Source organism: Streptomyces pseudoechinosporeus (assembly GCF_054783935.1).
In genome coordinates this window covers 1-57,671 of sequence record NZ_BAAGPS010000001.1, presented here as the reverse complement: position 1 = coordinate 57,671, position 57,671 = coordinate 1, and the positions used below count along the sequence as shown (strand labels likewise).

The window sequence follows — 57,671 nt, the reverse complement described above, 5'->3', positions numbered from 1 at the left end:
GGCGGGGACTGGCCCGCCTGACGGGCCCGGTTCATGGCGATGAGGCGTCGCTCCGTCTCGTGCGCCGCCCACTCCAGACCGGCCAGGGCCCCCGTCAGATCGCACTCGACGGCCAGTACGCCGGCGCGGTCCGTGAGGCACGCGAACTCGCCCGTGCCGCCGCCCTCGACGATCAGCACGTCACCGTGCCGGAGGACCTGCAGAGCGATCGACCTCAGGAGGCTGGTCGTGCCGCTCCCGGGACCGCCCACCGCGAGAAGGTGCGGCTCGGTCGAGCGCACGCCGGTGCGCCAGACGACCGGCGGAACGTCGCGCCGTTCCCCACCGGCGATGACAGGGAGCGTCCGCTGGACGCCCGCCGGGTCGGTGAAGCCGAGCACTGTCTCGCCCGGAGCCGTGACGAAGCGCTGGGCGGCGATGTCGACGGGGAGCGGCGGCAGGACTGTGACGGTGAGCTGATTGCCCTCCTCGTCCCACTCGAAGCGGTACTCCCGGCCACGGCCCGACTTCGTGTGCAGCAACTGCTCGATACGTGCGCGGGAGGCCGCCTCGCCGTCCGTGAAGTACGCCGGGTAGCGGATCGTCAGCTGCGAGATGCGGCCGGTGCCGTCGAACGCGTACGAGACGAAGGCCTTCGCCCACTCCCCGCCGTGTGTGAACAGGGGAGTGGGGTCCTCGGGGGCCGAGAAGTACGGGACGAGCGCCTCGTAGAGCGATTCCAGGCGCTTGGTCTGCGCCTCGTCGGGGGGCGCCGGCCGGGACGGGGTGCGGTCCCGGCCGTGCCAGGCGGCAGCCGCCATGAGGGTGAGGGCGGCGAGCAGTGGCCCGAAGGGCAGGAGGGCGACGACCAGCACGATCGAGGCCAGCAGGAACAGCAGCGGCCCGCGCCGGTCCCTGGGGGTGGCGGCCCATCTGAGCCGCCCTGCTGCCGCCAGCCGGCGCAGTCCACGGGTGATCGTGATCAGCGGATGGAGGACGTCGGTGGCACTGTCGGCGGCCGACCGGGCCAGCTTCCGGCCGCGGACGATCCGGTCGCTGCCGTTGCTCAGAATGCGGGGGAGAGGGCGCCGGGCCACTGCTGTCTCCTGACGGTGCGCGCGGAGGGGAAGGGCGTCAGAACTTGATTCCGCCGAGGAAGCTGGCCAGGCTCTCGCCGCCGGCCCTGATGCTCGGGGCGATGGCCGTGCTCGCCAGATAGAACCCGAAGAGCGCGCACACCAGCAGGTGCGAGGCCTTGAGGCTGTCCTTGCGGAAGAAGATGAAGACGATGATGCCGAGCAGGACGACACCTGAGATGGATAGGATCATGATGGTTCTCCTGGTAAATGGGGACAGTCACCATGAGTAGTTTCAGGCTCACAGCATGTATCTGTGCGATAAAAGGCGCAACTAGGTGAATTTCCCCTTGTTTCGCCCTGATGGTCCCTGGCTCACCGGCCACCCGGACCTCAGCGGTCGTCTGCCGACTTCGAGGTGATCTTTACCTCGGCCGGGCCCGGTCATGTGGCCGCTCGAGCCAGTACGCTGGCGAATCACTCGTACGGCCGCACCCTCGCGGTCGTACGGACCCGAAGTCCCCCGAGTTCCCGCAGCGAGAGGTGGTCCGGCCGATGAGCGAAGCCCCCGACCCCGAGGTCGTGGAGCTGGCGACCAGGATCTTCGATCTTGCGCGCCGGGGCGAGACCGAGGCGCTCGTCGCCTATGTCGACGCGGGCGTCCCGGCCAACCTCACCAACGACCGCGGCGACTCGCTCGTGATGCTCGCCGCCTACCACGGCCACGCCGACGCGGTGCGCGCCCTCCTGGAGCGCGGCGCCGAGGCCGACCGCGTCAACGACCGGGGCCAGACACCGCTCGCCGGAGCGGTCTTCAAGGGCGAGGACGCGGTGGTCCGGGTCCTCCTGGACGCCGGTGCCGACCCCTCCGCAGGCACGCCGTCCGCGGTGGACACGGCCCGGATGTTCGGCAAGGCCGAGTTGCTCGACCTCTTCGGAGCGCCCTGAACCACCCGCCCTGACCAGGCGGAACAACGATTTTGGGGGAGGCGGTACGGAGCCGCCGGAAATGCGGTCGCGGTAGCGAGAACCGCTGGGTCATCATGACGTCGTGATTCACGGACGCGATGGCTGGGCAGGTGTTGCCGCACCGCGCGGGCCGTGATGCGGCCCCTACGGGCACCGACGAGAGGCAGAGGAAGATGGTCTACAGCAAGCAAGAGACGACGGGCGCTCCGACGTGTTGTCACGCGACCAGGTAAAGCACGATCTCCGGTTGCGCCGACGCTTGATGTGAGGCTGTTTCCCATGTTCGATCCGGTCATAGCGCCCAGCGGTACGCTGCTCGGCCTGCTCCAGAGGGGCCGCGGCGACGGCACGCTGCACGCGCTCACCGCACCGCGCCCCGAGGCGCTCGCCGCGCTCAACGCGTGTGTGCTGCACGACCCCCGCCACGACTGGCAGGTGGAGAACCGCTCCCTGTACTACGCCCGTCTCTATCTCGACCTGAACGGCGAGCTCGACGAGATCGAGGCTCACCTCTTCGACGCCGAAGACATCCTCGACACGGACGAGTCACGCACGGGCCTCGCGCTCGCCGTGCTCGGACATCTCGCCTCGTACGGCAGGCGGGACGCGCTCGCACTGCTGCGGCGGTACGCCGCCCGCGGCAGCAACTGGGCCTGGGCCCTGGACGAGCTGGCACTGCGCGACGACGACGCCGGACTGCGCGCACTCGCGGCGCCGGTCCTCGCCCGCTTCCCGGCAGATCCCGAGGGCGAGGCCGAACTCGCCGCCGCCGTGCGCGACGCCTTCGAACCCCGGCCCTGGCGGCTGTGGGCCGAGGACCCCCGCTCCTCCATCGCCACGCGCGTGCGCGGCGCCCAGGAAGCCGGCTCCTTCGACCGCTGGCAGCGGCAGATGCGACCCTCCGGACCCCGTCCCGGGTGGAGCGTGCGGGCCGTCTTCGAGTGGGCCCAGCAGGGCGTCGAACGCGGAGCCGCGCTCCATGTCCCGGCCGCCCGCTGCCTCACGGCGGTCGCCGGGCCCGGCGACCGCCCCGAGATCATCGACGCGGCCCGGCACGGCGACGACGGCGCCCGCTGCACGGCCCTGCGCTATCTCGCCGACAGCCACGATCCCGACGTCCTGGACCTGATCGAGGCCGCTCAGGTGGCCGGCTCGCGACTCGTCGTGGACGCCGCCGTGGACGCCTTCGAGCGGATGCGCAGCGTCGCCGCCGTGGAGCGGGCGCGACGGTGGGCGCACCGGCCCGACGCGCTCGGTCAGGCCGCGGGACGCGTGCTCGCCTGCCTGGGCGGCGCACAGGACAGCGAGCTGGTGCTGGGCGCCCTGCGCGAGGCCGTACGGGGAGACGGGCCCGACGCGCCGACCTTGTACACCCTCGTCGACGGCGCCGGACGGCTCGGTATCGCCTGTGCCGCCCCCGTGCTGCGCCACGTCTACCGTGAGACGGCCTCGTCGCATCTGCGTGGGCGCACGGCTCGCGCGCTGGCCGCCACCGATCCGTCCTTTCCCGCCGGGTTCGCCGTCGAGTGCCTCTGGGACTGCGAGGAGACGACCCGGGAAGTCGCCGCCCGGCATGCCGAGACGGGTGATGCCCGTGTGGTCGACCAGCTCCGGCGGCTCGCCGCCGATCCGGCCGAGGAGGCCGAGGTGCAGACGGCGGTCCGCAGCAGAATCGGACCGGACACGACTGCCGCGTGAGGCTGGAGTGTCCACGGTGTGAGATCACACACGTCCGCGGCACGGGGCGGGATGCGACCGTTGTGTGAGCGTGTTTGTCGCCCGCCCTTAGTGCGTTGGTACGAGCCTGGATGCCGGGGCGTGACCGGGTTGTGATCCGGGGGCGCACGCAGCGCAACGCTCATGGGACGTTCCCTCTCCGGAAAGATCCACGTTGACGCGGCCACGTCCAGCACGACGACAACACGAGTATGCGTGTCGTCATCGTGACCGAGTCCTTTCCCCCCGACGTGAACGGCGTGGCCCACTGCGCGCTCCAGACCGCCCGACACCTCGTCGACCGCGGTCACGCTCCCCTCGTCGTCGCCCCGGCCACTGCCGCCGGCAACGGGCCCGACGCTCTCGCGCCGTGCCCCGTCGTCCGAATCCCCTCCCTGCCGCTCCCCGGCTACCCCCAGGTCCGTGTCGCCCTCCCCAGCCGACGCGTCGCCGCCGCGATCACCGAACACCGCGCCGACATCGTCCACCTGGCCAGCCCCTTCGTCCTCGGCGTCCGCGGCATGGCGGCCGCCACCCGGCTCGGCATCCCCGCCGTGGCCGTCTACCAGACCGACCTCGCGGGATACGCCCGTACCTATGTGCACGCGGGCGAGGCCACCGCCTGGCGGCGTATCCGCTCCGTCCACGCCGCCGCCGACCGGACGCTCGCCCCGTCCAGCGCGGCCCAGCACGACCTGGAGGCGCACGGTGTGCCCCGGGTGCGACTGTGGCCGCGCGGCGTCGACACCGTCCGGTTCCGCCCGGAACACCGGGACGACACACTCCGCCGTCAACTCGCGCCCAACGGCGAGCTGATCGTCGGCTACGTGGGCAGGCTCGCCCCCGAGAAGCAGGTCGAACTCCTCGCCGGGGTCTGCGGCCTGGACGGCGTACGCGTCGTGGTCGTGGGCGACGGCCCGAGCCAGACGAGTCTGACCGGGGCACTTCCCGGAGCTGTCTTCCTGGGCCGTCGTACCGGCGACGAACTCGCCCGGATCTTCGCCTCGTTGGACGTCTTCGTGCACACCGGACCGTTCGAGACCTTCTGCCAGACCGTGCAGGAGGCGATGGCAAGCGGCATCCCCGTGGTCGCGCCCGCCGCGGGCGGACCGCTCGACCTGGTGGCCCACGGGCGCACCGGACTCCTCGTCCCGCCGCGCGACGAGGACGCCGTACGCGACGCCGTGGCGGTGCTCGCCGCCGATCCCGCGCTGCGGGCCGCGTACGGCGCCGAGGCGCGCCGTACCGTCGAGGGCCGCACCTGGGCGGCCGTCGGCGACCAGCTCATCGGGCACTACGCCGACGTGCTCACCGGACGGGCGGTGGTTGCGGCATGAGCGAGTCGCTGCGGATCGTCCGGCTGGCCAACTTCGTCGCCCCCGCCTCGGGCGGCCTGCGGACCGCGCTGCGGGAGCTGGGCGCCGGTTACCGGGCGGCCGGGCACGAGCCCGTCCTGATCGTGCCCGGCGAGCGCGCCTCGGACAGCGAGACCGAGCAGGGCCGGGTGATCACCCTGCCCGGACCGCTGCTGCCCGGGACCGGCGGCTACCGCGTGCTCACCGACAAGAAGCGTGTGGCCGCCCTCCTGGAGGAGCTCGCGCCCGACCGGCTCGAGGTCTCCGACCGTACGACGCTGCGCTGGACCGGCGTCTGGGCGCGGCGCGCCCGGGTGCCCGCCGTGATGGTCTCCCACGAGACCGCCGACGGCGTGCTGCGCACCTGGGGCCTGTCCGAAGGCATGGCCCGGCGGACCTCCGACGCTCTCAACATCCGTACGGCGCATCACTATTCACGTGTGGTGTGCACCACGGAGTTCGCGGAGCGCGAGTTCGTCCGCATCGGCGCCCGCAATGTCGTACGCGCCCCGCTGGGCGTCGACCTGGAGGGCCGGCACCCCTCGCTGCGGGACCCGGGGCTGCGCGCCCGGCACGCGCGCGTGGACGAGACGTTGCTGGTGATGTGCTCCCGGCTGTCCGTCGAGAAGCGGCCCGGCACCGCGCTGGACGCCCTGGAGGCGCTGCTGCGCCGCGGGCAGCGCGCCGTGCTCGTCGTCGCCGGTGACGGGCCGCTGCGGGCCCGGCTCGAACAGCGGGCGCGCGAGCGGCGGTTGCCGGTCACCTTCCTGGGCCATGTGGGCGACCGCGCGCTCCTGGGCGGTCTGCAGGCATCCGCCGACGTGTGCCTGGCCCCCGGGCCCGCCGAGACCTTCGGGCTCGCGGCCCTGGAGGCGATGGCCTGCGGTACGCCCGTCGTCGCCAGCGCCTCCTCCGCACTCCCGGAGGTCATCGGCTCCGCCGGAGCCACCGCCGCCGACAACGGGGAGTCGTTCGCGGACAAGGTGCGGCTGCTGCTGGACCGTCCCGAGAGCGAGCGCCGGGAGGTGGCACGCGCGCGTGCCGCCTGTTTCGGCTGGCCGGCCGCCGTCGAGGCGTTCCTCACGGCGCACGACGCGGCCGTACGGGTCGACCGGCCGTCGTCACAGGCGGGCACCTCCTCCACGCGAAGGGCTCGGGAGGGCGTGGCATGAGACCCCTGCGGTTCGTGGCGCTCGGGGACTCCCTCACGGAAGGAGTGGGCGATCCCGTCGGTGAAGGGTGGCGTGGCTGGGCCGCGCTGCTCGCCGACGGGCTCGCCCCTGCCGACGCGCCCGCACAGTTCGTCAACTTCGCGGTCAGCGGAGCCCAGACGCGTGACGTCCTGGAGCGCCAGACCCCGGCCGCGCTGGCCGTAGGGCCGGACGTCGCCTCGGTCGTCATCGGGGTCAACGACACCCTGAGGTACACCTTCGACATCCACGCGGTGGCCGCCCGGCTTGACGAGGTGTACGCGGCGTTCACCCGGCAGGGGGCGACGCTGCTCACCGCCTGTCTGCCCGACCCCGGCGCGATGCTGGGGCTGCCCGGCTCGCTGGCCCGGCCGCTCGCACGGCGCCAGCGGGCCGTGAACACGGTGGTGCACGCGCTCTCCGAACGGTACGGCGCCGTCCATCTGCACGCCGCGGAAGGGGCGTGGCTCACGGACCGCGCCATGTGGAGCGCCGACCGGCTGCATCCGGGCGAGCGGGGGCACCGGCAGCTCGCCGTACGCTTCCACGCGCTGCTCGCGGAGGCGGGCATCGCGACGGGGTACGCGCCTGCTGAGAAGCCCGAGTTCCCCGCGCCCACACGCTCGGCGAGCCTGTGGTGGCTGGCCACCGCAGGCACCGGGTGGGTGGCCCGCCGCTGCACCGACCTCCTGCCCCAACTCCTCACCCTCGCCGCCGACGAGATCCGCCACCGCGCCCGAGGCACCAGCGCCCGCCTCGACCTGAGCGCGTCGCATGCGGTGGCGTCTGCGCTGGCGGCGTTGTCGGTGACGGAGCAGCCCGATGCGGCGTAAACCTGGTCAACGGCGCCGCACGGCCACGAACCGCACCGGTGTCCCCGGTGCGGCCTGAGCCGCGGCGGGAAGGTCCGCGGCGCGGACGACGGCGATCACCGGGTAGCCCCCGGTGGTCGGATGGTCGGCCAGGAAGATGACGGGCCGCCCGTCCGGCGGGACCTGGACCGCGCCGAGGACCATGCCCTCGCTGGGGAGTTCGCCGGGACGCGCCCGCTCCAGGGCGGGCCCCTCCGTGCGCAGACCGATGCGGTTGCTCGCCGAGGAGACCCGGTACGTGTGCGTCGTGAGGGTGCGTACGGCCGTCGCGGTGAACCAGTCGTCGCGAGGACCGAGGGTCACTCTGAGTACGAGTTCGGCGGGCGGGCCCGGCTGCGCGGCGACGTCCACGCGCGCGTGGGGGTCGTTCGGCCTCCCCAGGGGGAGCACCGTCCCGTCGGCCAGGGGCGGTGGGCCGAGGCCGGAGAGCAGGTCCGTCGACCGGCTGCCGAGCACCGGCTCGACGGCCACCCCACCCGACACGCCGACATAACTGCGTACTCCGGAGACTGCCGTCCCCACCGACAGCAGTGCCCCGCCGGGCACGCGCACCGGGGCTCCCCAGGGCACCGGGCGCCCGTCCACGGAGACCGGGCACGGGGCCCCGCCGACCGCGACGGTGACCGCTGAACGCGGCCGTACGTCGCACCCGTTGAGCGTCGTCTCCAGGACTGCCGCCTCGGGTGGATTGCCGACGAGACGGTTCACCAGGGCGGCGGCGGGATCGTCCAGCGCACCGGAACGAGGTACGCCCAGGTGCGTGTGACCGGGACGCCCCCGGTCCTGCACGGTGGTCAGCGCCCCGGCCCGTACGACGGCGAGAGCACGGTCCGTCATGAGGACTCCACCGGGACGGTCCCCACGCGGACGAAGCGGACCCGGGTGCCCGGTGACAGCAACGCGGCAGGCACGCGCGCGTGGTCCCACAGAACGGCGTCCGTCGTGCCGATCAACTGCCAGCCGCCCGGCGACGGCCGCGGGTAGACCCCCGTGTACGGGCCCGCGAGCCCCACGGCACCGGCCGGGACGGTCGTACGAGGTGTCGCGCGGCGCGGCACGCCGTAGCGGGCCGGGAGGCCGGTCAGATAGCCGAAGCCCGGCGCGAACCCGCAGAAGGCGACCCGGAACTCGGCCGCTGCGTGGATCCGCGCCACCTCGTGCGGGGACACGTCCCAGTGCGCCGCGACCTCTGCGAGGTCGGGGCCGTCGTAGCGGACGGGGATCTCGACGATCTCCCCGGCGCGCGGGGGCGCGGACGGCACCTGTGAGGCGGCCAGCTGCTCAGCCAGGCGTACGGGGTCGTCGAGGCCGTCCAGGAGGACCGTACGGGCCGCGGGGACGATCTCCCGTACCGAGAGGGAGCCCTCCGCGCGACGGCGCACCAGATCCGCGTGCAGGGCCTGTGCCTCCTCGTCCGTCGAGACCTCGACGAGCAGGGCACGGTCGCCGACCGGCAGTGCCCTCATGCGAACGCCTCCACGCGGACGCCCGAGGCCTCCAGCTGCGTACGAACCCGGCGAGCCAGGTCCACCGCGCCGGGCGTGTCGCCGTGCACGCACAGGGAGCGGGCACGCACCCCGATGTCCCGCCCGGAGCGGGACGTGACCACCCCGGAGCCGGCGAGGCGCACGCAACGCTCCACAACGGCACCGGGGTCGGTGATCACGGCGCCGTCCTGACCGCGCGGCACGAGCGCGCCCTCGTCCGTGTAGGCCCGGTCCGCGAACGCCTCGGTGACGACCGGGAGTCCGGCCTTCTCCGCCACGTCGAGGAAGCACGATCCGGGCAGCCCGAGCACGGGCAGCGTGGCGTCCGCGAGCAGTACCCCGTCGACCACCGCCCCGGCCTGCTCCTCGTCGTGCACCACACGGTTGTAGAGCGCGCCGTGCGGTTTGACGTACGCCACGCGCGCGCCCGCCGCGCGCGTGAAGACCTCCAAGGCGCCGATCTGGTACGCCACTTCGGCCGCCAGCTCGTCGGACGGCACATCCATCGCGCGCCGCCCGAAGCCCGCCAGGTCGCGGTAGGAGACCTGGGCGCCGATCCGTACACCCCGCTCGGCGGCCAGCTCGCACACCCGCCGCATGGTGGCCGCGTCTCCGGCGTGGAAACCACAGGCCACATTGGCGCTGGTGACGACGGACAGCAGTTGTTCGTCGTCGGTCAGGCGCCAGCGGCCGAAGCCCTCGCCCAGGTCGGCGTTCAGATCGATCGAGGTCATGGAGATGTCGATTCCTCCTGTCAGGCCACGCGGTACTGCTCGTCGCGGGCGTCGGTGATGAACATCTGCCCCGGCGCGTGGGTGATCGCGAACGGCGGGCGCGAGGCCATCACCGCGGCCTGCGGCGTCACCCCGCAGGCCCAGAACACCGGGATGTCGTCGGGACCGGCGTCCACAGGATCGCCGAAGTCGGGGCGCGCCAGGTCCTCGATGCCGAGCCCGGCCGGTTCGCCGCAGTGGACCGGGCTGCCGTGCACCGCGGGCAGCAGGCTGCTCTCCCGGATCGCCGCCGCCAGGTGCTCGGGCGGGACCGGGCGCATCGACACCACCATGGGGCCGTGCAGCCGCCCCGCGGGACGGCACTGACGGCTCGTCACGTACATGGAGACGTTGCGTCCCTGCTCGAGGTGGCGCAGCGGCACGCCGGCCTCGGTCAGCGCCCACTCGAAGGTGAAGCTGCACCCGATGAGGAACGACACGAGGTCGTCGCGCCAGTGGGCCAGCACGTCCGTGGGCTCCTCCACCAACTCGCCGTGCTCCCACACCCGGTAGCGCGGCAGATCGGTGCGCAGATCGGCGCCCGGGGCGAGGACGGTGGTCCAGGAACCGGCGTCGGTGACGTCGAGGACCGGACAGGGCTTCGGGTTGCGCTGGCAGAACAGCAGCATCTCGTACGCCCAGTCGGCGGGCACCGAGATCAGGTTCGCCTGGGTGTGGCCCGCCGCGCAGCCCGCGGTGGGGCCCGACACGCCCGAACGGAAGCGTTTGCGGGCCTCGCCCGGGCTCCACGCGTGCGCGTGGTCGTCAAGCAGGTTCAGGTGACGGGGTCGCGTGCGGTTCACAGGATCTCCTTCCCCCGCGTCTCGGGCAGCCCGAACAGGGCCAGCGCCGCGAGACCGTAGCCGATCGCGCCGAAGACCAGCGCACCGCCGACACCCCAACTGTCGGCCAGGAACCCGACGCACGTCGGGAAGACGGCGCCCACGGCGCGGCCGGTGTTGTACGTGAAGCCCTGCCCCGTGCCGCGCACCGCCGTCGGGTACAGCTCGCTCAGGAACGAACCGAAGCCGCTGAAAATCGCCGACATACAGAAGCCGAGCGGGAAACCGAGCACAAGGAGAAGGGTGTTGGCGCCGGTGGGGATGTTCGCGTAGGCCATGATGCAGATCGCCGAGAGCACCGCGAAGAGCCAGATGTTGCGCCTGCGGCCCAGCTTGTCGGTGAGATAACCACCGGTCAGATAGCCGAGGAAGGCTCCGCTGATCAGGAACGTGAGATAGCCGCCGGTGTTGACGACGGACAGTTCGCGCTCCGTCTTCAGGTACGTGGGCACCCAGGTGGCCAGTGTGTAGTAGCCGCCCTGGACACCGGTGGAGAGCAGGACCGCGAAGATCGTTGTCCGGAGCAGTCCGGGTGCCTCGGCCGTGCCCGGCTTGAAGATGGCCGCGAACGAGCCCTTCTCGGGGCTCTCCTTGCGGCGTTCGGTCGCCTTGGGGGCGTCCTTCACGTGACGGCGCACCCAGATGACGAGCAGTGCGGGCAGTGCCCCGGTCCAGAACATCACCCGCCAGGCGATGTCGTCGTCCATGAACTGGAAGACCAGCGTGTAGACGAGCACGGCGAGTCCCCAGCCGACGGCCCAGGAACTCTGGATCGCGCCGAGCGTGCGCCCCCGGTGCTTCGGGCTCGCGTACTCGGCGACCAGGATCGCGCCGACCGCCCACTCGCCGCCGAAACCGAGCCCCTGAAGGGCACGAAACACCAGCAGGGTCTCGTAGTTGGGCGCGAAGCCGCAGGCCACGGTGAAGACCGCGTACGTGATCACCGTGATCATCAGGGCTTTGACGCGCCCGATCCGGTCCGCGAGCACACCAGCTATGGCACCGCCGAGCGCGGATACGACCAGCGTGACGGTCGTGAACAGCCCGGTCTGGCCGCTGTTGAGGCCGAAGTACGCCGCCAGGGCCACCATGCTCAGCGGCAGCGTGAAGTAGTCGTACGAGTCGAGGGCATAGCCGCCGAACGCGCCGCCGAAGGCGCGGCGGCCCCGCGGACCCAGGGCCCGCAGCCAGGCGAACGCGCCCTCGTCGGCGGTGAGTTCGCCCGAATCGGTGCGGGTCTCGGTGGGCAGGGCCTGTGGTGGAGGGGTCGTGCTCATGGTGCACCTCGCAGTTGAGGACGGAGGGTGCTTCAGGACTGATGAGCCGTGCCGTGCGGAAGCGCTGAGGTATTGAACCGGCGTGCGGAAGCCGTCGGCACCGGGACGAGCGGCCGGTGCCTGTCCCAGCAAGGTAGAGGATCGTTGAACGATCCCTCAATACCTATGTTGTTTCGTTCTTGTATCTGCGGTTGAATTCGAGCGTGGCCGAACTGAACGGACTGGCGGACGATCGCGCACTGTTGGGACGCACCAGCACCGCGGAGCGGGTCTCGGACATCCTCAGGAGCCGGATCGCCGAGGGGTTCTTCCCGCCCGGCACGCGGCTGTCCGAGGACAGCATCGGTGGCGCGCTCGGTGTCTCGCGCAACACACTGCGCGAGGCGTTCCGGCTGCTCACGCACGAACGGCTGCTGGTGCATGAGCTCAACCGGGGCGTGTTCGTACGGATCCCGACCGTCGAGGACGTCGAGGACATCTACCGCACCCGCAGCCTCGTCGAGTGCGCCGTCGTCCGCGGTCTCGGCAAGCCGCCGTACGCCGTCGACGGTCTCGCCCGAGCCGTCACGGACGGGCAGCAGGCGACGGGCGAAAAGGACTGGAAAGCCCTGGGCACGGCCAACATCCGCTTCCACCGGGAGCTGGTGGCGCTCGCCGGCAGCGCCCGCACCGACGAGCTGATGAGCGGGGTCTTCGCCGAACTCCGGCTCGCCTTCCACCTGGTGGATGACCCGCGACGGCTGCACGAGCCGTACCTCGCCCGCAACGGCCAGATCCTCAAGGCACTCCAGGACGGCGGCCGGGACGAGGCCGAGCAACTGCTCGCGGTCTACCTCGTCGATTCGCGCCGACGGGTCGTGGAGGTCTATGGGCAACGGGTGGCGGAGCAGAAACCGAAGTGACGCGGGTGCCCTTCTGGGGCATTCGGTGCGTTGTCAGACCCAGGACCTAGTCTTTGCATCGTGACTTCGCCTGCATCGACGGACAGTGTTCCGCCCCAGCTCAGCGCGGGGCCGCGGCCCGCCCCGGGTCCGGCCGCCGACGAGGGGCTGGCGCGGCGCCTGCGCGCGCTCGCCTGCACCGCACCCCTGCACGACCTCGACGTACGCAAGGCGAACCTCGCGGGTGAGTACTCCGTGTACGGGATGGCGGAGGTGGCCCTCGCCGCCATCGACCTCGTCACGCTGAACATGGACTTCGACACGGGCGCCGACCACGACCAGATCGTGGCCAGGCTCATCCCGCGCATCGCCGCGCAGGCCCCGCGCCGCCCCGTCGCCGAGCACGAGCGCGTGGCCCGCTGGGTCCTGGAGAACCTGATCAACGTCGGCAGCGTCGACCGTGGCTTCCGTGCCGTATACGGCACGTTCACGCCCGACGGCTCCTATGTGCGCCGCGACTACGACTTCAAGCTGATCGAGGAGGTGCCCGGCTACGGCGGGAGCGTGTATCTCCGCACGACGGACGAGGCGGTCAACGTCCTGGTGGGCGCCCTCGACACAGACGTCACCAGCGCGCAGATCGCCGCCGAGGTCAAGCTGGAGGTATTGATCAGCCGCGGCAGGCTCGCCGACGCACAGCTCGCCGCCGAGCAGGCCCGCTACCGGACCGTGCAGTACTCCGAGACGCTCCGCAGGGCGCTGGACGCGACGCGGCGCAACGTCCGCGCGGTGGACTGGCTGCAGGCCGTGCCCGACATGATCACCGAGGCGCTCGACCACGTGGCCGACCGCTATCGCCACGAGAACGCGATCCTCACCAACATCCGCAAGGCGCGCGACGAGTCCGAGGACCCCGAGCACAAGCGCCGTGCCGCCGAGCTGGTCGACATCGTCAAGGACTGCATCCGCCGCCATACGCAGTTGCAGTCCCGCCTCCTGGAGGCCGGCCCGCTGTTCCGCGCCGAGCAGGACCGACAGGCCTTCGCCGCGCCCATGGCGACTTCGGGGATCGACCTGTACGGGCACCTTGTCGCGCCGGTGCTGCCCCTGCCTGTCGAGCAGGCCCTGCGCGTGACGGACGCGTTCTTCGCGCGCGGGACGGGGCTGCGTACTCCCGTGTCCGTACGAGTCGGGGATCTGGTCGACATACTGCTGACGCCGCCCATGGAGCGGGAGCATCTCGGAGCGGAGATGCCCGAGCCGGATCTGATCGCCACGCCGGACGACAGCCGGTTCAGCGAGGAGCAGTTGGCCGCGGCCATGGAGTTGCTGGATCTGCCGGCCGATGCGCCGCGGCGGTTGTCGGGGTTGCTGGCGGATGCGCGCCGCTCGGACCCCGAGTTGCCGTACCTGGTCGCGCTGCTGGCCGTGCACGCGGCCAGCCCGCCGGTGGGTACCGCCTATCGGCAGGGCGAGGAGAAGCTGCTGTTCTCGGTGGACGACGGGACCGAGTTGGACGATCCGGAGTTCGGCGGGGCGGATCTCATCGTGGGCACGGCGCTGTTGGACGCGGCATGAGCGGTTCGCCGGGAGGAGCCTCAACCGTGAACGAGTACGTCGACTGGAGTGAGCCGGAGGCCGTCGCCGCCCCGGCGTCCGCCGCCGTCACCCCTGCCGACGCCGCCGACGCGGCGCGGCTCGTCGCCTTCGGCCTGCAGCCCAAGCTGCAACCCGCCCGCGACCAGGAGTACGCCGAGCTGCTGCGGCGGTATCGGGAGGACCCGGCGTTCGCCCGGCTCGCCGATGCCGTTGCCGCGGGGCTCGGGCTGGTTGTGCTGGAGGTGTCGCCGCGCGCGGGGATGGCGGTGACGGCAGCCGAGGACTCGGTGTTCGCCGTGCGCATGGGGGACTACGCGCGACGGGCGTCCGCGGACGCCGGGGACCGGTTCCTGCACGGGCTCGCGCATCTCGCTGTCGCCACGATGGCGTTTCCGCGGCCCGAGGATCTCGCCGACGACGGATACATCGGGCGGGTTTCGGTCAACGGAGTGGACGCGTTCGTACGGCAGGCCTGCCGGCGCCTGGAAGAGCGGGCCGAGGAGCAGGGCGAGATCACCGATCCGGCCACCGACGCGCCCGGCCTCGAGGCGGCCTGGCGGATCTGGGCCAGACGCAGCGCGACCGGGGCGACCAAGGACGCGCGCCGCCTTGCCGGTTCGACCACCGGCATCGTGGGCAAGGCCGTGGCGTTCCTCACCGACTCCGGGTTTCTGCAGCGCACCGGGGACGACGGCGGAGGCACGTACCGCACGACCGCCCGCTACCAGCTCCAGGTGCGCGACATGGCGGGCAGCGCCGCCATGGCCGAGCTGCTTGAGCTGGGCATCGTGCCGGTCACCGACGGCACCGCGACCCTGCTGCCCGCCGAGGACACCGACGACCTGGAGCTGGCGGCCGACGCCGGGCTGCCGTTCCACTCCAGACCATGACGCCGCCTCCTGACCCCGACCACCTCCGACTCCGACCACGCCCGACCCCGACCGAGCCCAACTCCCTTCCGAACACGTCCGATTACGAGAGTCCGCCGCCATGTACGAGCTGTCCCGGGTCCGTCTCTACTCCATCGGGCCGGCCGGTGCGCGCTACGCCGACACCGTGCTGGACCTCCGGGGTGTCGGCGAGCCCGTGCCCGACCCCGCGCCCACCCAGGCGGAGTTCTTCGAGGAGGAGCCGGCCGGGCCACCGCGCCGTCCGGCACCCGCGGGCGTGCTCTTCCTGGAGAACGGCGGCGGCAAGTCCGTACTGCTCAAGCTGATCTTCTCGGTGATGCTGCCAGGACACCGGAACACGCTGGGCGGGGCCAGTTCGGGTGTGCTGCGGAAGTTCCTGCTCGCCGACGACTGCGGGCATGTGGCGCTGGAGTGGCAGCACACGCTGACCGGTGAGTGCGTCGTGGTCGGCAAGGTGAGCGAGTGGCGCGGGCGCCAAGTCTCCAACGATCCGCGGAAGTTCGCGGAGGCGTGGTACTCGTTCCGGCCCGGCCCCGGGCTGAGCCTGGACAATCTGCCGGTCGCCGAGGCCACGGCCGTACGGCCACACGTCGAGGGCGTGTCCGGGGCGCAGGGGCGACGCCGCACGATGAAGGGGTTCCGGGACGCGATCACGGAGGCGGGGAAGGCGTACCCGCATCTGGAGGTGCACTGGGAAGAGATCCACGACCGCTGGAACGAGCATCTCGGGGATCTCGGTCTGGATCCCGAACTCTTCCGCTACCAGCGGGAGATGAACGCCGACGAGGGTGAGGCAGCCGGGCTCTTCGCGGTCAAGAAGGACTCCGACTTCACCGATCTGCTGCTGCGCGCGGTCACCGACACCCGGGACACCGACGGGCTCGCGGACCTGGTCGGCGGATTCGGCAACAAGCTGGGGCGGCGGGCCGAGTTGATCGCCGAGCGGGAGTTCACGGCGGGATCCGTGGATCTGCTCGGGCGGATCGTGGAGGCGGCAGAGACACGTTCGCGCGCGCGGGACATCCACACGGCCGCCGAGCGGCGTACGCGCACGCTGGCCCGGCGGCTGACCGCGCGCGCCGTGCAGGAGCGGGCCCGGTCCGCCGATCTCGCCCAGCGGGTCACCGCCGCCGCGCACACGGTCACCGCAGCCGAGGGCGCCCGCTCCAGGAGCGCGCTGATCGCGGCCGAACTCGCCTACCGGCACGCCTCGTTGGCGCTCGCCGGCGCCGAGAAGGCTGCGGCGGCGCAGAAGCGCGAGCTCGCCGACGCGCGCACGCTGCACTCCGCCTGGCAGGCCGCCGAGGCGGTGCTGCGCCACCGGGCCGCCGCGGACCGCTCCGCGCGCGTGGCCGCCGCGATTCGCGAGGCCGAGCGGGATGCCGCGCCCGCGCTCGCCGCGCGCGCGAAGGCCGCCGTCGACCTCGTCCGCGCTCTGCACTCCGCGGCCGAAGGGGCCGAGACGGTCGCCAACGAGGAGGAGGAGCGCTCCGCCACACTCCAGGAGACCGGCGAGGCCGCCCACCGCGACTCGACGGCCGCCGCCACCGAGGCGCAGCGCGCCCGCAGCGAGGTCGGTCACCTGCGGCAGCGGCTCGGCGAGGTCGAGCAGGAGACCGCCGAGGCGGTACGCGCAGGCTGGCTCGACGACACCGCCCCTGACGCCGACCCCGCGCGCGCGGCCCTCGCGGCCAGCGACGCCGAAAAGTCCGCTGTCGCCGCCTGGGACACCGCACGCGAGGCGTCCCGCCGCGCCTCGGAACACGCCCGCGAGGCCGCCGCCACCGAGTCCCGCGCCGAACTCACGGCGGCCCGCGCCTCGGACGCCGCGACGGCAGCCGAGCGCGCGTACGACGCGGAGCGGCGCACCGCCGAAGCCCTGGCGGGCGAGGAACGGCTGGCGGAACTGCTGAGCCTGCCGGGTGCTGGTGTCTCCGGCCACGGCGACGCGCGGCCGATGCCCGAAGGCCCCCTTACCGCCGAGGAGTTGGACCGTTACGCCGACGAGTTGCGGGAGTTGCTCGACGACGGCGTCGCCTCCGCCGAGCGGCAGCTCTTCGAGTTGCGGACCGCGGCGGCCGATGACGCGCGGATTCTTGGCGCCCTCGGTGACGGCGGGCTGCTGCCCCCGGGGCCGGACGTCATGGCCACCGTGGAGTACCTGGGCGAGCGCGGCATCCCCGCGCTCCCCGGCTGGCGCTACCTCGCGCAGGCTGTCGACCCCGTCGACCACGCGCGCGTGCTGACCGCCCGGCCCGAGCTGGTGGACGGCGTCATCATCACGGATCCAGAAACCCACGCGCGCGCCCGCGAAGCCCTCGCCGATGCCGCGCTGCTGCCCCGGTCCGCCGTGGCCGTCGGTACGGCCGCCGCGCTGCTCGCCCCGACGCCAGCCCACGACGCGGGCGACGGCGGTCGCAGCGACGTATTTCTCGTACCGCCGAACCCTGCCATGCACGACGAGCACGCCGCCGACGAGGAGCGGCAGGCGCTGCGCACGCGCGCGAGTGAACGGGACGAGGAGATCCGGGAGTTGGCGGCCCGCCTGGCCAAGGACCGCGAGCTGGCGGCGCGCCTCGCCTCTTGGCGGACCGGGTGTCCGGCGGGGCGGCTCGCCGAACTCGTCCAAGCCGCCCATGAAGCGCGCGCGTTCGCCGAGGAGGCCGAGGCCGAACTCGCCGAGGCACGCACCGTGCGGGCCGAGGCCGACGAGGCCGCCTCCGACGCGGCCCGGGTACGGGACGAGCGCCAGGACGCCGCGCAGCGGGCCCGGCGTGCCGCCGACGCGCTCGCCGGACTCGCCTTCCGGCTGCGCGAACGGGCCGGCTGGCAGGCCAGACTGCGCGAACTCGCCGACGAGGCGGCCGAGTCGGAGGCCCGCGCCCAGTCCTGCCTGGAGCGCGCCCGTGCCGCCGACGAGGACCGGCGCGCCGCCCAGCGCGCCGCCGACGACGCCCGGCGCACGGCCCGCACCCTGCGCGCCGAGCGCGCGGAGATCGCGGGCGTCCCCGACGACGTACCGGAGGACGGGGCGGCGGAGGGCGAGGGCGCTCCCAAGGCAGGCACAGCAGGAGACACACGGAGCGACAAGGCCCCCGACCGCGCCCACCCCAAGCCCTCCCTCCCCGCTCTCCGCGAGGCCTACCGCGCCGCGTCGCAGCTCTACGAGAAGGTCGGCGTCGGTGCCGATCTGCGTGCCGAGCAGACGCGGGCCGAGAGCGACGAGAGCGCCGCGCTCGCCGAGTTGGACCGGCTCAGCAACAAGGTGCGTACGCGCGCGGCCCAGCTGCTGGAGTCACCGGACGGTTCCGACGGGCCGTCCCGGCAGGCCGCCGCCGCCCGGGCCGAGGAGCTCGTCCAGCTGTTGGAGACCCGTATGTCGACCGCGAGCGAGCAGCTCGGCCGGCTGCGCGGCGAGGCCGAGCGGCACGCCCCCGAGGACGGCGAGGCCCATACCGAGCTGCCCGAGGAGCTTCTCCCGCGCGACGCCGAGCACGCACAGAGCCTGCTGCGTACCGCCACGGCCGAACTCGCCTCCCGTACCGAGGCGTTGAGCCAGGCACGCGAGGCCCACGCCGAACTGCTTGACGCCCACCGAGCCGCCGAGGACGCGGCCGGCGGCTTCGACGAGACGGCCGCCCTCCTACGGGACCTCCTGCGTGATCACGCGACGGACGAGGAGCAGGAGGAGCCCGAGCCGTACCCCGGCACCTTCGAGGAGGCCCGGCAGTCCGCCGCCGAGACCCGCCGCTCCCTGCGGGGCTGCGCCGCCGACCTCTCCGCCGCCGAGGCCGCCCTACGGGAGGCGAGCGACGTCCTCGTACGGCATGCCAACTCGACGCGTTACGAACAGGTCCGCACCCCTGCCCGGCAGCAGATCCGCGAGCTGCCCGCCGCCGCGCTGCCCGAGCACGCCCAGAAGTGGGCGGACGCCTTCGCACCCCGACTGCGGGTCCTCACCGATGAGTTGGAGCAGCTGGAGCGCAACAGGGACTCGATCGTGGACCGGCTGCGGGGGCTTGTGGAGTCGGCGCTGGCGACCTTGAGGTCCGCCCAGCGGCTGTCCCGTCTCCCCGAAGGACTCGGCGAGTGGTCCGGGCAGGAGTTCCTGCGCATCCGCTTCGAGGAGCCCGACCAGGCCACGCTCGCCGAGCGGCTGGGCGAGGTCATCGACGAGGCGACCCGCGCGGCCGTCAAGAAGAACTCCGACCTTCGTCGCGACGGAATGTCGCTGCTCCTGCGCGGTGTCGGCGCGGCACTCCAGCCGAAGGGCGTCGCCGTCGAGATCCTCAAGCCGGACGCCGTACTGCGCGCCGAGCGCGTGCCCGTCGGGCAGATGGGCGACGTGTTCTCCGGCGGCCAGTTGCTCACCGCCGCCATCGCGCTGTACTGCACGATGGCCGCGCTGCGCTCGAACGACCGGGGCCGCGACAAGCACCGCCACGCGGGCACACTGTTCCTCGACAACCCCATCGGCCGCGCCAACGCGACGTACCTGCTGGAGCTGCAGCGGGCTGTCTCGGACGCGCTGGGCGTCCAACTCCTCTACACCACCGGCCTGTTCGACACGACCGCGCTGGCGGAGTTCCCGCTGGTGATCCGGCTGCGGAATGACGCGGACCTCCGGGCGGGCCTGAAGTACATCAGCGTGGAGGAACACCTCCGGCCGGGGCTGCCGCAGCAGCCTCCGGCCGGGGAGGGCGAGACGGTGCACAGCGAGATCACGGCGACGCGCATGTACAAGAGGCCAGCAACCAGCGCCCCATAAGGGGCGCGGGGCTGTATCAAATTTGCGGCTCCGCCGCGTGGGCGCGATCAGCCACAAGTGACCCGCAGTCGCCCCACGGCCTCTGCCACAGAATCCTTAGGCGTCCGCTTTCAAGAGATCGGCACACTTCTCGCCGATCATCATCGTCGTGATGCACGGATTGACGGTGACGAGGTCCGGCATGACGGACCCGTCCGCCACCCGCAGGCCCTCGACCCCCTTGACCCGCAGCCGAGCGTCCAGCGGTGCCGAGGCGTCATCGTCGGCGCCCATCTTCACCGTGCAGGACGGGTGGTACACCGTGTTGTGGGTCTTGTGGATGTAGTCGAGCAACTCGTCATCGCTGCGCACATCCGGCCCGGGCGCCAACTCCGCCCCCGCCCATTCGCTCAGCGCGGGCTGTTCGGCAATGCGACGGGCGAGCCGAAGCCCGTACGTCATCACCCGCACGTCGTGCTCGTGCGTGAAGTACCGCGGATCGACCTTCGGCTTGTCCCGGTAGTCGCGCGTACGCAGCCGCACCGTGCCCCGCGACTTGGCCCGCGTCACGTTCGGTGTGAGGCAGAACGCGTTCTCGGACGTCGGATAGCCCCATCGCGCGGTGTTCATGTCGAACGGCACGGAGCCGTAGTGGAACATCAGGTCCGGGCGGTCCAGGCCCGGTTCGGTGTCGTAGAAGATGCCCGCCTCCCACCACTGGCTGGAGGTGGTCGTCATGGGCTGCTTGGCGTCCCACATGATGACGCCCTCGGGGTGGTCCTGAAGGTTCTCGCCGACGCCGGGGGAGTCGAGCACCACCTCGACGCCCACCTCACGCAGATGCTCGGCCGGCCCGATGCCCGACAGCATGAGCAACTTCGCGCTGTCAATCGAGCCGCAGGACACGATCACCTCACGCCGGGCGCGCACGGTCCGCGTGTGGATCAGATCCGGGTCCAGGTACTCGGCGCCCACGCAGTGCCGCCCGTCCAGTACGAGCTTCTTGGCCCGCACCCCGGTCCGTACCTCCAGGTTGGGCCGCTTGCCGAGGATCGGATGCAGATACGCCACCGACGAGGACTGCCGGGTGTTGTTCTCGTCGGAGTTGATCTGGAACCAGTTGGCACCGCGGACCACGGTCCTGCCCGTGTTGAAGGCGACGGTCGGAATGCCCGCCTGCGCGCAGGCCTCCAACAGGGCCGTGCCACAAGGGTCGTCGCTCTTCAACGTACGCAGCTTCACCGGCCCCGTACGCCCGTGATGTTCGCCCGGCGCATCGTTGGACTCCAGGCGCTGGTACAGCGGGAACAGATCGGCCGCGCTCCAGCCCGTACAGCCCGCGGCCGCCCAGTCGTCGAGGTCCTCGGCCGGTGCCCAGAAGGCGATGCAGGAGTTGTGCGAGGAACAGCCGCCGAGCACCTTGGCGCGGGCATGCCGCATGAAGCTGTTGCCGCTGGCCTGCAGCTCGATGGGATAGTCCCAGTCGTAGCCGGAGTCCAGCAGCCCCATCCAGCGCTCCAGCTTCAGGACGTCGTCGTCGCCGACATCGCTGGGCCCCGCCTCCAGGACGCACACCGTGACGGACGGGTCCTTGGAGAGCCGGGCCGCGACCACGTTCCCCGCGGTGCCGCCGCCGACCACCACATAGTCGAACTCATCTGCGTTCATGGGGGGTTGACCTCCTTGAGTCAGATCCTCGGGCCACTCGCCTACTCGGACGCCGGCGACGCGGCGGGCGGCACGGCCGCGGGCTGCTGCAACTGGTGCTCGGCGAGCACCCCGGTGCGGTGCCGCTGCACGAACCAGTAGTAGGCGAAGCCGCCCCCCATCACGATGCCGACGAACAGGACGGCGCCCCAGCGCAGATACCAGTGGTACGGGGCGGTGGCGTTGTAGACGGCCGCGCGCGGCCAGATCAGGTTGATCATCATGGCCGCGCCCCACACCACGGCGACGATGTTGACGAGCAGCCCCCAGCGGCCGAGCGAGAACTTGCCGTCGCCCGCGGGCTGCCACTTGCCGCGCAGCCTGGCCACCAGCATGGGGCCGGTGACCAGCAGATACGCGAGGTAGATCAAGATGATGCCGATACTGGTGACCACGGTGAAGATCTGCGGCTGGCGGATGTTGACCACCAGGATCGCCAGCGCCAGGACGCCGATGATCACCGCGGGCACGATCGGGGTCTGGAAGCGCGGGTGGACCTTGGCCAGCTTGGAGGAGGCGGGCAGGTTGTTGTCCCGGGCCATCGCGAAGGCCAGCCGGATCGCCGCCGTGTGCACGGCCAGGGCGCACACGGTGACTGCGATGAACACGCACCACAGCATGGCCTTGCCCGCGTCCTCACCGAGCACGTTGAGGACGATGTACTGCAGGCCGTCCGTGGACAGCTCCTCGCCCTTCAGGCTGGACACGCTCATCAGCGCGAGCAGCAGGATGAGCCCGCCGAGGAGGAACGAGGCGACGATGGCGCGGATGATGGCGCGCGGCGCGTTGCGCGACGGGTCGAGGGACTCCTCGCCGAGCGAGGCGGCCGTGTCGAAGCCGTACATCACGTATGCGGACGCCAGCGACGCGACCAGGAACGCCCCGAGGTAGCCGCCGGGCTGGCCCGCTCCCGTGCCGTGCGTCTCCAGCACGACCTGCGGTCCACGGGTGATGTGCACGGCGAACAGCACGATCAGTACGACGGTCGCGATCAGCTCGATGAAGACGCCCGCCGTGTTGATCCTGGCCATCAGCTTCACACCGAGGGCGTTCACCAGGGTGGTGAAGAGAATGAGTATGGAGGCCAGCAGCACGGCGTTGGTGGCGACGTCGTACTTGCCCGTGCCGTCGCCCACGAACTGGAATACGGAAGAGATCTGAGGAAGCGTCAACTGATACGCAAGGGCCACGGCCGCGATCGACACGATCGAGGCGATGAGCATCGTCCAGCCCGCCAGCCAACCTATGTGGGGATTGCCCACCTTCTTCGACCAGTTGTAGACCGAGCCAGCCACGGGATAGCGGGCGGCGAGTTCGGCGAAGCACAGCGCGACCATGAACTGGCCGACGAAGACCATGGGCCAGGACCACCAGTAGGCGGGCCCGCCGCTGCCGTAACCGAAGTAGAAGAGCTGGAAGGTGCCGGTCAGAATCGAGATGTAGCTGATACCGGCGGCGAAGGTGTGGAAGTTGCCGAGCGTGCGTTTGAGCTCGGGTTTGTACCCGAACTCGGCGAGCTCGGAATCGTCCTGACTGTGCTGCTCGGGTGGCTGAGCGGTGGTGGTCATGCGCGGACTCCTGGGGAGAGGGGAGTTATCCCGGGCGGGAGGGGAGCGCGGCTCGTGCGGGGTCGTTGCCGTACGTGGTCGTTGTCTTACGGGTCTGGATCTTGTTGGTGATGTACGTGGCCTGAATCATACGGACGTGCGAGCCATGGATCTTACGCATGATCACGCGAACCAACCCTGTGGGCTGGGATTCGTCGTCCGCCAGATGTGCTTGGTCTCGCGATACTCGGCGAGACCGGCCGGCCCGAGTTCCCGCCCGAACCCGGACTGCTTGAAGCCGCCCCACTCCGCCTGCGGGACGTACGGGTGGTAGTCGTTGATCCAGATCGTGCCCAGGCGCAGCGCGGACGCCACCCGGTGCGCCCTGGCCTCGTCGGACGTCCACACCGCGCCCGCGAGACCGTAGATCGTGTCGTTGGCCAGCCGTATCGCCTCCGCCTCGTCCGTGAACCGCTCCACGGTCAGCACCGGCCCGAAGGACTCCTCCTGGACGACGGACATCCCGGCCGAGCACTCGTCCAGAACGGTGGGCGGGTAGTAGAACCCGTCCGCGTACGGCGGATCCGTCGGCCGCTTCCCGCCGCAGCGCAGGACCGCCCCCTCCGCCAGCCCTTGGGCGACGTACGCCTCGACCTTCGCCCGGTGCGCCGCCGAGATCAGCGGGCCGGTCTGCGCCCGCTCGTCGAACGGCCCGCCGAGCCGGATCTCCGAGGCCCGACGTACGACCTCGTCGACGAACCGGTCGTGCAGTGAGTCCTCGACCAGCAGCCGGGCCCCCGCCGAACAGACCTGCCCCGAGTGCAGGAAGACGGCGGTCAGCGCCATGTCGACGGCCGTCTCGAAGTCGGCGTCGGCGAAGACGATGTTGGGGTTCTTGCCGCCGAGTTCGAGGGCGATCTTCTTCACGGTCCCGGCCGCCGCGGCCATGAGCCTGCGGCCGGTCTGGAGACCGCCGGTGAAAGAGATCAGGTCGACGTCCGGGTGGTCGCCGAGCGGCGCTCCGGCCTCGGGTCCTGCGCCGAGGATCAGATTGGCCGCGCCCGGGGGCAGCCCGGCCTCCTCCAGGAGGCGCATCAGATGGATCGCTGTGTGCGGGGTCAGCTCGCTCGGCTTGAGGATGAAGGTGTTGCCCGCGGCCAGTGCGGGGGCGACCTTCCAGGCCGTCTGGAGGAGCGGATAGTTCCAGGGCGTGATCAGCGCGCAGACACCGACCGGCTCGTACACGACCCGGCTGTCCACCCCTGCCGTCCCCGTGTCGACGACCCGGCCCGTCTCGCTCGCCACGAACCGGCCGAAGTAACGGAAGCAGTTCACGATGTCGTCGATGTCGTACGCGCTCTCCACCAGGCGTTTTCCGGTGTCGAGGGACTCGGCGCGGGCCAGCGCGTCCTTGTCGCGTACGAGCAGGTCGGCGACCCGCAGCAGCAGGTCGCCGCGCTCATTCGGCGGTGTCCGCGGCCAGGGGCCCTCGTCGAAGGCCTGTCTCGCGGCCGCGATCGCGTCGGCAGTGTCCCCGCCGCCCGCCTCGTCCACCACTGCCACAAGGGAGCCGTCGGCCGGGCAGCGGATCTCGCGGGTCCGTTTCTCCCGCGCGCTCGTCCACGCGCCACCGATGAAGAGATCAGCCATTCATGCCTCCCAGCATCCCTGTGAGCCACTCGTGGAATATCCCGATGTGGTGTTCGGTGGGCACCAGCACCCCGCCGCGCCGGTAGGCACGGGACGCCATCGCGGGCTGCGTACGTTCGCAGGCCTCGAAGTCCTGAGAGTTGACTCGGTGGAATAGTTCCACGGACTTCGACACGTCGGCGCCGCTCTCGACGACCTCGGGTGCGTAGAGCCAGTCGCACTCCACGACCGTGCGGTCCTCGGCGAGCGGGAACATGCGGTGCAGGATGACATGGTCCGGTACGAGATTGATGAAAACGGTTGGTTTGACCGTGATCGCGTAATAACGGCGGTCCTGGTCCTCCGCCACCGAGGGCAGCTTCGCGAAGCCCACGCTGCCGTCGACGGTGAACCCCTTGACCTCCTCGCCGAACTCGGCGCCGTGGCCCACGTAGTACTGGGCGGCGTATCCGTCGGCGAACTCCGGGAGTACATCGGTGAGTTCGGGGTGGATGGTCGCGCAGTGGTAGCACTCCATGAAGTTCTCGACGATCAGCTTCCAGTTCGCCTTCACGTCGTATGTGATGCGCTTGCCGAGTGCGAGGTGCTCGGTGCCGTAGTGCTCGATGGCCGCCACGTCGCCGAGCCGCTCCACGGCGGCGCCCATCACCGTCTCCTCGAAGGACGGCGGCTCGTCGGCCAGGCAGACCCAGGCATAGCCGAGCCACTCCCGCAGCGCGACCTTGACCAGGCCGTACGTGGTGCGGTCGACGTCGGGCATCTTGGTGAGGTTCGGCGCCGCGACCAGCTTGCCGTCGAGGTCGTACGTCCACGCGTGGTACGGGCACTGGAGGTTGCGCCGGACTTCGCCCGCCTCCTCCACGCAGAGCCGGGCCCCACGATGGCGGCAGATGTTGAGGAACGCGCGCAGCTCTCCGGTGCGGGAACGGGTGATCAGTACGCTCTCGCGGCCGACCTGGACCGTGCGGAACGCGCCGGGTTTGGCCAGGTCGGCGCTGCGGACCGCACAGAACCACATCGACTCGAACAGGCGTTCCTGTTCCCGCCGGAAGATCTCCGGATCCGTGTAGTAGTGCCCCGGCAGCGTCGCGATCAGGCTGGGCGGGAGCTCCCCCGCGGAGACCGGGTTCGTGGTCACCGGGGTCGGGGAGATCGGGGTCGTCGTCACGTGCGTACTCCTCAGGCGGGCGCGGCGGCGAGGCGGCGGGGGTCGAACAGGCCGATCGGGTGGTCGGTCGTGCCCTTCAGGGCCAGATCGGCGAGGATCTCGCCGACGACCGGCACGAACTTGAAGCCGTGCCCGGAAAACCCGCAGGCCACGGTCACGGACTCTGGATGCGCCGGGTGGCGCGCGATGACGAAGTGCTCGTCCGGAGTGTTGGAGTACATGCAAGTGGCGGCCTTGAGGAAGGTGCCGGGCAGGTCGGGGATGCAGCGGGACATGTGGTCCGCCATGGCCTGTATCTCGTGCTCGTGCACGGCACGGTCGATGGTCTCCGGAGTGCACTCGACGCCCTTGCGGAAGAAGGCGACCTTGGCGCCCAGCTCCAGGCCGTCTATGGCCGGGAAGCCGTAGACCTGGACTCCGGCCGCGTCCTCCCAGATGTAGATCGGATGCTTCTCGGGCACAAAGGGCTGGACACCTCCGGCAGGCTGGAACCAGTACATGACCTGCCGCTCGATGGTGAACGGCACCCCGACATCGGTGAGCAGCTGCGGCGCCCACGCGCCCGGGCAGATCACCAACTGGCCCGCTGTATACGTGTTCTCGGCCGTGTGGACGCGTACGCCGTCCTTGTACGGCTCCCAGCGCGTCATCGGCTCCTCGAAGTGCAGCTCGGCGCCCTGCCGGGTGGCGAGCTGGAGATGAGCCGCGACCATGCTCTCGGGGCGGACCAGGCCGGCCTTGGGCTCGTAGAGCGCGACCTCGTCGTCGTCCGGGTTCAGGGTCGGGAAGCGGCGGCGGATCTCGGCCGCGTCCAGCATCTCGTGGGGCAGATCCCACTGCGTGGCGGAGCGCAGTGAGCCGGAGACGGTCAGCGAGTCGGGCGGGCCGATCATCACGCCTCCGCAGAGCGTCGCGATGTCCCGGCCGGTGGCCCGCTCCACCTCGTCGTACAGCTCGTAGGCGCGCAGCAGCAGCGGCACGTACGCCGGGTCCTCGAAGTAGGACTGCCGGGTGATCCGCGAACCGCCGTGACTGGAACCGCGGTTGTGGACCGGGCCGAACTTCTCCAGGCCGAGCACACGGGCGCCGCGCGCGGACAGATGGTGGGCGGCGGCACTGCCCATTCCGCCGAGACCGATGACGATCACGTCATACGTGGGGGACACCGGGGCCTCCTTGGTCTTGTGGTCGGTCTTGTCTATTGATCGTTCTCAGCGGCGGATTCGGTTCATCTTCGGGTCGAAGAGTGGCTCGTCCACGACGGTCGCCGGGACCTTCTCGCCGAAGTACTCGATGTGCACGCTCGCCCCGGTCGGGAGCACGGGCAGCCAGGCGTATGCGACGCACCGGCCCAGCGTGTAGCCGTACGAGGCGCTGGTGACATAGCCCGCCGGGGAGCCGTCGACGTACACGGGCTCCTTGCCGAGGACGACGGACGCCGGGTCGTCGAGGAGGAGGGGGGTGAGCCTGCGCGTGGGTACGCCCAGCGACTCCAGGGCTGTCTTCCCGGTGAAGTCCCCCTTGTCCATACGGACCGCGAAGCCCACCCCGGCCTCGTACGGGGTGTGCTCGTCGGCCATGTCGACGCCCCAGGCGCGGTAACCCTTCTCCAGGCGAAGGGAGTTGAAGGCCGAGCGCCCGGCCGCGATCACGCTGAGCTCCTGGCCCGCCTCCCAGAGGGTGTCCCAGAGCCGGAGTCCCAGGTCGGCGGTGGTGTAGAGCTCCCAGCCCAGCTCGCCGACGTACGACAGGCGCATGGCGGTGACCGGGACATGGCCGACGTACGTCTCCTTCGCGCGGAAGTAGCCGAAGCCCTCGTGCGAGAAGTCGTCGCGGGTCAGCGGCTGGACGAGGTCGCGGGCGAGCGGACCCCAGACGCCGACACAGCAGGTGCCGGACGTGATGTCCCTGATGTGCACGCCGTCAGGTGCGCGCCGCGTCAACCAGTCCAGGTCGGCGGGGGAGTTGGCGCCCACCTGGAAGCGGTCGGGGCCCAGACGGGCGACGGTGAGGTCGGAACGTATGCCGCCCGTCTCGTCCAGGAGCAGGGTGTAGGTGACCGCGCCGGGCTTCTTGCGGAGGTTGTTGCTGGTCATGCCGTGCAGGAAGTCGAGAGCTCCGGGGCCGGTGACTTCGAGGCGACGCAGGGGCGTCATGTCGTACAGGGCGACCTTCTCGCGCGTGGCCTTCGCCTCGGCCGCGGCGATCGGCGACCAGTAGCGGGCCGACCAGGGGTCGCGTTCGGGGAGGTCGCCGAGCGCCTCGACGAGCGGGGCGTTCGCCTCGTACCAGTGCGGGCGCTCCCAGCCGCCGCCCTCCAGGAAGTAGGCGCCGAGGGCCTGTTGGCGGGCGTAGAAGGGGCTGACCCGCAGGGGCCGCGGCTGCTCCATCGGCTGGAGCGGGTGCAGGACGTCGTACACCTCGACGAACTGCTGCGAGCCACGGCCTTGCACGTACGAGGGTGAGCGCTGGACGTCCTCGAAGCGGGCAAGGTCGCATTCGTGCAGGTCCAGGGACGGGCGGCCGTCGACCATCCACTCGGCCACCGCCTTCGCCACGCCCGCGGAGTGCGTCACCCAGACGGCCTCGGCCAGCCAGAAGCCGCGCAGCGCACGCGATTCCCCGAGGACCGGCATGCCGTCCGGCGTGAAGGAGAAGACGCCGTTGAAACCCTCCTCGATCTCGGTCTCGCGCAGCGCCGGGATCAGCCGGCGGCAGTCGTCCCAGCTCGGGGCCCAGTCCTCCTCGGTGAAGGGGTACGAGGACGGCATCTCCATGTCGTTCGCTCGTGCCTCGTCGTACGGGAGGACCGCGAACGGGTCGATGGGGAGCGGCTTGTGGGCGTAACTGCCGATGCCCAGGCGGTCGGTGTGCTCGCGGAAGTAGAGGTCGCGGTCCTGGAAGCGGAGGATGGGCTTCGAGGCTTCTTCGGTGGCTTCGCCGAGTTCGGGCAGGGGCTTGGTCTTCGCGTACTGGTGGGCGAGCGGCTGGAGCGGTACGTCGACCCCGGCCATGCGGCCGATGACCGGGCCCCAGAAACCGGCGGCGGAGACCACGTGGTCGGCGGTGAAGGTGCCCTGGTCGGTGACGACCGACGTCACACGGCCGTCTTCCTGCTCGATGCCTGTGACTGTGTGCCGGTCCAGAAAGCGGGCGCCGCGGCTGATGGCCCGTTCCATCTGGGCGCGGGACGCGAGCAGGGCGCGGGCCAGTCCGTCCTCGGGGGTATGGAAGCCGCCGAGGACGGTCGATTCGTCGATAAGTGGCCAGAGTTCCTTGCAACGGGCAGTGCTCACGATCTCGCCGCGTATGCCCCAGGAGGCGGCGTAACCGGCCCTGCGGTGCAGGTCGGCCAGGCGCTCGGGGGTCGTCGCGAGTTCGAGGCCGCCGACCTGGTTGAAGCAGGAAACGCCGTCCATTTTGAGGGAGTTGAACTTCTCGACCGTGTACTGGGCCAGCGCCGTGAGCGTCCTGGACGGGTTCGTCCGGAAGACCAGGCCGGGGGCGTGCGAGGTCGAGCCGCCGGGAGCGGGCAGTGGCCCCTGTTCGAGGACGGTGACGTCGGTCCAGCCGCGGGCGGTGAGCTCGTCGGCGAGGGAGCAGCCGACGATGCCGGCGCCCACGATGACCACGCGGGGGCTCACAGGACCACCACCGAGCGGAGCACCTCGCCGCGGTGCATCTTCGCGAACGCCTCCTCGACCTGCTCCAGCGCGATGGTCTCGGAGACGAAGGCGTTCAGGTCGAGCAGACCGTAGAGGTACTGGTCGATGAGGAACGGGAAGTCGCGGCTCGGCAGACAGTCCCCGTACCAGGACGACTTGAGGGCGCCGCCGCGCGAGAACACGTCGATCAGCGGGAGGTCGATCCTCATCTCGGGGTCGGGGACACCGACCTGGACCAGGGTGCCCGCGTGATCGCGCATGTAGAAGGCCTGTTTGTACGTCTCCGGGCGACCGACGGCGTCGATGGCGATGTCGACTCCGAAGCCGTCGGTGAGCGCGCGGACGGCCTCGACGGGGTCCGTGCCGCGGGAGTTGACGGTGTGGGTGGCACCGAACTTCTCCGCCTGGTCGAGCTTCTTGTCGTCGATGTCGACGGCGATGACCTTCATGGCGCCGTTCAGGCACGCGCCCGCGATCGCCGCGTTGCCGACACCGCCGCAGCCGATGACGGCGACCGTGTCACCGCGGCCGACGTTGCCGGTGTTCACGGCCGCTCCGTAGCCGGCCATCACACCGCAGCCGATCAGGCCCGCGGCCTCGGGGCGGGCCGCCGGGTCGATCTTGACCGCCTGTCCGGCCGCGACCAGGGTCTTCTCCGCGAAGGCGCCGATGCCGAGGGCGTTGCTGAGGGGGGTGCCGTCGATGAGCGTCATCGGCTGAGTGGCGTTGCGCGAGTCGAAGCAGTACCAGGGGCGGCCACGGCGGCAGGAACGGCACGTGCCGCAGGGCGCCCGCCAGGCGAGCAGCACATAGTCGCCGGGTGCGAGGTCTGTGACGCCGTCGCCGACGGTTTCGATCGTGCCGGCCGCCTCATGGCCGAGGAGGAAGGGGAAGTCGTCGTTGATCGCGCCCTCCCGATAGTGCAGATCCGTGTGGCAGACCCCGCAGGCCTGTACGGAGACGAGCACCTCACCCGGGCCGGGATCGGGCACCACGATTGTCTGCACCTCGACGGGTGCGCCCTTTTTCACAGCGACTACGGCACGGACCTCGTGTGGCACGACCAGCTCCTCTGCTGTTGCGCAATGCACGATGGGTTGCGCTATGGGAGACATGGTGAGAACGCCATCAAGGGGCCGTCAAGAGGTGTGGGTTAACCCTTGGCAAAAGGAATCGGCCACCCGAAACACGGCCGACACACAAGAGCGCGGGGCCGGGTTTCCCCGGCCCCGCGCTCTACTTGGCGTCCGACTGGTGTGCGGCCCGTCTCCGGCTCGCGTCCGGAGCGTGTTCCGTCAGAAGCCGTATCCCATCCGGCGCGACAGATCGGCCGCGGCCTCCTCCGTGCGCTTGGCGAGTTCCGGCAGGCGGTCCGAGTCGAGCCGGTACACCGGCCCCGAGACGCTGATGGCGCCGATCACCTTGCCGTCGTGCGCGCGCACCGGGGCGGCTGCCGCGGCCAGGCCTCGCTCCAGCTCCTCGATGGCCATCGCGTACCCCTGGTCGACGATGGCCTCCAACTCCGAGCGCAGCGCGGCCGTTCCGGTGATGGTGCGCTCCGTGAACCGCGGCAGTGTTCTGGCCAGCAGCCCTTCGCGCAGCGTCGGCGGAAGGTGGGCCAGCAGCACCTTGCCGCTGGAGGTGGCGTGCAGCGGCGTACGCCTGCCCAGCCAGTTCTGGGCGGTCACGGACGCGGCGCCGCGGGCCTGCATGATGTTGACGGCCGCGTCGTCGTCGAGGACCGCGATGTTGACGGTCTCGCCCAGCTCGTCCGCGAGCTCGCGGCAGACGGGCACGCCCTCCTGGGAGATGTCGAGACGCACTGCCGCCGCCCCCGCCAGGCGGAGTACGCCGGCCCCCAGGTAGTACTTCCCTCGGTCCTTGGCCTGCGCCACAAGGCCGCGATTCTCCAGCACTCCGAGGAGCCGGAAGGCCGTGGACTTGTGCACCTCAAGCTCGTCGGCGATCTCGGTGACGCCCGCCTCACCGAGCCGGGCGAGGATCTCCAGCACGCTCACGGCGCGGTCCACCGACTGCACGGCGCTGCCCGCGCCCTTGGTCTGCTTCTCCGATGTCTCCTCGGTCTGCTCGGCCTGCTTCTGAGTGCGGGTCATGGCTCAACTCTCACCACCTGGCGGCCCTGATTGGACCGCATCTGCGGGAAGCCCTTGACGTGGCGGGCATCCCGCGCGGATTCTGTTGCGCATAGCGCTCCCTCGTGCGCCATGTGAAACATAACGTTACCGAAGAGTCCGTGACCGGCGTAGGTCGCGGACCAGACCGGACCTGACAGTCCCGGACTCAAGCGTCCTGGACCGAGAGGGGGGCCCGTGATTCCCGTCTGCCGCCTTGATGACCTCCCCGAGGGCGAGTCCGTCCGTATCGACACGACGCCGCCCATCGCCGTGTTCAACGCCGATGGCGAGCTGTACGCCATCGATGACACCTGCACCCACCAGGACGCCTCCCTCTCCGAGGGCTGGCTGGAGGGCTGTCTGGTCGAATGCCCGCTCCACGCCGCCTCATTCGATCTCCGCACCGGCCAACCCACGTGCCTCCCCGCGCGCCGCGCCGTCCGCACCCACCGCGTCACCGTCGACAACGGCGTCGTCCACGTCCACGTGGCGGCTCAGGAGGGCACGGCGGCATGAGGACCGTGACCGTCGTCGGTGCCTCGCTCTCCGGTCTGTACGCGGCTCGCGAGCTGCGTGCTCAGGGGTTCGACGGACGCCTGGTGGTCGTCGGGGACGAACCGCATCGCCCCTACGACCGCCCGCCCCTGTCCAAAGATTTCCTCACCGGCCGGGCCGATGAGGACCAACTCGCCCTCACCGACGCCGAGGAGACCGCCGAACTCGACGCCGACTGGCTCCTCGGCGTACGCGCCCGCGCCCTCGACGCCCGCGGCCGTACCGTCCTCCTGAACGACGGCCGCACCCTCTCCACCGACGGCGTGGTCATCGCCACCGGCGCCTCGGCCCGGGGACTGCCCGGCTGCGAACTCACCGGCGTGCACACCCTGCGCACCCTCGACGACGCCCGTGCCCTGCGCGCCGAACTGTCCGCCGGCCCCCGGCAGATCGTCGTCATCGGCGGCGGCTTCATCGGCGCCGAAACCGCCTCCTCGTGCGCCGCACTCGGCCACGACGTCACGGTCGTCGAAGCCGCACCGCTGCCGCTCGTACCCCAACTCGGCCCGGCCATGGCCGCGGTGTGCGCCGCACTGCACCGCCGCGGCGGTGTGGACCTGGTCACCGGCACCGGCGTCGCCGCCCTGCGCGGCACCGTGGCGATCACCGGCGTGGAACTCGCCGACGGCCGTACGCTGCCTGCCGACGTCGTGATCGTCGGCATCGGTGCCACCCCCACCACCGACTGGCTGGCGGGCTCGACACTCGCGCTGCACGACGGTGTGCTGTGCGACGACGGCTGTGTGACGGGGCTGCCGCAGGTGGTCGCCGTCGGAGACGTGGCCCGCGTCGGCGGCACCCGCGCCGAACACTGGACCAGCGCCACCGAGCAACCTCGCGTCGCCGTACGCAACCTCCTCGCCGGGCACACCACGGAGACCGTGCGCCCCGTGCCCTACTTCTGGTCCGACCAGTACGGTGCGCGGATCCAGTTCGCGGGACGGCGGCTCGCCACCGACACCGTCCGCATCGTGGAGGGCGCGATCACCGACGGCGCGCCGGACGAGGGCGGCTTCCTCGCGCTGTACGAGCGCGAGGGCCGCACAACGGCGGTGCTCTTCGTGGACCGCCCGCGCCCCTTCATGCGGGCCAGGCGCGAACTGGCGCGCGGGGCAAGCGCGGTGGAGGCGGCAGCCGCCACCCGGTGAGCTGGTCTTGAGATTCCGGACCAGCTCACTAGGAGTGCGACAACTGGCCCGCGCCGCCCCGACGGCGTATCCGCTCCTTGGCCCGCTCGGACGCCCGCTCCTGGCGCCGTGCCTTGCGCCGCTCGCGTCGCAAGGCACGCGCCGTGCTGCTCGGCGTCGACACCACGCCGTTGCGCTGGATCCACACCTGTCGGGTCACCCACACGTCCAGGGCGCCCCATGTAGCGACCACCGTGCTCGCCACGCTGCTCAGGACCATGGGGAACGCGAGCCAGGAACCGGCCAGCGTGCACAGGAAGGCCACCATCGCCTGGATCAGCGTGACAGCGATGATGATGACGGCCCGCACCGCGGACGTACGCACCGGATCGGGCAGCCGTGGTCTGCGCGCGGGCTCCTCGACCCACAACGGCCGGTAGTACGCCCGCTCTTCCTCCTGTTGCTCCTCCTGCGCCGGAATGTCGCGATCCGGCGCCTCTGCCTGGGCATCCCGCTCCGCCACCGCCGTTGCCCCGACGCTCAGCTGGGGCGTCTCGCGCCGCTCTGCCGTGCCCATCAACTTGTCACTCCCCACCGCCCAGCAGCCCCTCGCTGGGGTGTCACAAGACATCAACACCCCACGGCTGCCCGGCTTGCGCCGTTTTATGCCACCTGGGTGCGGCATGCGGCGCCTGAGCCGATTCCGTCCCCAACTCCCATACATACAGACGATCGACGTACCCCGAAGATTCCCAACGAGCGAAAAATTTCAGCCAACTGACCAAGTTCCCTGACAGGTTGGCGTTCGGCGTTCTGTGCCGGAATCGGGGAGGCAATCTCCCCCAATGAACGGACAACTGCGGATGTCCTGTTCCTGTCGAGACGGTGAAGCGGACGGAGTCCGTCCGGACGGGCCTTCGAGTTCCCTGTGTGTCGGTAGTAGGCTCACGCCGTTTGTTGACGCACATGTGTACCCCCGTCCGGAGGGGGTCGAGCTGGGGGAGGCCATGCGCTTTCGCGGGAAGTCCATCCGCCGGAAGATCGTGGCGCTGCTCATCGTGCCGCTGGTGTCGCTGACCGCGATCTGGGGCTTCGCCACGGTACTCACCGGGCGCGAGGCAGGTGAGCTGTTCGACGCTTCGTCCGTCGTGGAGAAGGTCACTTATCCCACCGAGGACACCGTCCGTGTCCTGCAGCAGGAACGCCGCCAGAGCCTCGTCTACCTCGCCGACCCCCGCGCCTCCGACGGGCTCGCCGCACTCCGTCGCAGCCGGGCAGCCACCGACGACGCCATCGCCGAGATCCGCAGAAACGCCGAGAACTCCGACGTACGCGACGCGGTGGGCGAGGGCACCGGCGGGCGGCTGACGGCCATGCTGGACTCCTTGGACGGCATCGAGCCACTGCGCCGCAGCGTCGAAGAGGGCACACTCACCCGGGCCAAGGCCCTGGAGCTCTACAACAACCTCGTCGAGCCCTGCTACGTCGTGCTCGGAAACCTGCATGTGGTCGACGACGTGGAGATGGACAAGCAGCACCGGGCCCTCGTCAACGTCGCCCTCGCGCGCGAACTGCTCTCCCGAGAGGACGCCCTGCTCGGCTCGGCGCTGGTCGTCGGCAGGATCTCCTCCGAGGAGATCCGCGACATCTCCGACCTCGTGGCCCAGCGCGACCTGATGTACGACAGCAACCTGCCGCTGCTCCCCTCCGCGGAGCGCGAGCGCTATCAGCGCTTCTGGAGGAACGCCGCCACCGCTCCGCTGCGGGTGGCCGAACAGGCAGCCATCTCCTCCGAGTCCGGCAAGTCCCGTGGCGTCACCGCGAAGAGCTGGGACACCGAGGCCGGCAACGTCCTCGACGAGCTGGGCACCCTCAACGACGAGGCGAGCGACCGCTACCAGGACCGCGTCCGCCCGATCGCCGTCGACGTCATCGTCAGGGCGGCCATCGCCGGTGTCCTCGGTCTGATCGCCCTGCTGGTCTCGCTCTTCCTGTCCGTACGCATCGGTCGCGGCCTCATCCGCGATCTGCGCGGGCTGCGTCTGGAGGCCCACGAGGCGTCCGGGGTGCGGCTGCCCAGCGTGATGCGCCGGCTCTCCGCGGGCGAACAGGTCGACGTGGAGACCGAGGTGCCGCGTCTGGAGTACGACAAGAACGAGATCGGCGAGGTCGGCCAGGCCCTCAACACCCTCCAGCGCGCCGCGGTCGAGGCAGCCGTCAAGCAGGCCGAACTGCGCGACGGCGTCTCCGAGGTCTTTGTGAACCTCGCCCGCCGCAGCCAGGTCCTGCTGCACAAGCAGCTCACCCTGCTCGACACCATGGAGCGCAGGACCGAGGACACCGACGAACTCGCCGATCTCTTCCGCCTCGACCATCTGACCACCCGTATGCGCCGCCACGCCGAGGGCCTGGTGATTCTCTCCGGCGCGGCCCCCTCCCGGCAGTGGCGCAAGCCCATCCAGCTGATGGATGTCGTCCGCGCCGCCGTCGCCGAGGTCGAGGACTACGAACGTATCGAGGTACGCCGACTGCCGCGCATGGCCGTCACCGGTCCCGCGGTCGCCGACCTCACCCACCTCGTGGCCGAACTCCTGGAGAACGCCACGGTGTTCTCGCCCCCGCACACCGCCGTCCAGGTGCTCGGCGAACGCGTCGCCAACGGCTTCACGCTGGAGATCCACGACCGTGGCCTGGGCATGGCCCCGGAAGCGCTCCTCGACGCCAACCTGCGGCTCGCCGAGACCCCGGAGTTCGAGCTGTCGGACACCGACCGGCTCGGCCTGTTCGTGGTCAGCCGCCTCGCCCAGCGGCAGAACGTACGCGTCTCCCTGCAGCCGTCCCCGTACGGCGGGACCACCGCGGTGGTGTTCATCCCCGACGCGTTGCTCACGGACGACGTGCCCGACACCAACGGCGTGGGCTTCCGGCTCGACCGGGCGCTCCCGCCGAAGCAGGGCGACGAGAACCGCAAGGCGGCGCTCTCCCAGGTACCGCTCCAGCTCCCGGGCCTGCCGGCCTCCATCCTGGACGGGCCGGTCGAACTGGAGGCTCCCGTCGACCTGGGTGCTCTGAACGACTTCCCGGGTGCCCTGGACGACGAGGACAGCGAGCGCGGCGGCATCTTCCGCCACCGTCGCTCCATCGCGGGGGGCCCGGTGGAGCAGCACCAGCAGGCACGTGAGGCCCCGGGCGAGCCGGCTCGCCCGGGCGACGGCGACCACCCCGGCGAACCCGCGCAGCTCCCGCGCCGCAGGGCCCCGAAACTCGTCAGCTCCCACGGCCGCCCCGTCACCCAGACGAAGCCGCGGCGCGTGGAGCCGACGGAACGCGCGAACGCCGAGGAGCCGACGGAAGCAGCGGAATCGGCTGAGGGGGCGGCCGAACGAGGGGGCGCCCTGGAGGAACTGCCGAAGCGCACCCGAGCCGCCAAAGCCAAACGGCTGCCGTCGCGTCGCGCACCGGCGGATCCGCTTCCCACCGGCCGGAGCGAGCCCGGTGCCGCTCCCGACGCGGGCACCGAGCCGGCGGACGGTGGGGTCGGGCTTGGCCGGACACCGGACCGTGGCGCCGAGCCCGGCAAGATCCCGGACCGTGACACCGAGCCCACGGGCAGCACCCGGCCGGCCGACCGCGGCCCTGAATCCGCAGGCCGCCGCCTCGATGCCGGTGAGGCACCCACCCGCGGACCCGAACGCACCGAAGCCTCGGCCCGAGGCGGTGAGCCCGGCGAAGCCCCGCCCCTCCCCAATCGCGCGTCGCGTCGCGGTACCGCGACGGGCGGCAGCCGCACAGGCGCCCCGCCCGCAGGCGGCGGCACCGGCCCGCTGCCCCGACGCGTACGGCAGGCCAATCTGGCCCCGCAGTTGAAGAACGGACCCGACCGGCGTGCCGAGCGCGACGCGACCCGCACCGGGAACGGCGCGGAGGCCACCGAGCGCGACGCCGACCAGGTACGCAGCCGTATGGCCTCGCTCCAGCGCGGCTGGCAGCGCGGCCGAGAGGAGAACGCCACGGGCGACGGGGCCCAGGACGGCACAGCACAAGGAACGACTAAGGGGGACGGTCGATGACCGCACCGAAGGACGCCGGCCACATCAGGACCAACAAGGCGTCGGGCGAACTCAACTGGCTCCTCGATGACCTGGTGGATCGTGTCGCCAGCATCCGTAAGGCACTCGTGCTCTCCAGCGACGGTCTGCCCACCGGGGTCTCCAAGGACCTGACCAGGGAGGACAGCGAGCACCTCGCCGCCGTCGCCTCCGGATTCCACAGCCTCGCCAAGGGCGTCGGCCGCCACTTCGAGGCGGGCAGTGTCCGGCAGACGATCGTCGAGCTCGACGACGCGTTCCTGTTCGTCACGGCCGCGGGTGACGGCAGCTGTCTCGCCGTACTCTCGGACGCCGACTCGGATGTCGGGCAGGTCGCGTACGAGATGACGTTGCTGGTCAAGAGGGTCGGCGCACATCTGGCACAGGCTCCGCGCACCGATCTGCCCGCAGGCGGGTAGTGGGATGGCATGAGCGGAGACGGTCAGGGGATGTCCCACTGGTTCGACGATGAGGCCGGACCGGTGGTCCGTCCGTATGCCATGACACGCGGCCGCACCACCAGCGCGGCCCAGCACCGCCTCGACCTGATCGCGGTGGTCGTGACGGAACCGCATGCCGACGAGCCGGGAGCGGCGCAGACGCTGTCCCCGGAGCACGAGGACATCGTCGAGCTCTGTCGCGACGCCCCGCAGTCGGTCGCCGAACTCGCTGCCGAACTCGACCTTCCCATCGGAGTGGTACGTGTCCTCATAGGAGATCTCGTGGCTGACGAAATGGTCCATGTGACGCGTCCGGTACCCCCCGCCGAGCTGCCGGACGAGAGTATTCTGCGCGACGTGATCAACGGGCTCCGGGCGCTCTGAGCAGCGCGGAAGCGGGGAACAGACGTGACAGGCTGGCAGTTCTGGGTCGACCGAGGCGGCACCTTCACCGACATCGTCGCGCGTCGCCCGGACGGCCGCCTGCTCACGCACAAGCTCCTCTCCGACAACCCGTCGCGGTACGCCGACGCCGCCGTCGCGGGCGTACGGAAACTCCTCCGCGACGACGGCCCCATCGACGCCGTCCGCATGGGCACCACCGTCGCCACGAACGCCCTCCTGGAGCGCAAGGGCGAGCGCACCCTCCTCGTCGTCACCCGTGGCTTCCGGGACGCGCTGCGCATCGCCTACCAGAACCGCCCGCGGATCTTCGCCCGCGCGATCGAACTGCCCGAGCTGCTCTACGAACGGGTCGTCGAGGCCGACGAGCGCATCGCCGCCGACGGAACCGTCCTGCGCGCCCCCGACCTGGACGCTCTCGCCGGGCCGCTGCAGAAGGCGTACGACGACGGAATCCGTGCCCTGGCCGTCGTCTGCATGCACAGCCACCTCCATCCCGTCCACGAGCAGGCCATCGGCGAGCTGGCCGCCCGTATCGGCTTCCCGCAGATCTCGCTGTCCAGTGAGGTCAGCCCTCTGATGAAGCTCGTCCCGCGCGGCGACACGGCCGTCGTCGACGCCTACCTCTCGCCCGTGCTGCGCCGCTACGTCCAGCACGTCGCCGATGAACTGCGGGGCGTTCGGCTGATGTTCATGCAGTCCAACGGAGGGCTCGCCGAGGCCGGACAGTTCCGCGGCAAGGACGCCATCCTGTCCGGGCCCGCGGGCGGCATCGTCGGCATGGCGCGGATGTCGCAGCTCGCTGGCTTCGACCGGGTCATCGGCTTCGACATGGGCGGCACCTCCACGGACGTCTCGCACTTCGCGGGCGAGTACGAACGCGTCTTCACCACCCAGATCGCCGGTGTACGGCTGCGCGCTCCCATGCTCGACATCCACACCGTCGCGGCGGGCGGCGGCTCCGTGCTCCACTTCGACGGCTCCCGCTACCGCGTAGGGCCGGACTCGGCGGGCGCGGACCCGGGGCCCGCCTGCTACCGGAACGGCGGCCCGCTCACCGTCACGGACGCCAATGTGGCCCTGGGCCGCATCCAACCCGCCTACTTCCCAAGGGTCTTCGGCCCGGGCGGCGACCAGCCGCTCGACGACGCCCTGGTCCGCGACCGGTTCGCCGCCCTCGCACGCGAGATCCGGGAGAGGACCGGCGACGACCGCACCCCCGAGCAGGTCGCCGAGGGGTACCTGCAGATCGCGGTCGCCAATATCGCCAACGCCGTCAAGCGGATCTCGGTGCAGAAGGGCCACGACGTCACCCGGTACGCGCTCACCACCTTCGGCGGCGCGGGAGGGCAGCACGCCTGCATGGTCGCCGACTCGCTCGGCATTCGCACCGTCCTCGTGCCACCCATGGCCGGCGTGCTCTCCGCGCTCGGCATCGGGCTCGCCGACACGACGGCCATGCGCGAACAGTCCGTCGAGGCGCCCCTGGAGGCGTCCTCGATGCCCGCTGTCCTGAAGACCGCGGACGACCTGGAGGGTGCGGCCCGCGCCGAACTCCTCGCCGAGGACGTCCCCGAGGACCGCATCCAGGTCACCCGCCGGGCCCAGCTGCGCTATGACGGCACGGACACGGCACTCGTCGTCGAGCTGACCGAGCCCGACACTATGATCCGCACCTTCGAAGACCGCCATCGCGCCACCTACTCCTTCACCCTCGACCGTCCGGTCGTCGTCGAAGCCCTCTCCGTGGAAGCCACCGGTCTCACCGAGCCCCCCGATCTCTCCGCCCTCGCCACCCCCTACTCGCCCCCCGGCACCCCGGAGACCGTCAGCCTCCACACGGGCGGCGCCTGGCGCGACGTACCCCTGCACCGTCGCGAGGAACTGCCCCCCGGCGAAACCGTCACCGGCCCCGCGATCATCACCGAAGCCAGCGCGACGACCGTCGTCGACGACGGCTGGCAGGCGGCCATGACCGACGACGGGCATCTGATCATGGAACGCGTGGTGGTCACGGAGAGTTCCGATGTCGGTACGGAAGCCGACCCTGTTCTCCTCGAGGTCTTCAACAACCTCTTCATGTCGATCGCCGAGCAGATGGGCGCCCGCCTGGAGTCCACCGCCCAGTCGGTCAACATCAAGGAGCGCCTGGACTTCTCCTGCGCGCTGTTCGACCCCGAAGGCAACTTGGTCGCCAACGCCCCTCATATCCCTGTGCACTTGGGATCGATGGGCACCAGCGTCAAGGAGGTCATCCGCCGCCGCGGCTCAGGGATGCGCCCCGGGGACGCGTACGCCGTCAATGACCCGTACCACGGCGGCACGCACCTTCCTGACGTCACGGTGATCACTCCGGTCTTCGACACGGAGGGTGACCGGATTCTCTTCTACGTCGCCTCGCGCGGCCACCACGCCGAGATCGGCGGTATCGCGCCCGGCTCCATGCCCGCGAACAGCCGCGTCATCGAGGAGGAGGGCGTTCTCTTCGACAACTGGCTGCTCGTGGAAGGCGGCCGGCTCCGCGAGGCGGAGACACGACGGCTCCTCACCGAGGCGCCCTACCCCTCGCGCAACCCGAAGACCAACCTCGCCGACCTGCGTGCCCAGATCGCCGCCAACCAGAAAGGCGTCGACGAAGTCGCCCGCATGATCGAGAACTTCGGCCTCGACGTCGTACAGGCGTACATGAAGCACGTCCAGGACAACGCCGAGGAATCCGTACGCCGCGTCATCGACGCCCTTGAAGACGGCGAGTTCACCTACGAGACCGACTCCGGCGCCGTCATCCGGGTGCGCATCTCCGTAGACCGCGAAAAACGCTCCGCCACCGTCGACTTCACCGGTACGTCGCCGCAGCTCGGCACCAACTTCAACGCACCCTTCTCGGTGGTCAACGCCGCCGTCCTGTACGTCTTCCGCACCCTGGTCGCCGACGACATCCCGCTCAACGACGGCTGTCTGCGGCCCCTGGACATCATCGTGCCCCCCGGCTCGATGCTCGCTCCCGAACCCCCTGCCGCCGTGGTCGCCGGTAACGTCGAGACCTCGCAGGCCATCACGGGCGCCCTCTACGGAGCCCTCGGAGTGCAGGCGGAGGGCTCCGGCACCATGAACAACGTTACCTTCGGCAACGAACGCCACCAGTACTACGAGACCGTGGCCTCCGGATCCGGTGCGGGCGACGGCTTCCACGGCGCATCCGTCGTCCAGACCCATATGACCAACTCGCGGCTCACGGACCCCGAGGTCCTGGAGTGGCGACTGCCCGTCCAGCTCGACGAGTTCGCCGTACGACGCGGCAGTGGTGGAGCCGGACGGTGGCGCGGCGGGGACGGCGCCGTACGCCGCATCCGGTTCCACGAGCCCATGACCGTCTCCACGCTCTCCCAGCACCGCAGGGTCGCGCCCTACGGCATGGCGGGCGGCGAGCCCGGGGCCCTGGGCGCCAACCGCGTGGAACGCGCGGACGGTACGGTCACCGAATTGGGCGGAAGCGACGCGGCGGACGTCGGCCCCGGCGACGTACTGGTCATCGAAACCCCCGGAGGCGGCGGATACGGTGCACCCCCCGCCCCATCCCCGTACGACACCACTGAAGCAGGAGAAGAGATCGATGATCTTCGGGCGTTCTGAGCGCGGCAAGGCCCCCGTCGAGCCCGTCACGCTCAAGATCCTCGTGGCGGGCGGCTTCGGCGTGGGAAAGACGACGATGGTCGGCGCGGTCAGCGAGATCAAGCCGCTGCGGACCGAGGAGGTGCTCACCGAGGCCGGCCGCCCGGTCGACGACACCAGCGGTGTGGAGGGCAAGAACACCACCACGGTCGCCATGGACTTCGGCCGCATCACACTCCGCGAGGACCTGGTCCTGTACCTCTTCGGGACGCCCGGACAGGACCGCTTCTGGTTCCTGTGGGACGAGCTCTCCACCGGCGCCCTGGGGGCCGTGGTACTCGCCGACACCCGCCGCCTGGAGGACTGTTTCGCCGCGATCGACTACTTCGAGCGGCGCTCCATACCCTTCCTGGTGGGCGTCAACTGCTTCGAGGGCGCCACCCGTTACCCCACCGAAGACGTCCGCCAGGCCCTCGACCTCGATCCCGACGTGCCCGTCGTGCTGTGCGACGCGCGCGACCGGGAGTCGGTCAAGGAGGTCCTCATCGGCGTGGTCCAGCACGCGATGGCGTACGCGGCCGAGCGCCGCCAGACCGTCACCACCTGAATCGCTCGCTCCTCACCCGGCCCGCCACGCGTACGGCCCGTACCCCCGCCGACTGGGGTACGGGCCGTAGTCCTCGGGCACGACACGCGTGACGCACGCGCGCGTGCACCCCAAAAACGCTGCACGCGCGCGTGCACCGCGAAAACGAGCGCTAGCTGGGACGGTCCTCGTGCCAGCCGAAGCTCTTCTCCACCGCCTTTCGCCAGTTGTGGTACTCGCGGTCGCGCACCGAGTCCTCCATCGACGGCGTCCACTCGACGTCCTTCTGCCAGTGCGACTTCAGCGTGTCGAGGTCGTTCCACACACCGGTCGCGAGGCCCGCCGCGTAAGCGGCGCCCAGGCAGGTCGTCTCGGAGACCTTCGGACGGATCACCGGCACCCCGAGCACATCCGCCTGGTGCTGCATCAGGAGGTTGTTCTTGGTCATGCCGCCGTCCACCTTGAGGGTCGTGATGTGCACCCCGGAGTCCTGGTACATGGCGTCGACGACCTCCCGGGTCTGCCAGCTCGTCGCTTCGAGCACCGCGCGCGCGAGGTGCCCCTTTGTGACGTACCGCGTGAGACCGGTGACGACCCCGCGCGCGTCGGAGCGCCAGTAGGGCGCGAACAGGCCGGAGAACGCGGGCACGATGTACGCCCCGCCGTTGTCGTCGACGCTCGCCGCCAGCGTCTCGATCTCGTCCGCCGCACGGATGATGCCGAGCTGGTCGCGGAACCACTGCACCAGGGCACCAGTGATCGCGATCGACCCCTCCAGGCAGTACACGGGCGCCTCGGAGCCGATTTTGTAGCCCATGGTGGTGAGCAGCCCGCTCTTCGAAGGAACCGGCCGGTTCCCGGTGTTGAGCAGCAGGAAGCTGCCCGTCCCGTAGGTGTTCTTGGCCGTGCCCACGTCGTAGCAGGCCTGCCCGAAGACCGCCGCCTGCTGGTCGCCGAGCGCCGAGGCGACCGGCACCCCGCCGAGTTGGCCCACAGCGGTCCCGTACACCTCGGAGGAGGACTTGATCTCCGGGAGCATCGCTTCGGGGACGTTCATCGCGGAGAGGATCGAGGCGTCCCACTGGAGGGTCGCGAGGTTCATCAGCATGGTGCGCCCGGCGTTGGTCACGTCGGTGACGTGACGGCCGCCGTCCGTGCCGCCGGTGAGGTTCCAGATCAGCCAGGAGTCGATCGTGCCGAAGGCGATCTCGCCCCGCTCGGCGCGAGCCCGCAGCCCCGGCACGTTGTCAAGCAGCCAGGCCGCCTTCGGCCCTGAGAAGTAGCTGGCCAGCGGCAGACCCGTCTGCTCGCGGAAACGGTCCTGCCCGTCCGAGCCGCCCAGCTCGTTGCAGAGCGCGGAGGTACGGGTGTCCTGCCAGACGATCGCGTTGTGCACGGGCTTGCCCGTGGCGCGGTCCCAAAGGACTGTCGTCTCCCGTTGGTTGGTGATCCCCAGGGCGCTGAGCTGGTCGGCGCGGAGTCCGGCCTTCGCGATCGCCCCCGCCACCACGGCCTGCACCTTCGACCAGATCTCGGTGGCGTCGTGCTCCACCCAGCCCGGCTTCGGGAAGATCTGACGGTGCTCGCGCTGGTCGACGGCGACGATCGCGCCGTCCTGGTTGAAGATGATGCAGCGGCTCGAAGTGGTGCCCTGGTCGATTGCGGCGACGAACTTGTCTGTCATGACGTCCCCTTCGTCGGATTCTTCAGAAGGCTGCGTTGAAGATGAGCCCCGAGAGCGCCCCGCCGATCAGCGGCCCCACCACCGGGATCCACGCGTAACTCCAGTCCGAGGTGCCCTTGTTGGGTATCGGGAGCAGGGCGTGGGTGATGCGCGGGCCGAGGTCACGGGCCGGATTGATGGCGTATCCGGTGGGACCGCCGAGCGACAGGCCGATGCCGACCACCAGGAAGGAGACGATCAGAATCGCGGTGCCGGACTCGCCGAGACCCTCGGTCAGGCCGAAGGCCAGGATCGGCAGAACCAGAGCGATGGTGGCGATGATCTCGGTGATGAGGTTCGCCACGGGATTGCGGATCGCGGGTGCCGTGGAAAAGATCCCGAGCGTCGGCTGCGCCTTCTTCTCCTCGGCGTTGGCCTGGAACTGGGCGAGGTAGACCAGCCAGCACAGGATCGCGCCGAGGATCGCGCCGATCATCTGTCCGGCGACGTAGAGATGGACCTTGTCCCAGTTCCCGGTGTCGATGGCGATGCCGAGTGTCACCGCCGGGTTGAGATGCCCGCCGGACAGCGGTGCCGCGGTGTACGCCCCGGCCATCACCCCGAAGCCCCAGCCGAACGCGATGACGACCCAGCCCGCGTCCTTCGCTTTGGAGTCGTTCAGTACCACGGCGGCGACGACTCCGGCGCCGAAGAGAATCAGGATGGCTGTGCCGATGACCTCACCGACGAAGATGTCTCCATTGCTCATGGCGGCTCCTAGGCCTCGCCCGGGGCGATCGGCCCCGGTCCACCGTGCAGGGTGCGTTTCCCATGGCTACTTCTGCCGAAGGCAGGGAGAGTCCCGCTCCCCGCCCGGCGTCCGTGATGAGCGTGCCGTGGCAGCCGAATCGCCCGTGGGGGATGACCCGTTGGCGCAGGCGAGGGCCCGCGCGGCGCAGTGCGTGAATACGCCGGAATGCGGCGACGCCGACTGACATCCGGAAGTGTTCACCGGAGGTCAAGGACCGTCAAGGTCGCGGACGGCAGTGGTTCTGGCCCGCGAAATTGCCTGAAGCGGGACGGTCGGGTTCCGCGCTGTACGGCAGTGACGCACGCGTCAGCTGCCGGACCCCGGGGACACGGTGCCGAGAGGCCGCTCAGCCCAGGCCCGGCCCGCCCGCCCCGCATCCCGCCTGCGCGGGCGCCGCCCCCGAGCCACGGCGGATCTCGTGGCCGGGCAGGCCCGCGTGGCCCAGCACCCAGCTTGCGCCCCGCAGCGACTTCGCGGCCTGCTTGAGCGGCGCCAGACACGCGGCGGCCTGCCGGTGGTCGGTCACGGTTCCCGGGGCGCACAGCACCGTGGCCAGGGACAGCGTGACGGCGAGGCCGCCGGCCGACCACGGCGTGTCGAGCACCGACGTGGCCAGCGGATCGAGTCCCTCCGGATCCGTCAGTACGAGAAAGTCGTCACCGCCGATGTGCCCCACGTGCGTGGCCCCGGACGCCGCCGCCTGCAGCGCCCGCCCCACCCCGCGGATCAGTTCGTCGCCCGCCGCGAACCCCGCACCGTCGTTGACCTGCTTGAAGCCGTCGACATCCAGCCAGCTCAGCGTGAAGATCCGCCCGCCCGCGATCCGCCGGTCCACCTCTGCGGTGATCGCGTCCGAACCCGGCAGCCGCGTCAGTGGGTTCAGCCCGGCCGCCTCCTCGACACGGCTCTCGGCCAGCGCCCGTACCAGATCGGCCAGTCGTACGACTCCTACGCACCGCCCGAGCCGGTCGACGACCGCGACATCGTCGGACGTACGGTCGCGGTCCCCGTCCGCCACCACGTCGAGGACTTCCCACGCGGTGGCGTCGACGCCGACCGTACGCGGCGCATCGCCGAGCTTGGCGGCCGGCCGGTCGGCGTACAGCGCGTGCCCGTAGCGGGCCGACAGCGACAGCAGGAACCGGGAACGGTGCACTGACCGCACCGGAACCCCGGCCGCGTCCACGAGCAACACCCCGGACACCTCCGGCGACCCGGTCAGCAGCGCCCGCACCTGCCCCGCCGACGCGCCTGCGGGCAACAGCGCCGCAGGGCGTACGAACTGCCGCACCGAGGGCCCGTACGGAGGCGTCGTCGCGGTGGCGTGGGAGAGCGCCGGAACGTATACGTCCGCTGCCGGACGGCGTGCCGGGGGACCGAACAGCTCGCCCTGCGCCAGTTGCGCGCCTGCCGACAGCGCCGTCGCACACTGCAGTTCGGTCTCGACGCCCTCGACGGACAGCAGCGCGCCGAGCTGCTCGCACAGCGTCCGCATCGCCCGCACGACTGCAGGCCGCGTCAGCAGGGAAGCATCGAGCTTGACCAAGTCGGGCGCGAGATCCGCGAGCACCCGAAGGGGCACGTCGCCGTCGCCGATGCCATCCGCGCAGATCCGGAAGCCCTCGCCGCGCAGCGCCGTGACCGCCTCGATGAGTGCCCGGTGCGGCACGTGCGTGAAGGGCGGTCCGACGTCGACCGTCACCTCCCACGGCATGCGCCCCGCCTCGCGTACGGCCTCACGCAGCGCGGCGAGCCCTCCGAGGTCGGCGAGGGTGCCCGCGAACACGTTGACGTGGAGCGGGAGCAGCGTCTCCTGACGGGCCGCCGCCCGGATCGCCAACGCGGCCAGCCGGCCGTCGAGTTCGGGGTCGCGGCGGGCCTGTGCGAGGACGTCACCGGCCTCCGGCCGGGCGAGTATCTCCAGCGCCGCGACCCCTCCGGTCGTCAGGTTGACGATCGGCTGGAAGGCGAAGCGGAGAGTATCCGTCCAGGAGCGCACGGAAGCATAATGACGCTTCCGGTGTGAGCCCAAGCCCAGTTCACGAGCTGTTCACGCAGGATTCCGGGCTGATCACTCAGTGTACGGAAGGCCATTTCAGCTCCCACGTCATACGGGCGCCCTGCCCTCACCGGACGGCTATCACGGACGATCCGTGCCCGAACAGCCCCTGGTTCGCCGTGATCCCCACCCGTGCGCCGGTGACCTGCCGTTCGCCCGCCGTACCGCGCAACTGCCAGGTGAGCTCGCAGACTTGGGCGATGGCCTGGGCCGGAACGGCCTCTCCGAAAGAGGCGAGTCCGCCGCTGACGTTCACGGGTATTCGCCCGCCCGGGGCCGTCGCACCCTCTCTCAGCAGCTTGGCGGCCTCGCCCTCGCCGCACAGCCCCAGGTCCTCGTACCACTGCAACTCCAGGGCCGTGGACAGGTCGTAGACCTCGGCGAGCGAGAGGTCCTCCGGGCCGATGCCCGCCTCCTCGTACGCCGCCCGCGCGATCGACGCGCGGAACGTCTCGGCCGCCGGCTCCACCGCGACCGCTGAGTCCGTCGCGATGTCCGGCAGATCGAGGACCGTGGTGGGGAAGCGCGGTGTCACCGTGGACACCGCGCGGATCCGTACCGGATCCGCGACTCCATGGCGCCGCGCGAACTCCATGCTGGACAGCACGAGCGCCGCGGCCCCGTCCGAGGTCGCGCAGATGTCGAGCAGCCGCAGTGGATCGGCGACGACGGCAGAGGCGGCAACTTCCTCGGCGGTGACCCGCTTGCGGTACCGCGCGTTCGGATTCAGCGCCCCCAGGGCGGCGTTCTTCACCTTGACCTGTGCGAAGTCCTCTAATGTGTCCCCGTGCACGGCCATCCGCCGCCGCGCGTACAGGCCGAAGTACGTCGGATTCGTCGCCCCCAGGACACGGAACCGCAGCCAGTCCGGATCGTCGGGCCGGTCTCCGCCCGCGGGCCGGAAGAACCCCTTCGGAGCCGCGTCCGCACCCACCACCAGGACCACGTCCGCAAGGCCCGAAAGGATCTGAGCCCGCGCCGTGTTGACGGCCTGCGCACCTGACGCGCACGCCGCGTACACACTCGCCACCCGGGCGCCCTGCCAGCCCAGCGCCTTCGCGAACGTCGCCCCCGCCACGTACCCCGGATAGCCGCCACGGACCGTGTCCGCCCCCACGATCGAGCCGACGTCCCGCCAGTCGACCCCCGCGTCGGCCAGTGCCGCGCGCGCCGCCACCGTCCCGTACTCGACGAAACCGCGTCCCCATTTGCCCCAGGGATGCATGCCCGCGCCGAGCACCGCCACCTCACCCGTCATGCCCCCACCCCCGTCGGCCGCCAGTGCCACGTCGTCCAGGTCGTCTCCGCATCCGCGTTCAGCACGCCCGGGACGACCTCCACCTCCATGCCCACCGTCAGATCGGCGACGGTGACTCCGGGAACCGCCTGTCCGAGCACCACGATCCGCTCGAATTCCAGCTCCACAGCGATCAACGCGTATGGCTGCCATTCGAGTTCCGGGTCGGACACATACGGTGACGGTGGCCGGTACCGGCTGTCGGTGTATGACCAGACGCGGCCCCTCCGGGACAGCGGGACCTCGGCCAGCTCGCCGCCCGGGCAACCCGGGTTGCGGCAGAAGGCGTCCTCACGGGGGAAGAACACCGATGTACAGGCCGAGCAGCGCGTGCCCAGAAGCCGGAAGTCGTCCCCCTCGCCGGCGAACCAGCCGGGGACCACGGGTGTGCGGGTGCGGGACAAGATCCCTCCAGGCGTCTATATCTGACGGATCGTCAGAAGTGTGCCATGGGACGCGTTGATTGGGCAGGGCGTCAGCGGACAGGTCCCTCGTCAGGAGAACCGCTCAGGCGCTTCCAGGCGTCGGTGTATCGGTAGGGGCGGCCGGAGCCTACGGGGGTGGTTCCGGCCGTCTCTCGCCTCATGGAGACGGCCCTCCGGAGGCGCCCATGTGATGACCGGATACAGTCCGCGGCGTGTCCCCGTCCCAGAACCCGCCCGCTAACTCCGCCCCGGACTCCCACTGTTCGAGCTGCGGAGCACCCTACGGAGAGGGCGTCTCCGGTTGGCCCCGCACCTGCGCCTCCTGTGGCGCCGTGGCCTACCGTAATCCGCTGCCCGTCGCGGTCGCCCTTCAGCCCGTGTACGACATCAAGGGCACCGCCCTGGTCGTCATCACCCGAGCCATCGCTCCCGCGCGCGGGGGCATCGCTCTGCCCGGAGGGTTCATCGACCACCGGGAGGACTGGCGGCACGCCGTCGTCCGCGAGCTCAAGGAGGAGACGGGCATCGACGCGGCGGCCCGCGACGTACGGCTCACCGACGCGATGAGCTCTCCCGACGGCCACCTCCTGCTCTTCGGGCTGCTTCCGGAGCGCCCGGCCGCCGCACTGCCGCCGCCTTCCGCGACGGACGAGACCGAAGGCTGGCACCTGCTCCGCACGGCGACCGAACTCGCCTTCCCGCTGCACACCGTGGCGGCGCGGGCGTTCTTCGAGGGCCGGTACGTCTGACGCGTCGTCCAGGGCGGACGCGCCGTCCAGTGCGCCCGAAGGGCCGCTCAGGAGCGCGTCACAGGCCTCCCAGCCCGCGGACCCGTACGGGGCGGGACGGCTCGCTCGGTCCGTCCTCCCCGTCCTGCTCGACGACCACCCGCTGTCCTTCCCAGCGCGTCACATACCGCTCGATCTCCGGCTCGTCCCATCCATCGCCCGTGTCCGGCACCACGAGCCCGCCTCCGGTACGTCCAGGGGCGGGCGCCCACACCTCCAGCTCCAGGCCGCCGTCGGTGCCGCGTACGGGCACGACGGCACCCGCGCGCGCGAGCACCGGAATCCGCGACAAGGGGGCATCGACCAGCACCTGAGCGGGCCCTTCGTAGCACTCCTCGGTCACCGTGTCGTACCAGCACCCTCGCGGCAACTGCACCGCACGCCGGTCCGTACCCGGGTCCAGCACCGGCGCCACCAGGAGGCAGTCGCCGAGCAGGAAGGTGTCGTCGCAGTCGCGCAGCGCCCTGTCCTCGGGCGCGCCCCACCACACCGGCCGCACATACGGCGCCCCCGTACGGTGCGCCAGATGCGCCAGCGTCACGAAGTACGGCAGCAGCCGCCGCCGCTCGACGAGCGCCACGCGCGCGTGCTTCAGGATCTCGTCGCCGAACTCCCAGGGCTCCCTGCGCCCGGCGCGCAGACTCGCGTGGGTACGGAACAGCGGCAGATACGCGCCCAGTTGGAACCAGCGCAGATACAGCTCGGACGACGGACTGCCGTCGAACCCGCCCACATCGGGGCCCGAATAAGGCACCCCGCACAGCCCGAGTCCCACCACCAGCGACAACGACGCCCGCAGCCCCGGCCAGCCGGTGGCCACGTCCCCGGACCAGGTCCCTCCGTAGCGCTGCATTCCGGCCCACCCGGAGCGCGAGAACATGAACGGCCGCTCCCTCGGCATCAGTTCACGCAACCCTTCGTAGCCGGCCCGCGCCATGCAGAGCGCGTACACGTTGTGCGCCTCACGATGGTCACCGCCGCGTCCCTCCAGGTCGTGCCGTGCCGAACGGGGCAGTGTGTTCTCCCCGAAGGCGGTGAACGACACCGGCTCGTTCATGTCGTGCCAGAAGCCCGCGAAACCCTGTGCCAGCCGCTCCTTGTAGAGCCCGCCCCACCACTGGCGCACCCGCGCGCGCGTGAAGTCCGGATACACCGACTCGCCCGGCCAGACGACACCGCGCACCAGCCTGTTCGCGGAGTCCCGCACGAAGGCCTCCACCGCGGACCCGCTGTCGTACACCGCGTTGACCCGTTCGGCCTTGACCGCCGGATCCACGATCGACACCAGCCGGATCCCGTTCCGGCGCAGCTCCTCGGCGAGCACCGGCAGCTTCGGGAAGTGCTCCCGGTCGACCGTGAACACCTGGTGCGCGTCGAAGTGGTCGATGTCGAGGTGGACCGCGTCCAATGGCAGCCCACGCTCCTGATAGCCGGCGACGATCCGCCGCACCTCCTGCTCGCTGCCGAAGCCCCACCGCGCGTGATGGTGCCCCAGCGCCCACGCAGGCGGCAGCGCGGCGGCCCCCGTGAGCGAGGCCCAGGTGCGCAGCACGCGCGCGGGGGTGCCCACCATCATCCAGCAGCGCAGCGGCCCGCCGTCCATCCGCAGTTCGCTCGTCCCGGCCCGGTCGTGCCCGGACCCCGCGCCCTCCTCGCCCTCGCGCAAGGTCACGGTGCCGTCCCATGTGCTGTCGTGGAACACGAGATGCGTGGCGGCGTCGGCCACCACCATCTGCACCGGCATGGTGATGTACAGCGGATCGTCGCCCGGACCGAAGGAAAGGCCGGGATCGGTGTTCCACAGCCGGTACGTGCCGTCGCGCAGCCGTGGCCCCGACGCGCGCCCGCCCAGGCCGAAGAACCGTGCGTCCGCGGCCACTTCGGACCGTTGCATCCACCGCGCCCGGCCCCCGCCGACCGGCTCCCACCACCGGGGCGGCAGATCGCGGCGCAGGGTCACACCGCCCGGCGTACGCACCTCCACGGCGCCGTTCCGCGAGATGACGACCGTCACGCGCTCGGCCACCACCCGCCAGGCGCCGTCCTTGTCCGGCTCCAGAACGGCCCGCGGGTCCGGCTTGGGGGAGCGGCCGGCGAGCGCGTACGACGGCTCGGGTCCGGCCCCGTCCCAGCCCCAGAAGACGGCTCCGTTCACGGCGACGGTGATGCGCAGCTCCGACCGGGTGAACCGGACCAGTCCGCCGCCGGGCCCCGGCTCCACGCCCAGCACCGGCCCGGGCACCCGCGCGCGCTCGGCACCACGGGGTGCAAGCCCGGAGGCGTCGGCACGCCTCCTGCGCCACGCGGCCCGCACGGTACGCCACCCCTGGGCCGCCCCCGTCGAACCGACCGCCTTCACCGAGCGCACCAGGTCACGACCGTCCATGCTGCTCAGCCTGCCATTGCCCTGCCCACATGTGTGAGTCGTTCAACTGCCGTTCACCCGCGACGGGACCACATCTTCACGACCCGGACCATGTGGGGCGCACGACACGGACCATCCTTGGCGCGCCCTGGTGCGGAAGTCGATCACGTGGCATCGTCCGTGTCAGCCGCGTGACGCGCACAACCCAGCCCGTGCGTGATACACGCACACGACGCGCACAGTCCGGGAGCCGCCCCATGACCTCAGCGAACCCCTCACCGCTCTGGCAACCCGACCAGGAACGCATCGCCCGGGCACAGATCACCAAATTCCAGGCCTGGGCGGCCGAACACCACGGAGCCCCGGCCGAAGGCGGCTACGCGGCCCTCCACCGCTGGTCCGTGGACGAGCTGGACACATTCTGGAAGGCCGTCACCGACTGGTTCGACGTACGGTTTTCGACCCCCTACGCGCGCGTGCTCGGCGACCGCTCAATGCCGGGTGCCCAGTGGTTCCCCGGAGCCACACTCAACTACGCCGAGCACGCCCTGCGCGCGGCTGAGACCCGCCCCGACGTCCCGGCCCTCCTCTACGTCGACGAAACCCACGAGCCGCGCCCGGTCAACTGGTCCGAACTGCGCCGTCAGGTCGGCTCCCTGGCCGCCGAGCTGCGCACCCTCGGCGTACGCCCCGGAGACCGCGTCAGCGGCTACCTCCCGAACATTCCGCAGGCCGTCGTCGCCCTCCTTGCCACGGCCGCTGTGGGTGGCGTCTGGACATCCTGTGCGCCCGACTTCGGCGCCCGCAGCGTCCTCGACCGCTTCCAGCAGGTCGAACCGGTCGTCCTGTTCACCGTCGACGGCTACCGCTACGGCGGCAAGGAGCACGACCGCCGCGACACCGTTGCCGAACTGCGCCGCGAACTGCCCACGTTGCGCGCCGTGGTCCATGTCCCGCTGCTCGGCACCGAGGCTCCCGAAGGCGCCCTGGAGTGGTCGGCGCTCACCTCCGCGGACGTGGAGCCCGTCTTCGAAGCAGTCCCCTTCGACCATCCCCTGTGGGTGCTCTACTCCTCCGGCACGACCGGCCTCCCGAAGGCCATCGTCCAGTCCCAGGGCGGCATCCTCGTCGAGCACCTCAAACAGCTCGGTCTGCACTGCGACTTGGGCCCCGAGGACCGCTTCTTCTGGTACACCTCCACCGGCTGGATGATGTGGAACTTCCTCGTCTCCGGCCTCCTGACGGGCACCACGATCGTTCTGTACGACGGCAGCCCCGGCTACCCGGGCACGGCCGCCCAATGGCGCATCGCCGAACGCACGGGAGCCACCCTCTTCGGCACCTCGGCCGCGTACGTCATGGCGTGCCGCAAGGCGGACGTGCACCCCTCCCGCGACTTCGACCTCTCCCGTGTGCAGTGCGTCGCCACCACCGGCTCGCCCCTGCCGCCCGACGGGTTCCGCTGGCTGCACGACGAGGTCCGCGATGACCTGTGGATCGCCTCCGTCAGCGGAGGCACCGACGTCTGCTCCTGCTTCGCAGGCTGCGTACCCACGCTTCCCGTGTACATCGGCGAACTCCAGGCACCGTGCCTCGGCACCGACCTCCAGTCCTGGGACCCCAGCGGCAAACCCCTGACCGACGAAGTCGGCGAGCTGGTCGTCACCAATCCGATGCCGTCCATGCCCATCCGCTTCTGGAACGACCCCGATGGCAGCCGCTACCACGACAGTTACTTCGACATGTACCCCGGAGCCTGGCGCCACGGAGACTGGATCACTGTCACCTCACGCGGCTCGGTGATCATCCACGGCCGCTCCGACTCCACGCTCAACCGCCAAGGCGTGCGCATGGGTTCGGCCGACATCTACGAAGCCGTTGAACGCCTCCCCGAGATCCGCGAGTCCCTCGTCATCGGCATCGAACAGCCCGACGGCGGTTACTGGATGCCCCTGTTCGTGCACCTCGCGCCGGGCGCCGTACTCGACGAAGCCCTCCTCGGACGTATCAAGCAGACCATCCGCGAACAGCTCTCGCCCCGCCACGTCCCCGACGAGGTCATCGAGGTGCCCGGCATTCCGCACACCCTCACCGGCAAGCGCATCGAGGTACCGGTCAAGCGCCTGCTCCAAGGCGCTCCCCTCGAAAAGGCCGTCAACGTCGGCTCGGTGGACAGCGTCGAGCTGCTGCACTTCTACGCGGACCTGGCCCGCAAGCGCCCCTGATCAGGGTGCTGACCTGCGTCTTTAGCGCACGACCGCGTGCGTGAACCCCTCGCCCGACGGCCATTGTCAGTGCCGCCGGTTACGGTGAGTGAGCATTGATCGACTGCACTCAGGGGGAAAAAATGGCGCACATCCAGCACCAAAGCATGCGACGCGTCCTGCGCCGCGAAATCGCCGGCACCATTGGCGTGCTGACCGACGAGCAGGACTTCATGGCGATGCGGCGCTACCGCACCTTCGCCTTCGCCGACCACGCGAGCTACCTCCAGCAGGTGGAAGGCCTGCTCAGGACACTCGCCTCCCAGGGCGGCCACACCACAGTGGCACTCTTCGACCCGGAGGAATACGCAGAGTTCTGCGCCGAGCACGGCCTGGAACCCGACGCCCCGACCAGCCGCACCCGCTTCACAGCGGAGCTCGCCTCAACCGGCCCCACCCTCCCGTACGAGGGACAGCCCCTCGCCGACCTCGTCCCGGCCCTCGTCGACGAGGCCGTCCGACAAGCCACTTGGGAGTACGCGACGACGCTCCTGTCCCGCATCGGCAACTGCGCGTCCTGCGGCGAGGACATCGGCCGTGCGGCCTTCATCCGAGCATCTGACCTGCTCGTCCGCATCCTCGAAAGCACAGGCCCCGGCGAGCGCCACCTCGTGTGCAGCGTCTCGACCGCGCCGGAAACGCTCATCGCGGTCCTCCATGCCGACGACGACCCCGAGGGCACACCCCAGCTCGACGAGGCCGACGCCCTCGAATTCACCACCGTCCTGGCCGTCGGCATCGCCACCCAGAGTGCTGGAGGCCTCGTCATGCGCACCAGCGCCCCCGACACGACGGACCGCGTCTTCGGCTGGCGCCTGCGCGGCGAGGGCCTGGAACCGCTGACCGCCGGAGAGGTCTTCGACGCCTACTGCAACGACATCGAATCCGGCGACCTCGTCTCCCCGGAGTCGGGCGTCGACTACTGCGCGCCGCCGGACCTGAGGGACGACGGCCCTCCGACGGCGCATACGCACTGAACACGCGAGGGGCGCCCCGCCTGCGGGGCGCCCCCGGTCACCGCTGGTCAACGGTGCGGGCCGACTTACTCGCCGGACAGCACCGCCTGAGCCGCCGTGCGCGCCTCTTCGGCGCTGTCCGAGGCGCGCGCCGCCGCCGCGGCACGCTCGCACTGCGCCAGCGCGTACTTGGCCAGCGTCGCCCGGACGTACGGAATCGACGCCGCACCCATAGAAAGGGAGGTGACTCCCAGACCGGTCAGCACACACGCGAGCAGCGGGTCTGACGCGGCCTCGCCGCAGACACCACAGCTCTTGCCCTCGGCCTTCGCCGCCTCGGCGGACAGCGCGACCAGGTCGAGCAGCGCGGGCTGCCACGGATCCTGGAGACGGGACACCGCGCCCACCTGACGGTCGGCGGCGAAGGTGTACTGCGCGAGATCGTTGGTTCCCAGCGACAGGAACTCGACCTCTTGCAGGATCGACCGCGCCCGCAGAGCGGCCGACGGAATCTCGACCATGGCACCGAACTTCGCTTGCAGCCCAGCCTCACGGCACGCATCCGCGAACGCCTTGGCATCGATACGGTCCGCGACCATCGGCGCCATCACCTCGAGGTAGACCGGCAGCCCCTCGGAAGCCTTCGCGAGCGCCGTCAGCTGCGTACGCAGCACCTCCGGATGATCGAGCAGCGTCCGCAGACCACGCACGCCCAGTGCCGGGTTCGGCTCGTCGGCCGGCGTCAGGAAGTCGAGCGGCTTATCGGCACCCGCATCCAGCACACGCACCACGACACGACCCTCAGGAAAGGCCTCAAGGACCTTGCGATACGCCTCTACTTGCTTGCTCTCCGACGGCGCATTCTTGCTGTCGTCAAGGAAGAGGAACTCGGTACGGAACAGACCGACACCCTCTGCACCGGCCGCCACCGCCGCCGGCACATCCGCGGGACCACCGACATTGGCCAGCAGCGGCACCTTGTGCCCGTCCGAGGTGGCTCCGGGCCCGCTCGACGCGGCAAGCGCCGCCTTGCGCTCGGCGGCCGCGGCCCCCATGGCGGCCTTCTTCTCGGCACTCGGGTTCACGAAGATCTCACCGGTGCTGCCGTCCACCGCGATCATCGTTCCCTCGGCGAGCTCACCCGCTCCTGGCAAGGCGACCACGGCGGGCACGCCGAGCGCCCGCGCCAGAATCGCGCTGTGGCTGGTAGGCCCGCCCTCCTCAGTGACGAAACCGAGGACCAGAGCCGGATCCAGCAGGGCAGTGTCGGCAGGCGCAAGGTCACGAGCAATAAGGACGTACGGCTCGTCACTGTCCGGGACGCCCGGCATCGGAACACCGAGCAGACGGGCGACGATACGGTTCCGCACGTCGTCAAGGTCCGCCACACGACCGGCGAGGTACTCACCAGCACCCGCAAGCAGAGCGCGATACGCGGCGAACGCGTCGTACACCGCGCGCTCCGCCGTGCTTCCGACAGTGATACGCCGCTCGACATCGGCCATCAGCTCCGGGTCCTGAGCCATCATGGCCTGGGCCTCGAGCACCGCCTGGGCTTCGCCGCCCGCCAGATTTCCGCGCGCTATCAGGTCGGCCGCCACGGCTTCCACGGCCTTACGGGCGCGCCCCTGTTCGCGCTCCGCATCCTCTGCCGGGATCTGCTTGGCAGGCGGCTCGAGAACCGCCGTTCCCATGTGCCGAACCTCGCCGATCGCCACACCGTGGCTCACGCCGACGCCTCGCAGCGTTGTCTCCATGTCACCTGTCTCCGATAGAGCGGCGGGTCCCGCCACCGCGGTGGTTGTCCTGCCTGTCGTTCATGACGGCACTGAAGTCAGTGCCAGCTGAAGAGAGCGTCGCCAGCCTTCACGTCGCCGTCAACGTTGAGGTCGAAAAGCGACTCGGCCGCAGCTTCGAGCGCCACGATGGGACACACCGGGGACTTGCCTGCCGCTTCGACGGCAACCGGGTTCCAGCGGACCATGACCTGACCGCGCTGTACGGTGTCCCCCTTGTTGATCAGTAGCTCGAACCCCTCGCCATTCAGCTGGACAGTGTCGATACCGAGGTGCGTGAGCACGCCGTGGCCCTGCTCGTCGACCACGACGAAGGCGTGCGGATGAAGCGAGACAACAACGCCGTCGATGGGGGCGACGGCCTCGGAGGGCTCACGCACGGGGTCGATTGCAGTGCCGGGCCCAACCATCGCTCCGGAGAAGACGGGATCGGGTACGGCTGCGAGCCCGATGGCACGCCCTGCAAGCGGGGACGTCACGGTGGTCATGGGGAGGCCTCCCAGGGGTGGAGATTCATATGGACCGTCACTGCCTGTATCGGACGGCGCACTGTTCAGCAGCGTAAGTCATGAGAAGTCCCGGTCCGCCGGAGAGGTCCCGGTTGGCGGGCCCTAGGGCACCGCACAAACGATTTGCGCCCGCTCCTGAGCCCGCTGTAGAGTCGTACACCTGCTTGAGGCGGGCGACGCGACCAAGCGTCGTTGCCTGGCAGCATCCAAACTTGTCAGATCCTATCTCGGGGCCTGGTTCTGCATGTCCGCAGTACCATGGTCAGTGAGACGGTAGAACCCTGATAGAGTTTGGAAACACCGAAGGGAAGCCCGGAGGAAAGCCCGTGAGGGTGAGTACGAAGGAAGCGTCCGTTCCTTGAGAACTCAACAGCGTGCCAAA

Annotated in this window: 43 protein-coding genes (1 of these 43 running past the window's edge); 19 read left to right on the top strand and 24 right to left on the bottom strand. The window is 70.7% G+C overall.

Annotated elements, in window-relative coordinates; translation table 11 throughout:
* Together ACYVO6_RS00215 and ACYVO6_RS00210 are read right to left on the bottom strand one after the other, a co-directional pair.
* Positions 1-1,076, bottom strand: the 5' portion of a protein-coding gene (locus ACYVO6_RS00215; RefSeq protein ID WP_461056314.1) for a P-loop NTPase family protein. 517 nt of this gene lie to the left of the window's left edge; only the first 1,076 of its 1,593 coding nucleotides appear in the window; its start codon is at positions 1,074-1,076; its stop codon lies beyond the left edge, outside the window.
* Between the two features lie 37 nt (positions 1,077-1,113).
* Positions 1,114-1,308 (bottom strand): hypothetical protein, encoded by a 195-nt coding sequence (locus tag ACYVO6_RS00210; protein WP_461056313.1) that lies wholly within the window; start codon positions 1,306-1,308, stop codon positions 1,114-1,116.
* Positions 1,309-1,610: 302 nt separating this feature from the next.
* On the opposite strand from ACYVO6_RS00210, the gene ACYVO6_RS00205 reads away from it, so the two are divergent.
* From ACYVO6_RS00205 to ACYVO6_RS00185, 5 genes are all read left to right on the top strand, one after another.
* Positions 1,611-2,003 (top strand): ankyrin repeat domain-containing protein, encoded by a 393-nt coding sequence (locus ACYVO6_RS00205; protein ID WP_461056311.1) that lies wholly within the window; start codon positions 1,611-1,613, stop codon positions 2,001-2,003.
* 300 nt (positions 2,004-2,303) lie between these two features.
* The gene (locus ACYVO6_RS00200; RefSeq protein WP_461056309.1) at positions 2,304-3,722 is read left to right on the top strand and encodes a HEAT repeat domain-containing protein; all 1,419 of its coding nucleotides are present in this window, start codon (positions 2,304-2,306) and stop codon (positions 3,720-3,722) included.
* A 230-nt stretch (positions 3,723-3,952) separates the two neighbouring features.
* On the top strand, positions 3,953-5,077 hold the full coding sequence (locus ACYVO6_RS00195; RefSeq protein WP_461056307.1) for a glycosyltransferase family 4 protein: 1,125 nt from the start codon (positions 3,953-3,955) through the stop codon (positions 5,075-5,077).
* The gene (locus tag ACYVO6_RS00190) at positions 5,074-6,267 is read left to right on the top strand and encodes a glycosyltransferase (protein ID WP_461056305.1); all 1,194 of its coding nucleotides are present in this window, start codon (positions 5,074-5,076) and stop codon (positions 6,265-6,267) included. The genes ACYVO6_RS00195 and ACYVO6_RS00190 overlap by 4 nt, the downstream gene beginning before the upstream one ends.
* Positions 6,264-7,118, top strand: coding sequence for an SGNH/GDSL hydrolase family protein (locus ACYVO6_RS00185; protein ID WP_461056303.1), 855 nt, complete (start codon positions 6,264-6,266; stop codon positions 7,116-7,118). Before ACYVO6_RS00190 ends, ACYVO6_RS00185 begins: the two co-directional genes overlap by 4 nt.
* Positions 7,119-7,124: 6 nt before the next feature.
* On the opposite strand, the gene ACYVO6_RS00180 is transcribed toward ACYVO6_RS00185, so the two are convergent.
* The 5 genes from ACYVO6_RS00180 to ACYVO6_RS00160 are packed head-to-tail and all read right to left on the bottom strand — an operon-like array spanning position 7,125 to position 11,536.
* Positions 7,125-7,994: a 5-oxoprolinase subunit C family protein gene (locus tag ACYVO6_RS00180; RefSeq protein WP_461056301.1), complete on the bottom strand. Its 870-nt coding sequence runs from the start codon at positions 7,992-7,994 to the stop codon at positions 7,125-7,127.
* Complete coding sequence (pxpB, locus tag ACYVO6_RS00175; protein ID WP_461056299.1) at positions 7,991-8,623, bottom strand: 5-oxoprolinase subunit PxpB; 633 nt, start codon at positions 8,621-8,623, stop codon at positions 7,991-7,993. The genes ACYVO6_RS00180 and pxpB overlap by 4 nt, the downstream gene beginning before the upstream one ends.
* Positions 8,620-9,378, bottom strand: a complete 759-nt coding sequence (locus tag ACYVO6_RS00170) for a LamB/YcsF family protein (RefSeq protein WP_461056297.1) — start codon at positions 9,376-9,378, stop codon at positions 8,620-8,622. The genes pxpB and ACYVO6_RS00170 overlap by 4 nt, the downstream gene beginning before the upstream one ends.
* A gap of 20 nt (positions 9,379-9,398) precedes the next feature.
* Positions 9,399-10,220 carry a putative hydro-lyase gene (locus tag ACYVO6_RS00165; RefSeq protein WP_461056295.1) on the bottom strand — a complete coding sequence of 274 codons (822 nt, stop codon included), beginning with the start codon at positions 10,218-10,220 and terminating at the stop codon, positions 9,399-9,401.
* Positions 10,217-11,536, bottom strand: coding sequence for an MFS transporter (locus ACYVO6_RS00160; protein ID WP_461056293.1), 1,320 nt, complete (start codon positions 11,534-11,536; stop codon positions 10,217-10,219). Before ACYVO6_RS00160 ends, ACYVO6_RS00165 begins: the two co-directional genes overlap by 4 nt.
* A 203-nt stretch (positions 11,537-11,739) precedes the next feature.
* On the opposite strand from ACYVO6_RS00160, the gene ACYVO6_RS00155 reads away from it, so the two are divergent.
* From ACYVO6_RS00155 to ACYVO6_RS00140, 4 genes are all read left to right on the top strand, one after another.
* Positions 11,740-12,438: a GntR family transcriptional regulator gene (locus tag ACYVO6_RS00155; protein ID WP_461056291.1), complete on the top strand. Its 699-nt coding sequence runs from the start codon at positions 11,740-11,742 to the stop codon at positions 12,436-12,438.
* A gap of 60 nt (positions 12,439-12,498) precedes the next feature.
* Complete coding sequence (locus ACYVO6_RS00150; RefSeq protein ID WP_461056289.1) at positions 12,499-13,995, top strand: hypothetical protein; 1,497 nt, start codon at positions 12,499-12,501, stop codon at positions 13,993-13,995.
* 26 nt (positions 13,996-14,021) lie between these two features.
* On the top strand, positions 14,022-14,906 hold the full coding sequence (locus tag ACYVO6_RS00145) for a hypothetical protein (protein WP_461056287.1): 885 nt from the start codon (positions 14,022-14,024) through the stop codon (positions 14,904-14,906).
* Positions 14,907-15,006: 100 nt separating this feature from the next.
* Entirely contained in the window at positions 15,007-19,695 is a 4,689-nt protein-coding gene (locus ACYVO6_RS00140; protein WP_461056285.1) for a hypothetical protein, read from the top strand.
* Positions 19,696-19,791: 96 nt separating this feature from the next.
* Here ACYVO6_RS00140 and ACYVO6_RS00135 read toward each other — a convergent pair whose 3' ends face one another.
* The 8 genes from ACYVO6_RS00135 to ACYVO6_RS00100 form a co-directional block, all read right to left on the bottom strand.
* Positions 19,792-21,342, bottom strand: a complete 1,551-nt coding sequence (locus ACYVO6_RS00135) for a GMC family oxidoreductase (protein ID WP_461056283.1) — start codon at positions 21,340-21,342, stop codon at positions 19,792-19,794.
* A 41-nt stretch (positions 21,343-21,383) separates the two neighbouring features.
* Positions 21,384-22,949: an APC family permease gene (locus ACYVO6_RS00130; RefSeq protein ID WP_461056281.1), complete on the bottom strand. Its 1,566-nt coding sequence runs from the start codon at positions 22,947-22,949 to the stop codon at positions 21,384-21,386.
* A gap of 162 nt (positions 22,950-23,111) precedes the next feature.
* A complete protein-coding gene (locus tag ACYVO6_RS00125; RefSeq protein WP_461056279.1) occupies positions 23,112-24,578 on the bottom strand; it encodes an aldehyde dehydrogenase family protein in 1,467 nt (488 codons plus the stop codon).
* Positions 24,571-25,746, bottom strand: coding sequence for an aromatic ring-hydroxylating oxygenase subunit alpha (locus ACYVO6_RS00120; protein WP_461056277.1), 1,176 nt, complete (start codon positions 25,744-25,746; stop codon positions 24,571-24,573). Before ACYVO6_RS00120 ends, ACYVO6_RS00125 begins: the two co-directional genes overlap by 8 nt.
* 11 nt (positions 25,747-25,757) lie before the next feature.
* Positions 25,758-26,912 (bottom strand): N-methyl-L-tryptophan oxidase, encoded by a 1,155-nt coding sequence (gene solA / locus ACYVO6_RS00115; protein WP_461056275.1) that lies wholly within the window; start codon positions 26,910-26,912, stop codon positions 25,758-25,760.
* A gap of 45 nt (positions 26,913-26,957) precedes the next feature.
* Positions 26,958-29,390 (bottom strand): GcvT family protein, encoded by a 2,433-nt coding sequence (locus tag ACYVO6_RS00110; RefSeq protein WP_461056273.1) that lies wholly within the window; start codon positions 29,388-29,390, stop codon positions 26,958-26,960.
* Positions 29,387-30,472 carry an S-(hydroxymethyl)mycothiol dehydrogenase gene (locus ACYVO6_RS00105; protein ID WP_461056271.1) on the bottom strand — a complete coding sequence of 362 codons (1,086 nt, stop codon included), beginning with the start codon at positions 30,470-30,472 and terminating at the stop codon, positions 29,387-29,389. The genes ACYVO6_RS00110 and ACYVO6_RS00105 overlap by 4 nt, the downstream gene beginning before the upstream one ends.
* Positions 30,473-30,706: 234 nt before the next feature.
* Positions 30,707-31,450, bottom strand: coding sequence for an IclR family transcriptional regulator (locus ACYVO6_RS00100; RefSeq protein ID WP_461056705.1), 744 nt, complete (start codon positions 31,448-31,450; stop codon positions 30,707-30,709).
* Between the two features lie 291 nt (positions 31,451-31,741).
* Here ACYVO6_RS00100 and ACYVO6_RS00095 point away from each other — a divergent pair, with 291 nt between their 5' ends.
* Both ACYVO6_RS00095 and ACYVO6_RS00090 read left to right on the top strand, forming a co-directional pair.
* Positions 31,742-32,062 carry a bifunctional 3-phenylpropionate/cinnamic acid dioxygenase ferredoxin subunit gene (locus ACYVO6_RS00095; RefSeq protein ID WP_461056269.1) on the top strand — a complete coding sequence of 107 codons (321 nt, stop codon included), beginning with the start codon at positions 31,742-31,744 and terminating at the stop codon, positions 32,060-32,062.
* Positions 32,059-33,249, top strand: a complete 1,191-nt coding sequence (locus ACYVO6_RS00090; RefSeq protein WP_461056267.1) for an NAD(P)/FAD-dependent oxidoreductase — start codon at positions 32,059-32,061, stop codon at positions 33,247-33,249. The genes ACYVO6_RS00095 and ACYVO6_RS00090 overlap by 4 nt, the downstream gene beginning before the upstream one ends.
* A gap of 28 nt (positions 33,250-33,277) precedes the next feature.
* Here the strand turns inward: ACYVO6_RS00090 and ACYVO6_RS00085 are convergent, their stop codons facing one another.
* The gene (locus ACYVO6_RS00085) at positions 33,278-33,805 is read right to left on the bottom strand and encodes a hypothetical protein (protein ID WP_461056265.1); all 528 of its coding nucleotides are present in this window, start codon (positions 33,803-33,805) and stop codon (positions 33,278-33,280) included.
* Between the two features lie 430 nt (positions 33,806-34,235).
* Here ACYVO6_RS00085 and ACYVO6_RS00080 point away from each other — a divergent pair, with 430 nt between their 5' ends.
* The 5 genes from ACYVO6_RS00080 to ACYVO6_RS00060 are packed head-to-tail and all read left to right on the top strand — an operon-like array spanning position 34,236 to position 42,377.
* On the top strand, positions 34,236-37,298 hold the full coding sequence (locus tag ACYVO6_RS00080; RefSeq protein ID WP_461056263.1) for a sensor histidine kinase: 3,063 nt from the start codon (positions 34,236-34,238) through the stop codon (positions 37,296-37,298).
* Positions 37,295-37,735 (top strand): roadblock/LC7 domain-containing protein, encoded by a 441-nt coding sequence (locus ACYVO6_RS00075; protein ID WP_461056260.1) that lies wholly within the window; start codon positions 37,295-37,297, stop codon positions 37,733-37,735. Before ACYVO6_RS00080 ends, ACYVO6_RS00075 begins: the two co-directional genes overlap by 4 nt.
* A 9-nt stretch (positions 37,736-37,744) precedes the next feature.
* Positions 37,745-38,140, top strand: a complete 396-nt coding sequence (locus ACYVO6_RS00070; RefSeq protein ID WP_352373503.1) for a DUF742 domain-containing protein — start codon at positions 37,745-37,747, stop codon at positions 38,138-38,140.
* 24 nt (positions 38,141-38,164) lie between these two features.
* Positions 38,165-41,791 carry a hydantoinase B/oxoprolinase family protein gene (locus ACYVO6_RS00065; RefSeq protein WP_461056256.1) on the top strand — a complete coding sequence of 1,209 codons (3,627 nt, stop codon included), beginning with the start codon at positions 38,165-38,167 and terminating at the stop codon, positions 41,789-41,791.
* On the top strand, positions 41,772-42,377 hold the full coding sequence (locus ACYVO6_RS00060; protein ID WP_461056254.1) for a GTP-binding protein: 606 nt from the start codon (positions 41,772-41,774) through the stop codon (positions 42,375-42,377). Before ACYVO6_RS00065 ends, ACYVO6_RS00060 begins: the two co-directional genes overlap by 20 nt.
* Before the next feature lie 151 nt (positions 42,378-42,528).
* On the opposite strand, the gene glpK is transcribed toward ACYVO6_RS00060, so the two are convergent.
* The 5 genes from glpK to ACYVO6_RS00035 form a co-directional block, all read right to left on the bottom strand.
* Entirely contained in the window at positions 42,529-44,040 is a 1,512-nt protein-coding gene (glpK, locus tag ACYVO6_RS00055; protein WP_461056252.1) for a glycerol kinase GlpK, read from the bottom strand.
* A 22-nt stretch (positions 44,041-44,062) separates the two neighbouring features.
* A complete protein-coding gene (locus ACYVO6_RS00050) occupies positions 44,063-44,788 on the bottom strand; it encodes an MIP/aquaporin family protein (protein WP_461056250.1) in 726 nt (241 codons plus the stop codon).
* Positions 44,789-45,176: 388 nt separating this feature from the next.
* Entirely contained in the window at positions 45,177-46,829 is a 1,653-nt protein-coding gene (locus ACYVO6_RS00045) for an EAL domain-containing protein (RefSeq protein WP_461056248.1), read from the bottom strand.
* A 127-nt stretch (positions 46,830-46,956) separates the two neighbouring features.
* On the bottom strand, positions 46,957-48,147 hold the full coding sequence (locus ACYVO6_RS00040; RefSeq protein WP_461056246.1) for a lipid-transfer protein: 1,191 nt from the start codon (positions 48,145-48,147) through the stop codon (positions 46,957-46,959).
* The gene (locus ACYVO6_RS00035; protein ID WP_461056704.1) at positions 48,144-48,569 is read right to left on the bottom strand and encodes a Zn-ribbon domain-containing OB-fold protein; all 426 of its coding nucleotides are present in this window, start codon (positions 48,567-48,569) and stop codon (positions 48,144-48,146) included. Before ACYVO6_RS00035 ends, ACYVO6_RS00040 begins: the two co-directional genes overlap by 4 nt.
* Positions 48,570-48,823: 254 nt before the next feature.
* Here ACYVO6_RS00035 and ACYVO6_RS00030 point away from each other — a divergent pair, with 254 nt between their 5' ends.
* The gene (locus ACYVO6_RS00030; RefSeq protein ID WP_461056244.1) at positions 48,824-49,360 is read left to right on the top strand and encodes an NUDIX domain-containing protein; all 537 of its coding nucleotides are present in this window, start codon (positions 48,824-48,826) and stop codon (positions 49,358-49,360) included.
* A gap of 58 nt (positions 49,361-49,418) precedes the next feature.
* Here the strand turns inward: ACYVO6_RS00030 and ACYVO6_RS00025 are convergent, their stop codons facing one another.
* Positions 49,419-51,785: a glycoside hydrolase family 31 protein gene (locus ACYVO6_RS00025; protein WP_461056242.1), complete on the bottom strand. Its 2,367-nt coding sequence runs from the start codon at positions 51,783-51,785 to the stop codon at positions 49,419-49,421.
* A 236-nt stretch (positions 51,786-52,021) separates the two neighbouring features.
* Here ACYVO6_RS00025 and ACYVO6_RS00020 point away from each other — a divergent pair, with 236 nt between their 5' ends.
* Positions 52,022-53,989 (top strand): acetoacetate--CoA ligase, encoded by a 1,968-nt coding sequence (locus ACYVO6_RS00020; protein ID WP_461056240.1) that lies wholly within the window; start codon positions 52,022-52,024, stop codon positions 53,987-53,989.
* A gap of 122 nt (positions 53,990-54,111) precedes the next feature.
* Positions 54,112-55,005 carry a hypothetical protein gene (locus tag ACYVO6_RS00015; protein ID WP_461056238.1) on the top strand — a complete coding sequence of 298 codons (894 nt, stop codon included), beginning with the start codon at positions 54,112-54,114 and terminating at the stop codon, positions 55,003-55,005.
* 65 nt (positions 55,006-55,070) lie between these two features.
* Here ACYVO6_RS00015 and ptsP read toward each other — a convergent pair whose 3' ends face one another.
* Positions 55,071-56,741, bottom strand: coding sequence for a phosphoenolpyruvate--protein phosphotransferase (gene ptsP, locus ACYVO6_RS00010; RefSeq protein WP_461056236.1), 1,671 nt, complete (start codon positions 56,739-56,741; stop codon positions 55,071-55,073).
* Positions 56,742-56,818: 77 nt separating this feature from the next.
* Complete coding sequence (locus tag ACYVO6_RS00005; RefSeq protein WP_461056234.1) at positions 56,819-57,268, bottom strand: PTS sugar transporter subunit IIA; 450 nt, start codon at positions 57,266-57,268, stop codon at positions 56,819-56,821.
* Between the last annotated feature and the right edge of the window lie 403 nt (positions 57,269-57,671).

Excerpts from the sequence above, each read along its gene's own strand:
- ACYVO6_RS00205 (WP_461056311.1), top strand. The coding sequence starts at position 1,611 with ATGAGCGAAGCCCCCGACCCCGAGGTCGTGGAGCTGGCGACCAGGATC.
- ACYVO6_RS00080 (WP_461056263.1), top strand. The coding sequence starts at position 34,236 with ATGCGCTTTCGCGGGAAGTCCATCCGCCGGAAGATCGTGGCGCTGCTC.
- ACYVO6_RS00025 (WP_461056242.1), bottom strand. The coding sequence starts at position 51,785 with ATGGACGGTCGTGACCTGGTGCGCTCGGTGAAGGCGGTCGGTTCGACG.
- ACYVO6_RS00070 (WP_352373503.1), top strand. The coding sequence starts at position 37,745 with ATGAGCGGAGACGGTCAGGGGATGTCCCACTGGTTCGACGATGAGGCC.
- ACYVO6_RS00195 (WP_461056307.1), top strand. The coding sequence starts at position 3,953 with ATGCGTGTCGTCATCGTGACCGAGTCCTTTCCCCCCGACGTGAACGGC.
- ACYVO6_RS00085 (WP_461056265.1), bottom strand. The coding sequence starts at position 33,805 with ATGGGCACGGCAGAGCGGCGCGAGACGCCCCAGCTGAGCGTCGGGGCA.
- pxpB (WP_461056299.1), bottom strand. The coding sequence starts at position 8,623 with ATGAGGGCACTGCCGGTCGGCGACCGTGCCCTGCTCGTCGAGGTCTCG.
- ACYVO6_RS00160 (WP_461056293.1), bottom strand. The coding sequence starts at position 11,536 with ATGAGCACGACCCCTCCACCACAGGCCCTGCCCACCGAGACCCGCACC.
- ACYVO6_RS00190 (WP_461056305.1), top strand. The coding sequence starts at position 5,074 with ATGAGCGAGTCGCTGCGGATCGTCCGGCTGGCCAACTTCGTCGCCCCC.
- ACYVO6_RS00130 (WP_461056281.1), bottom strand. The coding sequence starts at position 22,949 with ATGACCACCACCGCTCAGCCACCCGAGCAGCACAGTCAGGACGATTCC.
- ACYVO6_RS00180 (WP_461056301.1), bottom strand. The coding sequence starts at position 7,994 with ATGACGGACCGTGCTCTCGCCGTCGTACGGGCCGGGGCGCTGACCACC.
- ACYVO6_RS00210 (WP_461056313.1), bottom strand. The coding sequence starts at position 1,308 with ATGATCCTATCCATCTCAGGTGTCGTCCTGCTCGGCATCATCGTCTTC.
- ACYVO6_RS00020 (WP_461056240.1), top strand. The coding sequence starts at position 52,022 with ATGACCTCAGCGAACCCCTCACCGCTCTGGCAACCCGACCAGGAACGC.
- glpK (WP_461056252.1), bottom strand. The coding sequence starts at position 44,040 with ATGACAGACAAGTTCGTCGCCGCAATCGACCAGGGCACCACTTCGAGC.
- ACYVO6_RS00125 (WP_461056279.1), bottom strand. The coding sequence starts at position 24,578 with ATGGCTGATCTCTTCATCGGTGGCGCGTGGACGAGCGCGCGGGAGAAA.
- ACYVO6_RS00075 (WP_461056260.1), top strand. The coding sequence starts at position 37,295 with ATGACCGCACCGAAGGACGCCGGCCACATCAGGACCAACAAGGCGTCG.
- ACYVO6_RS00200 (WP_461056309.1), top strand. The coding sequence starts at position 2,304 with ATGTTCGATCCGGTCATAGCGCCCAGCGGTACGCTGCTCGGCCTGCTC.
- ACYVO6_RS00135 (WP_461056283.1), bottom strand. The coding sequence starts at position 21,342 with ATGAACGCAGATGAGTTCGACTATGTGGTGGTCGGCGGCGGCACCGCG.
- ACYVO6_RS00060 (WP_461056254.1), top strand. The coding sequence starts at position 41,772 with ATGATCTTCGGGCGTTCTGAGCGCGGCAAGGCCCCCGTCGAGCCCGTC.
- ACYVO6_RS00140 (WP_461056285.1), top strand. The coding sequence starts at position 15,007 with ATGTACGAGCTGTCCCGGGTCCGTCTCTACTCCATCGGGCCGGCCGGT.
- ACYVO6_RS00040 (WP_461056246.1), bottom strand. The coding sequence starts at position 48,147 with ATGACGGGTGAGGTGGCGGTGCTCGGCGCGGGCATGCATCCCTGGGGC.
- ACYVO6_RS00015 (WP_461056238.1), top strand. The coding sequence starts at position 54,112 with ATGGCGCACATCCAGCACCAAAGCATGCGACGCGTCCTGCGCCGCGAA.
- ACYVO6_RS00185 (WP_461056303.1), top strand. The coding sequence starts at position 6,264 with ATGAGACCCCTGCGGTTCGTGGCGCTCGGGGACTCCCTCACGGAAGGA.
- ACYVO6_RS00005 (WP_461056234.1), bottom strand. The coding sequence starts at position 57,268 with ATGACCACCGTGACGTCCCCGCTTGCAGGGCGTGCCATCGGGCTCGCA.
- ACYVO6_RS00170 (WP_461056297.1), bottom strand. The coding sequence starts at position 9,378 with ATGACCTCGATCGATCTGAACGCCGACCTGGGCGAGGGCTTCGGCCGC.
- ACYVO6_RS00090 (WP_461056267.1), top strand. The coding sequence starts at position 32,059 with ATGAGGACCGTGACCGTCGTCGGTGCCTCGCTCTCCGGTCTGTACGCG.
- ptsP (WP_461056236.1), bottom strand. The coding sequence starts at position 56,741 with ATGGAGACAACGCTGCGAGGCGTCGGCGTGAGCCACGGTGTGGCGATC.
- ACYVO6_RS00050 (WP_461056250.1), bottom strand. The coding sequence starts at position 44,788 with ATGAGCAATGGAGACATCTTCGTCGGTGAGGTCATCGGCACAGCCATC.